This is a genomic window from Pararhodobacter zhoushanensis (assembly GCF_003990445.1).
GTDB classification, from domain to species: Bacteria; Pseudomonadota; Alphaproteobacteria; order Rhodobacterales; family Rhodobacteraceae; genus Pararhodobacter; species Pararhodobacter zhoushanensis.
Genome location: NZ_REEZ01000016.1, coordinates 1 through 56,085 on the forward strand (window position 1 = coordinate 1; position 56,085 = coordinate 56,085).

Below are 56,085 nucleotides of genomic sequence, written 5' to 3' on the forward strand. Positions count from 1 at the left end.
GACGGTTGCATGGGGGGGGGGGCGAGTTGGGGTGAACCCCGACCTACGGGGCGTGTAGGTCGGGGTTCACCCCGACAGTGCAGACCCTGATATAAGCAGATCGTAAGGCCCTATTCAATCTGCGCATAAGCGGCGCTGACACCCGCGTGCTAGGCTGCGCGCATCAAGGGAGGAACCCATCATGACCGCCAAGACCCTGTCCGACCGCATCCGCGAGAGCGGCACCGCCGCGAAAATGCTGCAAAACGCGGCGACCGGCCCGTATCAATTCCCCATCCCGCCCGCCTATACCAACTGGATGGAAGAAGCGCGCGCCTGGCGCAACAGCGCGGTGTTGCTGAACCAGTCGTACCACATGACTGACCTCTATCTGCGCGGGCCGGACGTCAAGAAGCTGCTGGAACGCGTCGGCATCAACAGCTTCGCCAACTGGGGCCGCAACAAGGCCAAGCAACTCGTTTGCGTGAACGAGGACGGTTTTGTCATCGGTGACGTGATCTGTCTGGGGCTGGAAGACGATGAATCCTTGCTGATCGGCCGCCCGCCGGTGTGCAACTGGGTGGCGTATCAGGCCGAGATTTCGAGGCTGGATGTCACCACCGAGTTCGACATCCGCAGCCTCGAGAACCCCGACCAGCCGCGCAAACTCTACCGCTATGAGGTGCAGGGCCCCAGGGCGCTGGAGATCCTCAACGAGGTGAACGAGGGCGGTCCGCTGACCACCAAGTTCTTCAACATGGGCGAGATCACCATCGCGGGCTGCAAGGCGCGGACGCTCAGCCACGGTATGGGCGGCGCGCAAGGGCTTGAAATCTGGGGGCCTTACGCCGAGCACGAGAAAGTCTATGACCGCCTGATGGAAGTCGGCGCGAAATACGGCATGCTGCGTGCTGGTGCGCGGGCCTATTCGACCGCGGCGATGGAATCCGGCTGGATTCCCTCACCGCTGCCCGCGATTTATTCGGGCGACGCGATGCAGGCCTACCGCGACTGGCTGCCCGCCACCGGGTTCGAGGCGACCACCGCCGCCGGCGGCTCGTTCGAGCCCGAGGATGTCAGCGACTACTACCTGACGCCGTGGGATCTGGCCTATCACCGCGTGATCAAGTTCGACCACGATTTCATCGGTCGCGCCGCGCTGGAGAAAATGGTGGATGGCCCGCACCGGGTGAAGGTCACGCTGGTCTGGGACAAGGAAGACGTGCTCAAGATCTTTGGTGGTCTGATGGAGGCCTTCCCCGGCCCCAAATTGATGGAAATGCCCACCGGCAACTATGCCGCGCATCCCTATGATCAGGTGCTGCTGGATGGTGAATTGGTCGGCCTGTCGACCTACCCGACCTATTCCGCGAACGAGCGGGCGTGGATCTCGCTGGCGATGGTGCGCGCCGATCTGGCCGAGCAGGGCACCAAGCTGTCGATCCTGTGGGGTGAGGCGAATGGCGGCTCGGGTAAGCCGCACGTTGAAGAACACACCCAGATGGAAGTGGGCGCCGAGGTTCACCCCTGGCCGATCCATGACGCATCCCGTCTCACCTATCGCAAGCAGGACTGAGACGGTCGGGGGGCGCCTTCGGGCGCCCCTCAGCGTTGCGCGACCTGACCCAGCGGCTTGTGGCGCAGGGCCAGAAAGCGGCTCTCGTAGAAACGGAAGCTGATCTCGGCCATCAGCCACGCCAGTCCCCAGTAAAGCGGGATATAGAGGATCAGCACGTCCTCGGGCGCGCCCGCCACCCGGCGCACCGCGACCCCGGCAATGTGGTCAGCGCTCAGGTGCAACAGGTAGATGCCATAGCTCACCACCCCGATCCGCACGACCGGGCGCAAGGTGAGCAGGGGCATCAGCGGCCCATCCTCGCGCATCACCAGCGACCCCAGCCATGCGGTCATGGTCACATGGACGATGAGCAGCGGCCAGCCCAGCAGCGTGACCGGCAACAGCGCCAGCTCGGCCAGCAGCAGCAGCGCCAGCACAAGCGACGTCCAGCGCCCGCCAAGCAAAGCCCAGAGCCGCGCGAACCCGCGCCGGCCATGGATCACCAGCGCCAGACCCGAGCCCAGCAGGATCGCGGTATAGGGCACCGCCGTCAGCTCAACCGCCAGCGGTCCGGGCCGCCACGCCCCTGCGCCCAGCCCGGCCATGATCGCCAATGTGTAAAGCCCGGCGAACCCCACAACGATGCACTTCAGCGTTCGGCGCGTCAGCAAAACCAGCAGCAGCGGCCAAAGCAGGTAGTATTGCTCTTCGACCGACAGCGACCATGTGGGGCCAAGCAGCGGGATGTGGTCCGTCAGGAAATTGGCAAGAAACACATAATAGTACGGCCATGCAGCGCTTGCACCCGGCTCTTGCTTGACCAGCACGTAATAGGCCCCGATGGTGGTGATCACCAACAGATAGAGCGGCAGAATCCGCAGCGCGCGCCGCCAGTAGAAACCGTGCAGCGAGATCCGGCCCTCGCGCACCTGTTCGCGCAGCAACAGCGTGGTGATCAGATAGCCCGAGATCACAAAGAACAGATCCACCCCCAGAAACCCACGCGTGAACAGGCGCGATACCTCGCCCAGACGGTCGGAAAGGGGGCTGTGCAGCACCAGAACGCCAAGGATCGCCAGAAACCGCAACCCATCCAGCGCCCCGAACCGATTGCGCGCCCGGTAAGCAGCATGGGCGGAGGCGGCAGTCAAAGGCTCGGTCTGCATTGCGGTCGATCCGGTTTGTCGGGGGAGAGGAGGGGCGGCGGCGGCCAAACCCTTTCTTTGCATAGCGTTTGCGTTTTTGTCGCGCAACGCCGCTGCCGTAGTGCCGCGCCGCGGGTGGCCCGCATGCAACGTCAGATGCGCCGCGACCCTTTCCGGCGGTGGGGTTGACGGCTTGCCCCATGGTGACCGTTCAGCCCGCAAACTCGCCCTGCGGTGGCAGCGATACTGTGAGGGTCGGCTTTCCCGGGTTTGCGGGCGTTCTGGCCCGTGTCGCGGCGAATCACATGGTTTTCCAATATTGCGGACAATTTGTCCAAACAGCCTGCAAACACCCGATCCTGGAAACGTCGCGCTGCCCCCGGACCGCGCGTGTTGCCTTGGAGGCGGGCACGTCGCAGTGGTTCTATATGCCGGACAATCCCGCCCTGTCGCGACCACAAAAAGGCGCTTCGCTGACGATTCAGGGGCAAAAAAGGCCAATAACCGGCCAAAATGCGGCCAAAATGGGGCGAAAATTGTTTCTGAAATCGAAACGCTCGTCTTCGTGCTGCCGCCTGACCCGGCAATGGCAGACCGCGCAAAAGCACGTCAGCCCTTGATTTCTTTTTGTTAATTATCGGCAACTGATATACTGAGATACGGCCCAGTGTGGGTAGTCAGGCCATTGGGGTGGTCTGGCGGGATGCTGCCAAAAGTATCCGGGGTGTTTGAGAGATTGTTTCCCGACCGTGGTCGCACGATGACTCATGCCATGGACAATTTCTCACAAGACCGGCGCCGCTGTCGCCGGATGGGTGTGCCGGATGCCGCTGAGGTCCGGTGTGAGTAATTGAGATTTTGTCCGCGCGCGGACAGCAGGAGAAGACAATGCCGCCGATTAACAATCCGCAGAACCCGACCCCCCAGGCCGCTGGGGTTGTCGATGGAACCGACGCTGGCGAGGTGATCCGCTCGGGCTATGTTGACGGCGAAGGCGATGCCTTCGACGAAAACGGCTCGGTGATCGACGCTGGCGGTGGCAATGACACCGTCTACGGCAGCTATTCCCCTGACACCATCGACGGCGGCGCCGGCGATGACTGGGTGTTTGGCGGCGACGACAATGACAGCCTGTCGGGTGGCCTGGGCAATGACACGCTCTGGGGTAACGAGGGCAACGATACGCTTTTGGGCAACGACGGCGACGACAAGCTGATCGGCGGTGGCGGCGATGACCTGATCATCGGCGGCGCGGGCAATGATCTGCTGATCGGTGACAACAACCCCGGCGATGCCGGTGGCCGTGAACCGACCGACCCGGCCGAGCCGACCTATGGCAATGACACGCTGGTGACCGACACCGGCGATGACACGGCGCATGGCGGCTCTGGCGACGACGTTTTCCAGGTCTTTGATGATTTCGGCAACCACGTGATCGTCGGCGGTGAAACCGGCGAAACCGCACTGGGTGACAAGCTCGATCTGACGCAGGTGACCGAAGGCGTGAACGTCGTTTATTCGGGCGATGAAGAAGGCACGATCGACCGCACCGGCGCGCAGATCAACTTCTCGGAGATCGAGCGCAACTTTCTGGGTACGGGCGATGACAACGTCGAAGTGATCACGTCGACCACCGGCTATGTCCATGGCGGGTCGGGCTTTGATACGCTGGTCCTGCCGGACCCCGCGCCGGGCGATCCCGCGCCGGTGGTGACGGTGACCAGCGAGATCGACAATGGCGACGGCACCACGTCCAAGACCGGCTATGTCGATTTCCCCGACGGCTCTCGCATGGATTTCGAGAGCTTCGAAGAGATCATCTGCTTCACGCCCGACACGCTGATCGACACCACCCGGGGCCGCGTCGCGGTCGAGGACCTGGTGATCGGCGACAAGGTGCTGACCCGCGACCATGGCTATCAGGAACTCACCTGGACGGGCCGCCGCGATCTGACCGAAGCCGAGCTGGCATCCTGCCCGGGCGCCGCGCCGATCCGCATCAAGGCCGGCGCGCTGGGCCGCGATCTGCCCGAGCGTGACCTCACCGTCTCGCCGCGCCACCGGATGCTGGTGACCGGCGCCCGCGCCGAGCTGATGTTCGGCGAGCGCGAAGTGCTGATCGCCGCCGCTGACCTCATGGGTCTTCCGGGGGTCGAACAGGTCAGCGAGGGCGCGGTCAGCTACATCCACGTGATGTGCGAGGCGCACCAGATCATCCGCGCCGAGGGCAGCTGGACCGAAAGCTTCCAGCCCGCCGAAGCGGTGATCAACGCTCTGGAAACCGAAACCCGCGCCGAGCTGCTGGGACTGTTCCCGGAACTGGCGACGCAAGCAGGCCGCGACAGCTTCACGGCTGCGCGCCCGGTGCTGACCGGCGCCGAAGCGAAAACACTCTTCGCGGCCTGAGACGGCGGCGATCGAGACGAGAAAGGGCTGCCCGCGCGGGCAGCCCTTTTGCGTGGTGGCCTTTTGCGTGACAGCCTTTTGCGTGACGGGCCCGCTTCGAGCAACCGGGCAGGCGGGTGCGGCGCTCGGGGGGCGCTGCCCCCCACCGGGCCGTTCCGGCCCGCCCCCCGGGATATTTCAGGCATAAAGTTGGTTAACAGAACCCTAACGCCCAACTTTATGCTGCAAATATCCTCGGGGGGTGAATTCGCGACAAGCGAAGAGGGGGGCTGAAAGCCCCCCTTTCCCTGTTGTCCAGAGGCGAGACCTCAGATGGTGGGAAGAGCGTAGTCCTTGAACTGTTCGCGCAGTTTGTTTTTCTGCATCTTGCCCGTTGCGCCCAGCGGGATTGCGTCGACGAACACGACGTCATCGGGCAGCCACCATTTGGCGATCTTGCCGTCGAAGAAGCCGAGGACGTCTTCTTTCGTTATCTCGACGCCCGGTTTGGCCATGACGACCAACAAGGGCCGTTCATCCCATTTCGGGTGGTGCGCCGAGATGCAGGCGGCCATGGCGACGCCGGGGTGGCCCATGGCGATGTTCTCCAGATCGATCGAACTGATCCACTCGCCGCCCGATTTGATCACATCCTTGGTGCGGTCGGTGATCTGCATGAAGCCGTTGGCGTCGATCGCTGAAACATCCCCGGTCGGGAACCAGCCCAGACCCGCCGCATCAAAGCGCAGGGTGTCTTCGCCGTGGCGGTTGAAGTAGCTCTCGACGATCCACGGACCCCGCACCAGCAACTCGCCCGAGGTTTTGCCGTCCCACGGCAGTTCGTTGCCATCTTCGTCGACGATCTTCATGTCGACGCCAAAAATCGCCCGACCTTGTTTGGACAGCGTCGCAAAGCGCTCATCCGCGGTCATGGTTTCAGCACCGGCTTTCAGCGTGCAGACCGTGCCCAGCGGCGACATTTCCGTCATGCCCCAGGCGTGCAGCACCTGAACGTTGTATTTCTCGTCGAAGGCGCGCAGCATTGCCGGGGGGCAGGCCGAGCCGCCGATCACGGTACGGCGCATGGTGCTGAAGGTCAGATTATTGGCTTCGGTATGCCCCAGCAGCCCCTGCCAGACGGTCGGCACACCGGCCGAAACGGTGACGCCCTCATCCTCGAACAACTCATACAGCGACTTGCCGTCCATGGCTGCGCCCGGGAAGACCATCTTGGCCCCGGTCAGCGCTGCCGCATAGGGCAGGCCCCAGGCGTTGACGTGGAACATCGGCACCACCGGCAGGATCGCGTCGCGCGCGCTCAGGTTCAGGGCGTCGGGCATGACCGAGCCAAAGGCATGCAGCACGGTCGAGCGGTGGGAGTAGAGCACACCCTTGGGGTTGCCCGTGGTGCCCGAGGTGTAGCACAGCGACGAGGCCAGATCTTCGTCGATCTGCGGCCAGTCGTAGGCGTCCGACGCCGCCTCGACCAGATCCTCATAGCAGAGCAGATTGGGGATCTTTGTGTCTGCGGGCATATGCGCGCGGTCCGACATCAGCACGAAATTCTTGACGGTGGCGTAGCGCGCGGCGGTCGCTTCGATCAGCGGCAGGAAGGTGATGTCGAAGAAGATCACCTGATCCCCGGCGTTGTCGGCGATCCAGATCAGCTGGTCGGGGTGCAGGCGCGGGTTCAGCGTGTGCAGGATCATGCCCGCGCCCGAGGCCGCGTAATACAGTTCCATATGCCGGTCGGTGTTCCAGGCCAGTGTCGCGACGCGCTGCGAGGCCGCTATACCCATGCCTTCGAGCACATTCGCCAGTTTGCGTGACCGCTGCGCGATCTTGCGCCACGAGCTGCGATGGATGTCGCCCTCAGGCCGGCGCGTCACGATCTCGCGGTCGCCGTGGTGTCGTTCCGCGTGCACCAGCAGGCTGGAAATCAACAGCGGCTGGTTCATCATCTGGCCAAGCATAGTCGGTTCTCCCCTTTTGCCCTATGGGTATCCGAATGACCGGGGTGGTCAAGCATCACGACGCTGCGTCGGATAAGCCTTTGACCTAGCGGAACCCTTATAACGGGCGCTGTGGTCTCGGCGGTGCTTGCGCTCGGCGTGACGCAGGCTGCGATCCGTTTGACGCAACAGCGACAACACCCCCGAAACGCCCCGGATCGAGACGTGCCGCGCCGCCAGATCGTCGTGGTCAGTCCCCGGTCTTTCCGACAGCGTCCGAGCGCTGTGGCAGGCGTATTTCCAGTGTCAGCCCCGGGTTTCTCTGCGGCACAATCCGGGCTTCGCCACCATGGGCGCGGGCGATGGCGCGCACGATCGGCAGGCCGAGGCCCGAGCCGCCGGAACTGCGCGCGCGGGAGTCGTCGGCGCGCCAGAACCGATCAAACGCGCGCGCCTCACTTTCGGCAATCAGACCCGGTCCGGTGTCTGAACAGCGAAAGACGACCGCGTCGCGGTCGGTGCGGGTCTCGACATGCACGCGGCTTTGCGGCGCATAGCGCAGGCAGTTTTCCAGCACCGCGACGCAGGCCTGTCGGAGCCGCGTCTCGTCGGCCAGCGTCTCTGCCCGGCCCAATGCGCGGGTTAGGGTGATTCCTGCCGCCGTCAGTTCGGACTCGAGTCCGGTTACCGCAGCGCCGACCGCATCGGCCAGATCGACCGGGCTGCAGATCAGGTCAAGCTGCCCGGCATTGCTCAACGCCAGCGTCCGCAGGTCTTCCACGATGACGGACAGATGATCAACATGCGTGATCAGTCTGTCGTAGAGCTGCGGCGTGGGCGAGAACACCCCATCCGACAGACCCTGCAAGCGACCGCGCAGGATGGTCAGGGGCGTGCGCAGTTCATGGGCAATCGCGGAATTGGAGTAGGCAAGCTCGGCCTCGGCACGTTCCAGACGCTCGGCCATGGCGTTGAAGTCCACCATCAGATCCGCGGCTTCGCGAAAGCTGCCGACGGGCAGGGCGGCGCGGGCCGAGAAATCGCCGGTGGCGATCCGTTGCGCGGCGCCTGCTACCGATCTCAGCGGCTCAACGATGCGCCGTGCAAGCCGCCAGCCGATCGCCGATGCGGTCAGCAGGCCAAAGGCCAGAAGCACCAGCACCATGACAGTGTCCGCCGTCCGCCAGCCGGCAAAGTCGTCGGGGTCAGGGTAAAGCCATTCATAAATAAACAGAAAATAGGCCATCAGGCCCAGATAGACCACCAATGCCGCGATCAGCGTCAGCGCGATCATCGTCCGGGTGATGCGCGCATTAAGATTAACGGACATCGGGCACCTCCAGACGGTAGCCGATCTCGCGCACACCCTCGAGCAGGCGATCCGCCCCCGCCGCCGCAAGTTTGCGGCGCAGGTTGCTGACGTGGCTGTCAACGGTGCGATCCAGCGCCGGGCTGTCGGGAAGGCAGGCATCAACCAGATCGCCGCGGCTGAACGCCCGGCCTGGCGCGCGCGCCATATGGGCAAGGATGCGGTATTCGGTGGGGGTCAGATCCAGCATCACAGCCCGGTCGGCCCCGTCGACCCTGGCGCGGTAAGCGTCAGGATCGACGGTCAGTGGCCCGACGCGCAACACATGGGTTGGCGTCTGACCCCGTGTGCGGCGCAACACGGCGCGTGCGCGGGCGACGACCTCAAGCGGATTGAAGGGTTTGACGACATAGTCATCCGCCCCGATGCGCAGCGCCTGCAATTTGTCGAGGTCTTCTGCCAGAGCGGTGACCATGATGACCGGCGTCTCGCCGCGCCGCCGGATGGCCGCCAGCACTTCGTACCCGTCCTGTCCCGGCAGCTTGATGTCCAGAACCACCAGATCGGGGCGCAGGCGCTGGTGATGCGACAGGCCGGTCGTGCCATCCCGCGCGCAGATCACGCGAAAGCCTTCGCGGGCGAAATAGGTTTCGAGGATGTCGGCGATCTCGGGTTCATCCTCGACGATCAGGATCAGGGCGTCGGTCATGGATCGGCCTTTCCGGTCACGCCGCCCGATGGCTTTTGCGTCAGACGGCTGACCATAACATAAAGCACGGGCACGAAGAAAACCGCCAGAACCGTTGCCGAAACCATGCCGCCAAAGACCCCGGTGCCGATGGCATTCTGGATCTCGGACCCCGCACCCCGGGCCAGCATCAGCGGCACAACGCCCAAGATAAAGGCCAGCGAGGTCATGATGATCGGGCGGAGCCGCAACCGCGCTGCCTGCAAGGTTGCCCGATGCACGCCCATCCCCTGATTGCGCAGGTGGCGGGCGTATTCGACCATCAGGATCGCATTCTTGGCCGAGAGCCCGATGATGGTAATCAGACCCACCTTGAAGAAGACGTCATTATCCATCCCGCGCATCAGCACCGCACTAACCGCGCCCAGCACCCCCAACGGCACCACCAGCATCACCGAGAAGGGCAACGACCAGCTTTCGTAAAGCGCCGCCAGCACCAGAAACACCACCAGCATCGACGCGGCGAGCAACAGGGGGGCCTGAGTGGCCGATTGCCGCTCTTGCAGGGATTGGCCGGTCCATTCCAGCGCAAAGCCCTGCGGCAGTTCGCTTGCCAGCCGCTCCATCTCGGCCATGGCCGCGCCGCTCGACACGCCCGACGCCGCCGCGCCAGAGATGCGCGCGGCGCGGTAGCCGTTATAGCGGTCCGTTTGCAGCGCCGCGCTTTCCCAGACCGGCGTGACCACTTCGGACAGCGGCACCATGCCGCCGTCAAGATTGCGCACCTCAAGCTGCAGCACATCCTCAGCATGCATCCGCGCGTGCGCATCGGCCTGCACAATCACCTGTTGCAGGCGTCCCTGGTTGGGAAACTCGTTCACATAGGCAGAGCCGACGGCGGTTGCGATCGTCTCGCTGATCGTGTCGAAGCCCAACCTGTAGGCCTGCGCCCGCTGCCGATCTATCCGCAACGCGATCCGCATGCCGTCGGGCAGGCCTTCGCTCATCACCTCGTCCAGAAGCGGGCTCGCGGATGCGAGCGCGATCAGCTGATCCTCTGCGGCTTTCAACGCGTCGGGCCCGGCATTGGCGCGGTCCTCAAGCCGCAGGGAGAAGCCCGATGTTGTGCCCAGCGATTCAATCGCCGGAGGCTTCATGATCATGGCGATGCCTTCGGGAATGTCGGCCATCGCCGCCTCGGCAGCCGCGATTTCTTCATCGACCGTGGTGTCGCGCTCGCTCCAGTCTCTCAGGCTGGTGAAGGCCTGCGCCGCATTTGGACCCGAGCCGGAAAAGCCGAACCCAAGGATCACCGTGCTTTCGGTGATGTCGGCGCGGGTCGCCGTGTGGGCCTCATAGGCGGCGATCACGGCGCGGGTGCGCTCGGCGGTGGCACCGGCGGGCAGCTCGAACATCGCCATGAAGTTTCCCTGATCCTCGTCAGGAACAAAGGACGTGGGGAGCCGCATATAGCCGATACCCATTGCTGCGATCAGCGCTGCATACAGCAAAACCATGCGTCCACCGCGTCGCAGGGTCCAGCCGACCCAGCCGGTATAGCGCCGCGTCAGCGCATCGAAGCGGCGGTTGAACGCACCGAAAAAGCCGCGTCTGGGTACGTGCCCGGTCACGGGTTTGAGGATTGTCGCACAAAGCGCAGGCGTCAGCGTCAGCGCAAGAAAGGCCGAGAACAGAATTGAGACCGCCATGGAAAGGCTGAACTGGCGGTAGATCGCACCGACCGATCCGCCTGCCAGCCCCATCGGGATGAAGACGGCGACCAGCACCAGCGTGATGCCGACAATCGCGCCCGAAATCTCGCGCATTGCCTGTTGCGTCGCAGCCTTGGGGGACAGGTTCTGGCGCGTCATGATACGTTCGACATTCTCGACCACGACAATGGCATCATCGACGATAATGCCGATGGCCAGAACCATGCCGAACATTGTCAGCACGTTGATCGAATACCCCGCAACGCTCATCACGGCAAAGGTGCCTAAAAGCGCGATGGGCGCGACGATTGTCGGAATGAGCGTGTAGCGGATCTTTTGCAAGAACAGCAAGATCACCAGAAAAACCAACGCCATCGCCTCGAAAAGTGTCTGGATCACCTTGGTGATCGACACTTTCACGAAAGGCGCGGTGTTGAACGAGATCGAGACTTCCATATCGTCGGGCATGGCAAGGCGCAGCTCGGCGAGGCGGGTCTCGATGGCGGCAGCGGTGCGCACGGCATTGGCGCCCGGTGACATCTGGATCGCGGCGGCGGCGGCGGGCCGGCCGTTGCTGCTGACGCTGAAGGCCATGGTTTGGGCGCCCAGTTCAACCCGGGCGACGTCGGCCAGCACAAGGCGCGAGCCATCGACATTGGCGCGCAGGGGAATTGCCGCAAATTCCTCGGGGGTCAGCAACTGGCCCTGAATTGACAGCGGGGTCGACACGCGGGTGCCCGGCACGGTCGGTTGGTCCCCGACACGACCCGCCGTCGCCTGCACGTTTTCACGGGCGATCGCTTCGGTCACATCGGTCATCGTCAGGCCATGTGCGCCCAGCGCCGCCGGATCAATCCATATCCGCATCGCGCGTTCCGAGCCAAACTGCTGCACGCGCCCGACACCCGGAACGCGTTTGAGCTCTTCGGCGAGGCTGCGGGTCAGGTACTCGCCAAGGCTCAGCTCGTCGGTTGAGCCATCGCGCGATCTCAAGGTCAGGACCATCAAGAAACCCGACTCGGCCGCCTCGACGCCGATGCCCGCGCGACGCACGGCGGCGGGCAGCATGGCCTCGGCGTTTCTCAGGCGGTTCTGGACGTCAACCTGCGCCAGTTCGATGTCCGTGCCGGGGGTGAAGGTCACGGTGATGTTCGCGCCGCCCGTCGAATCCACACTGGATTCGTAATACAGCACGTTCCTGACGCTGGAGAGTTCTTTCTCTATCGGGCGGATCACGCTGTCGCTGACGGTTTGCGCATCGGCACCCGAATAGCTGGTGAAAATGCTGATACTGGGGGGCGCGATATCTGGAAAACGCGCCACCGGCAGTCGCGCAAGCGCGGCGATCCCTGCCAGCGCGATAAAGATCGCGATGACCCAGGCAAAGACCGGGCGGGTGATGAAGAATTGCGACATGGGGGCCGGTCTTTCGCGGTTCTGCGGTCAGGGATTGAGGGCGGCGGGCGGATCGCCTGCGGCAAGGGTCGTCACCGGCACCGCTGTGCCGGGCTCCACGCGGTCCTGTCCGCGGACTGCCACGACATCTCCGGGCCTGAGGCCCGAAGTGACCACGATGCGATTGCCAACGCGGTCACCAAGGCTGACATCGCTGCGCGTCGCCTCGCCCTGCGGTGAGACAAGGACAAGCTGCGCCGCGCCGCCGCCGCTGCGCAGGACGGCCTCTTCGGGCACTAAAAGCGCGTCAGGCAATACCCCGCGCGGCAGATAAGCGCGCACCAGCATACCCGGCAACAAGGCAAGACCCGGGTTCGGGGTCTCGATGCGGACCGAAACATCGCCGGTCCCGGGATCGACGATCAGATCCGACGACCTGACCAGCCCCTCCAGCACCGGACCATCGCGCCGGGCGGTTGTGATCCGAACCGGGCTCAGCCCGGCGTCCGACGCCGCCAGAATGGCATTCAGCGCATCGGCTGGCAGCCGCACATCAACAAAAACGGTCTCAAGATCCTGAACTATGGCCAGTGGCCGTTCGCTTCCCTGCGCGGCAAGCCCGCCGAGATCGGTAACCCCGGCGGCGACATAGCCGTCAATCGGCGAGCGCAGCGTCGTGAAGTCAAGATCGAGCCTCTTGCGCGCCACGGCGGCCCGCGCTTCGGCCAGACTGGCGCGGGCGAGCAGCAGATCATTGCGCGCGCTGTCGTTCCTTTCGATGCTGACCGCATTTCGGGCCAGCAGGGCATCCGAACGCTCCAGCGCGCGCTGGGCAAAGGCCTCAGCCGCCTCGGCCCGTGCCATGGCGGCTTGAGCGGTACCGAGATCGGCATCGAAGGGGGCAGGATCAATACGGAACAGAACATCCCCAGCCGAGACCCGGGTGCCTGCGTCCACCAGTCTTTCCAGAATCACGCCGCCGATCTGCGGGCGGATCTCGACCCGGCGAAAGGCGGCGACACGGCCGGTATACTCAGTCTTAAGCGTGATCCGCTCGGGCTGCACCGTCTCGACACTCAGCAAGACCGGGATGGCAGACCCCATGTCCTGCGCGACCGCCTCTTGCGGGTGTTGGGCAAGGCGGACAAAGACCAACGCCCCCGCCATCAGCCCAATGATCAAAAAGAGTGTGACGCTTCGGCGTGCCATCGTTCTGTCCATCCCTATCGCTGGGCCTGTATCTGGCAGCGCGCTGTGGAAGAACGGCTCAGGTTTCGTGGAGATTTCGTGGAGATCGCTGCCGACCGCCAGCCGTTGCGCAAACTGCGCGCGCCGTGACTGTCTGGGTGGTTCAACCGCCCCCTTGGACCGTGCTCAGGTGCTCAGCCGGTCAAGCACCGCCTCGACATCGTCAAGGAAGTTGCTCCAGAGGCCGTCTTCGTCGATGCCGTTGATGCGCATCAGGAACAGCCCCTCGACGGCAAGAAAGGCGACACGGGCGGCTTGTGCGTCAGCAGACGTGCCGCCGAGCCGGTCGAAGATCGCGCGATACCAGTCGCGCGTTTCGCGCAGGTTGGCGGGGTCTTCCAGATAGCTGACGAGCAATCCCACCATCTTGGCATTCATCGCCTGCTGTGAAGCCCGTGTGGCGGCGATGTAGCGCCGGACGAAGGGCAGGGGGGCGTCGTCTGCCGCACCCTCGAGCAGGGCATCGAACTGGCTGGTCCATCGGTCGATCAGGCCGCGGATCAGATCATCCTTGCTGGCAAAGGAATATTGCACCCCGCCCTTGGATATCCCCGCCGCCTGCGCCAGCGCCCCGATGGTCAGCGCAGCCCCTCCGCCCGTCCTCACGATCTCCTGAGCAACGTCCAGCAAGGTTTCACGGTTGATCGTCGGTTTTCTGCCCATGGGTTGTTATCTCCGCAAATATCATTATTGCAATCCATACGTACGTATTTATATGGGCGCCTGCAACGGCATTCGAGGTGAATCATGCAACAACGTCAACCTGACCCGAAACGCTGGCTGGTTCTGCTTGCGGTCATGCTGGCGTTCTTGCCGGTGGTGCTGGACATGACGATCCTGCACGTGGCGGTTCCCACGCTGACGCAGGCACTGGCGGCGTCCAACACGCAAGTGCTGTGGATCATCGACATCTATCCCTTGCTGATGGCCGGGCTTCTGGTGCCGATGGGCACGCTGGCCGACCGCGTGGGCAACCGGCGCATTCTGCTGACCGGGTTGGCCGTTTTCGGCCTTGCCTCGGCGCTGGCGGCCTTTGCGCCGAATGCGCCGCTGCTGATTGCCGCGCGGATGATGCTGGCGCTGGGCGGTGCGATGATCATGCCCTGTGTGCTGGGCATCATCCGGCGCACCTTCGAGGACGAGACCGAGCGTGGCATCGCCCTTGGCCTCTGGGGCACGGTCGGCGCCGCCGGTGCTGCCGTCGGGCCGTTGATCGGCGGCGCGCTGTTGGGGCATTTCTGGTGGGGCTCGGTCTTTTTGATCAACGTCCCCGTGATGGCGGTCGTCCTGCCCGCCTGCTGGTTTCTGCTGCCCCGGCGCGAGCACATCACCCCCGGCCATTGGGCCATCGGGCAAGCGGTTGTGCTGATCCTCGGCATGATTGCGACGGTCTATGCGATCAAGGCCGGGTTCGGTGCCAAACAACCGCTGGGCGTCGTTGCCGTGGTGCTGACCACGGGTCTGGGGCTGTTGTGGCTGTTTGTCCGCCTGCAGTTGCGCAGCGCTGTGCCGATGCTGAATCTGGCGCTGTTCAAACGTCCGGCAATTCTGGCGGGGATCATTATGGCCATCGTCGCAAGCGGGTCGCTGGCCGGGGTAGAGCTGACCTTGGCACAAGAACTGCAATATGTGCTGGACAAGACGCCGCTTCAGGCAGGGATCTTCATGATCCCGATCATGGCGGCGGCGGCACTGGGCGGTCCGGTCGCCGGTTGGCTGACAGGCCGCTTCGGTCTCAGATCGGTGGCCTGTCTGTCGCTGGCGGTCGCGGCGGGGACGCTTGCGGGCCTTGCGGTCACGGATTTCCACGATCCCGGGGTGATCGTACCCGTGCTGCTGGCGGGCCTTGGCCTTGCGTTGAGCATCGGCCTGACAGCTTCGTCCATCGCGATCATGGGCGCTGCCGATGCCAGTGAAGCCGGGGCTGCGGGCTCTTTGGAGGCAACAGGCTATGAACTGGGCAGCGGTCTGGGCATTACGCTGTTTGGCGTGTTCATATCGGTTGTCTTCCAACACCATCTGGTCCTGCCCGATGGCGCGCCGCAGATCCTGATCGATCAGGCTGCCAGCTCGATTGGCGATCTCTATCTCGTCGCCCGGCAGCTTGATGCCGAGCAGGGTATGGCGCTGATCTCAGCCGGCAAGGCCGCGTTCTCGGCCACCCATGCGGCGCTGTTGACGACCGCTGCGGTCCTCATGGGGCTGCTGACGGTTCTGGTGTATGCCCTGCTGGCAAACACCCGCGTGAGCACGCTGCCCCACCACTGAGCACAGCCCGGCGGCGATCAACCGTCGCCGGGAGATCAGCTTGCCGCGCGCCCATATGGTTGACGACCGCAAGGTGTTTTACCACGGCCCGGACCGCGTGATGGTGATAGGGGCCAATCCGCGTCTGGCAGACGGTCTTGCCCTTGGTGCCGGGCCGGGTGTCCAAGTCCGCGATTGCGGCGCGGACTTCGCCCATGTTTCGGTGCAGGGCCCCAAATCGCGCGCCTTGCTGCAAGAGCTCGCCGGTGACGATCTCTCCAACACGGCGCTGTGCTATCATGATTTCCGCGATGGCGTGGCCATCGCCGGAATTCCGCTACAAATCAGCCGCTTGGGCTTCACCGGCGGGCTTGGGTGCGAGCTTTTCCTGCCGGTGGCCAGGACGCCGGACCTGTGGCGCGCGCTGACCAAGGCGGGCCAGAAACACGGTCTGCGGTCGGTCAGGGGATCGTTTCGCAGAACACGCGGCTATTGAACGTGCAGCCCCGCCGTGGTCATGCGCTGTTCAGCCTGCGCGGTCGGGTTCGCAGCCAGGGTGCCTTGCTTCACGACCGTTACCGCGTATCCACGGTTGCGCGCCGCGAGGGCCGTTTTCAGCACGCAGTAGTTGAAATCCAGCCCGACGATGCGCAGGCTTCCGACCCCCAGCGTTGCCAGCAGCCTGTCCAGATCCCCGGTTTCGAACGCGTCTTGCACACGTTTGACAAGGACGTGCTCAGCAAGCCCGGAGAAAGGCGCTGCCAGTTCGACGCCGGGGCTGCCTTCCACCGCCTGGCCCTTCATTGCCAGCCTTGCGATCACCTTGGTCGACGGGATCGACCATTCCTGACGGAGGGCGATAATCGGCAGTCCGTTCCGTTTAGCTGCGCTGATTTCATCGAGGATGGCGGCCTCGGCGTCCGAAGTTGCGGCCTCGGTATAGGGGCCGTGATCCCAAAAAACCGTTTGCAGGTCGATCAGCAGCAATGCCGCCCCTGTCCGCGCGCCAATCGGCTTTCCGCGACTGATCGCCCCGATGCGCCGGATGCCGAAGCCCAGCCAAAGGGCGGCGGCCAAAACCAGTGCGGCAAGCAGTAAGGCGATGGTCATGGCTGTTCATCCGTTATCTGTTTCAGCTTTACAGTGACCGCCTGAACCACCCGCAACGCGGTGGCGATGTCGTCGTCTGTGAAGTCGGTCGCGATGTGTGTCATCAACGCCATCTCCTTTTGCAGGATGTCGTCGATCAAGGCGCGCCCCTGACCGGTCAGCGCCAGAAGGGGGGATCGCTTGTGTCGGGGGTTGGGCCGCTGCACCGTGAAGCCCGACGCCAGGGTTTCATTCACCATCACCTGCACGTATTGCCGCTGAATTTCGAGCTTTGCGGCAATGTCGGGAACGGGCAGTTCGCCGTCTGAAAGAAGTATTTCCAGAACGGCCCGCATGCGGACGGTCAGGTCGGTACCGGCAAGCCCTTTCTCCACACAGGCTTCTGCGGCCTGCATCAGGGGGCGGGACGTCCAAACGAGATCATAGAGAGTCTTGGGTTTCATAATGACATTATACATGTCAATTAGGCAGCATCAATGTCAAAAATGCAGGGCTGCGCCGCTTTGGAGTTGCAGTTTCGAAACTCAAATCAAACCGTGGCCACCAAGATGCTGGGATGGCAAGTTCCTCGCGATCCCTGCTGCCATCGAGGCTGGTCTCGCCGTGTCACATGTCGTGCGCCGGGGCCGGTCGAACGCACTCTTGGGCCTGCCTCCCCGCAGCGCAAACAAGCGCGAGAAACATCACCCACCCGGTGACATTCAGCACCAGGGCAAGGTCGGTGAACCGCAGGGCACCGAGCCGCAAGGCGACATAGAGCGGGAAGGCCGACGCCACGATCACCACGACCGAGGCCACAAGCCGGCGCGAGGCAGGCATTCGGGCGATTGCGCCGGGGGCCAGCAGCAACGGCAGGACATAGTAGTGCTGCCATCCGATAGGCCCGAACAGCGGGACCGCGATGGACAGTGCCGTAAGCCCCAACACAAGGCGCTCGCGCCGGGGGAGCTGCCAAAACCAGAAGACAACCGCCGTTACAAAACCAAGGGTCGCAAGCCGCAATCCGATGCCCAGCGCGGCCGGTATGGTGACAACGTCAGTCGGGTGCTGAAGCTCGGGTATCGCCCCAAGGGCTGAAAGCAAAGGAAGCAGGGCATTGCCCAATGTCGGGTTGAACGCCCCAAAACTGGTCTGCCATCCCATCGCTGCCATCGTATCAAGAAAGGCGCGGTGCAGCGGCCATCCGGCCAGCGCAACCGAGGTTGCCGCAAGCAGGGCACCGGCCACGCCGAAGGCGACAACCGCCTTGGGCTGACGGTCCAGCACAAAGATCAGAACGAAGACGATGGGCGTCAGCTTTATCGCTGCCGCGAGCGCAAGCAGAACGCCGGCACTGGCAGCCTTGTCAGCCAGCAGCCGGTCGACCGACGCCAGGATCAGAAACGTCACGGTAATCGTCGGTTGGTTCTGAAGAAGCGCGTGTAGGGCTGGCGTCGACAATGACAGCAGAGCAATGCCGATCAGGGTCCAAGCGCTCCACGAGACCGACGCAGGGCGGGCAATACGGCCCGCCAGCACAACACAGAATGCAAGCAGCACGACGTGGTAGATGAGCACAAGATCTGCGAACTGTTGCGGGCCCGTTGCGCGGGCGCCGTAGGACGCAATGACGGCCCAAAGGGGCGGGTAGAGGAAGGGAAAGCTATCCAGATCCGCAATGCCAAGCCCCGTTAGCACCGGGTGCCAAGTGTCAGAAATGCCGCCAAAAAAGCCGGGTGGCACCGCGTAGATCAGCGACTCCTGACCGCTGGCCCACAGCCAGCCCGCGATATAAACCGCCGAGATGTCCGGTGCCCAATTCCCCAAGAAGAAGCGCACAGCCAGAATGCACCAGATACCGAGCAGCGCCGCACAGATGGCAAATTCGAAACGCAGGGGACGAAGGAACACTCGGCACACTCAGGGTTGCAACAGTCAGTTGATATGCAATCATGGGGTATGAAGTGAGCCGAGACAATATGTCAGGTTAACCGATATTGTCTGCGACCGTCACATCAGGCCGTTCAGGCCAGCTGGCCCAGACCGGACATATAGGCGCACTGCCACCGATCAAGTTCGGCGCATAGTTCGCCAAGCAATTGGCGGGATCGCAAGGCCGGGCGCGCGCCGCGAGAAACATGAACCGCTCGCGCAAACATCCCGGCGCGCCCCTTGCGCCCAACGCCCCAACGTGCTGAAAACGTTAGCAGTGGCCGCTTGCTGGAATGGTAGACAGACCGGACTTAAAATCCGTGAAAAAGCCTTTAAGTTCCAATGCTTCCGGTTGAAACGTCTTGCCGGACAAACCTAGTCCAAACCAAGAACCTTGAAACGGCCACTTTCGCGAGTGTCCTGTGCCTTCCGAGGTCAGACCGCTTGCACGTTCGTTCGAGCACCGGTTCGTCTGTGTTCAGCATTCCGACCACTTCGTGATCCTGAAGGTCTGCGCGAAGGGCGGGAACCGGGCATTCGCTGCGGTGGGAACTGAGGTCTGCTGTGCGGACTTAGTTGCCCTTCGGCACGAGGCCCGAGAGGGTTCAGTTGTGAGACGACGGGTTTGGCGAATACGCCCCTACGGCTATTACGGTGTCGAGCGGAGTTCCGTCTCTGAATCGTACAGGTCGCGGGCGAGTGCTCTTCCTTCTGCGACGGCCGCCTCATAGGCATCGCATTCTCCATCTTGGGTGCGCGATGAAGCGCCGAAGGCGGCGCGCAGCGCCTGATCAGATGGCATTTCGAAGTCTGGAACGAGGCCCCGGAGAAGGCTGCGATTCGCGGCGAGCCACTCAATACTAGCGGCGGTGAGGGCTAATGCACGGCAGGTTGGGGAGGGGTGGGTAATCGAAGGTTCACCAAGTGTCTCCTCTCTGACTACTGCGTCCATAATGAATGGAAGCCCTCCCACAGGCGCGAATTCTTCGATTGAAAACACCTCCAGCATGCATCCGTCTGCCTGCCCCTCAAGCGTCATCATATCGAGATCGGTTGCATCGTCATCGAGATGCCCCAAGGCGGCGTGGCACATTTCATGAAGGTTGACGGTGGAAATAGCCGACGCGATCCCGCCAAGGACGGTCTCAGCATAGAGAGCCGAACCTCGGAGCGAGGTGACTGCCCATGCATGGTCAGGATGAACCTCGTCGAGGAATGGCATGCGTGAGGGGGAACGAATTTCAATGAGCTGTTCGACATAGGCGGCAATAAGGTCACAACTATGCGTGTCGAGAAAACACCCCAGCATAGCGTCTGACACGAAGGGAACAGGGCCAAGGGAACGCCGAGGAAACTGAATTCGGAACACGTTGTCGAAGGCGCGCGAAACCCGCGGCGCGCGCCCTCCAGACGTATACGCGATTTCAAATTCGAGTATTCGACCGTCGGTCAGCGGCCCTAACGTTGCATATTGCGTGGCATCGGGCAGCGTCATGCTTTCCTGCATGGCACTCCTGATCTGGTCGCGAAGGTCGGTCTGAGACAGTGCCGGTCCGGACAGTGCGCAGTATGCAGCGATCGAGATCAGAAAAGAGATAGGTCGCATGGGTTTCCTCACATCAAAGTGCGCCGACAGCCAAACGGATCTCCGCAAGAGAATTATCAGGGTCATCTAGTATAGCGTCGATCTCCGCATCGCGGCCTGCGTCCCGCAACGCTTCAATCTGCAGTGTCAGTGAGAGGATTGACTGGGCCAAGACGAGTGAGCCATCTGTCGCAAGCCGTCCCTCTTTTAGGGCAAGTTCCGTGTAAGTCCGAGTGAGCCGCTGATTGTAGAAGAATAGGGATCGCTCGGTTGACTCAAGTGTTCCTTCACCGCCATCTTGTGAGACGGTAACGGTCTTTTCTCTGAGAATTGGGTTTGCCAAGCTGACATAGACATAGCCGAGCAGAAGGAGCGCGGCGACGAACGGCTTCGTGAGTTCGAATGCAATGGAACCTGCAGTTCCTTTGAGACGGGCAGTTTGCGACGCAGTGTCTTTTCTGTAGGCCCAAAGCAGAAAGATTGATACGCCAACGAAAATTATCGCCAGAGATATGCGCTCGGCCAACCGGAACCATAGAAGCGCCTCGTCGAATTCAAATCTCATATCAGTACGTGTCCTCGCTGCCGAACATGACAGTACTTGATGACAGGTGCGATGCAAGCATCAGAGATGTATATTCAGTTGCACTCGTCTCGCAATCGCTCCCTTCCGACACATCTCCGTGGGAAGAGTGAGATCGGATACTTGGTTGTCCCGTAAGGCTGTCCCGAAAGACTTGCTGATAGGCGTCACTTTGGGCTCAAAGCGGCCGTTCACTGCGGACGGTGCGAAGATCCGGTAAGGGCCGAGAGCGTCATGGTGCCCTGCTTGGAGTGCCGCCCTCTACGTCGCAGTGCCGCATGACCGGTTAGAGCCCGTTCAAGACTTTGGGAAACCTAGTAATCCCTCGTTGCGACCCAGACCTGTCGAATAAATAGGAAGGCCCGCCCATGCCGGCTTGGCCTAGCCAGTATCTCTTGTGGACTCAACGCTTCTCTGAAATTGTGTCTTCAAATATCACTGTCTCCATCTGCGGAGGTGCAGTCCATAGACCATCCTTTGCTCGCACGTAGTTTCTGCAAAGACATGCAATTTTGTGATCGGTACCAAGACCAATCTTCAACTTGTCGATCTCTACAATGTTTTCGATGGACTTTGTTGCAAAGCCAGAACTCGAGAGAAGGACACCTCCATCGACAGCTTCCCTTGCGATGGTGTGAACGAACTGATTTATGACTTCGCCGCCAACCCTCTTCCCGGATCGCCAGTGCTTCACTTCAACAAAGAATGTTCGATTTCTAACTCCATCCGAATACTTCACCACGACGTCCTTGCCACCATCACCAGAGCATTGTGTGAGTTCCACACTGAAGCCGAGACCTTCAAAGACTTCGGCAACAAGACGCTCTAAGTCTCGCCACTCTATTTCGTCTAAAGCGGCAGGATGCTTCGCAACTAGGTGGGCTAGCTTTTTGCATAGATCGTCCAGGGCCACTTGAACATGCGCTCTGACGCCGCTTGCGATCAAATCCGCGTCGTCTTCGTCGGACGTGCTCTCTTCTGTGACGTAGTCGTTCTTTCGAATATTCGCGGCAAAAGGACCTTTGGGTCCTTCGACGACTTCAAACTCAATTTTATCGCCCTCACAAAGGTCGTCGAACGGAACGTCCAACAGCTCCATGCCATGGAAAAAGATATCTCTACGTAAATCCGACCTTGCGATGAACCCGTAGCCACTGTCGCGTATTCTAACAACTGTTCCTTGCATTTCACGAATCCATTGACAGTGTCTAAATCAATTTGGCATTTTTGCTTACGGCAGCAACAGTTCAAAAAATTACCCGCAGAAAGGACTCATAGTAATACTCTCGGGTTACGAGTAACCGACGGCATCCGTTACAGCCGTCGAATGTCTCACATGTCCGCTCTGTTGGCCTTCACTATCTGAGAATGCTGCGCGATGCACCAATGGCCGGTCAGGTGAAGCTGCGGCGCAGCGCAAAACCACGGAGCGAACGGCAGGTCTGGGCCGGGAGCGGCGGTGTCGGAAGGCAGAACGTAAGGATTTCACGTCGAGGTATCCCGGTACCCGCTTTCTACACCGCCCGCAGCCGCCCTCTTCCCTGCCGCTCACTCCCGCCCTCTTCGGCGGTCAGGCTCCAGATAAGCCCCTCAACTTCTCCGAGTGGAAGACCTAGCTCTCGCGCGATGTCAGCCTTGGTTACGCGCTCTTGCCAGAGCATCGTAAGCACCTGGCGCCAGACCTTTGACTTCTCACGGTCGATGCCGATCGGCTCACCGGTACGGTAGCCGCGCTTTGTCAGGTCGATGCAAATCGACTTGTACTGCCATTCCGAAAGTCGCTTCAGTTGATGAAGACGGTAAGCCATAGCCATTGCCGAGACGCGCCATCGGGCCTTTGCGCGAATGACGGTATCGGTCGTCACTCGCCTCGGGATGCGGGCTATGACATCTTCGGCGGGCATCAGGAACGCCGAAGCAAAGGCGTTTGCCTCTCGCTCTACATTTCTTCCCTTCTTGGGGTCGCCATGCTTGTGCATGGCGAGGTGAGCCAGTTCATGCGCGGCATCAAAACGACTGCTTTCGGCGGTCTTGAAATTGTTCAGGAACATATACGGCTTGCCTCCGCGCCAGAAAGAGAAGGCGTTGACCGACGCGGTGTTCTCGGTAAGCGAGAACAGACGAATTCCTTTGACTTCCAGAAGCGCCATAAGGTCAGCGATGGGTTGCTGCCCAAGCGACCATTGTTGCCGCATGTGAGACGCTGCAACCTCGGGGTCGCTTTCGTAAGACAGATCGATCAGGTCGGGCTCCGGCAAGCCAAATCGCTCCTCGACCCATCCGCTCAGCATCAGCCCCACCGATCCGGCACCAAGAGACGCATCGCGCTCCTTGGCCGTCATCTTCGAGAATGAGCGGAAACTGACGGCACCAGGATCGACGGCATCGACCTTGGGTCCGAAGAAGAATTCTTCCGGGTATCCAAGCGCCTCTGCCAGTTTCCCCACGGTATGCGGCTCAGGTTCGTTTCGACCTTGTTCGAGACGTTTGATGGTGTCGACGCTTACGCCAGCCTGCTCGGCAAGCGCTTTCGCCGTCAGCCCGCGGCGCGCACGTGCTAATTTCAATCGTGATTCTTCAAACATGTGACGCTTACCTGCGCACGATCTTGGGCTCAAAATTCTCCGCGATGCCGTCGTCGTCGAGGTTCAGGAGCGTGTCATCTTCGTCGCCCTCGGGAAGCAGGAATATGCGCTCAACTGCGCCTTCGAAGGTCTTGCCGGAAATCTTGGGGCGCGTGAGTTCTGCCCGTCCCATTTCATCCACCATGAGGTAATAGAACGCGAGCCCCGCTGCATCGTTACGGACGAAATAGCGAAGTTCATCCGGATCGAAAAGCATCGGGCCGCAGGCACGTTCCGACGCCGCACCCTTGTCCGAGCGCGGCTTCGGAGCCTTGTCGCCACATGCGCGATCGACATTGCAGAACCCGATTTTCAACCCTTTCTGGTCATTGCGTATTGTCTCAACCCCATCTTTCCGGTCGATCACCCAGTCGCCGCCAATGAACTCCTGGCGGAGAGTTGCAACGCCTTCGTGATAACCAAAGGTGCCTGCCGCGTTCGAAGGATGCAGCGCCGTCGCGTTTCCACTCGCAGTGCGAGCTGCGCGCACCGCGTTGATCAGACCCTCTATCGCCAATCCCATCTCGGCGATACGGCGGTCCACATGCCAAGGCTCGCCGAGTATCTTCGTTTCAAGCCATCCAGCCATGCTCGATTCCTCGTGCCCGTTTTTTCTACCTACTTGTAGGTCGGAAAAACGGGCAAGGTCAAGGTAGCTTTTGCGCTGACGTCTGGGTCCGAACGGCACATTCGAGAAAGCTGCACTGCAGCGTCGCCCGGAAAATATATGTCCTCTAGGGGCCGCAAGCGACGGTGATGCGAATCGATACATGAGGCGATGTTATGCGCTCCGCCAAACATCACGAATCCAGTTTCCCTCGTTCCCACAAGGCTGATCGTTCACTCTCGACGCGAATAGCTCCCCACATAAGGCGCATGTGTCGCACCTGAGGCCCATGACTTGATGATGCTCTCCGGTCGACCCCTTCGCCCGCATACATTGCACTTGAGTCGGTCAAACGCCATGAACCCCGCTGGATCGCTGCCGAGCGTCTCAGCAGTGAGTGTGGCGATGTGCCCGCAAGCGCAAGACACGCGAATGGTGATGGATCCCTGCATGACAGGAACATAAGGAGAACAAAAGGGCCTGGGAAGTAGTCTCTGAGCAAATCACAGTGCGAGGATACGGTCAGCCCACCGGTGCGCCTTCGCACTCGACGCTGCACCGATACCCGGCCCCGTCGAGCTGGTGCCGGACCGTCTTGATCAACCACTCGCCATTGATGCCCGGCCGGAAGCCGGACAGGACAAGACGGCCCTCGGCCATCAAGTCCGCCCGTCCAGGCATGCTGACCGATAGCTGTCGCTCGGCGCGGCGCGAGCGATCGAGCTCGGCCTGCGCCGCGCGCTCGGCCGCTGCCCGCGTTGGTTGAGCGCGGCGGATCGTGCGGGTCTGTGTTGCCGTCGACAGCAGCGAGTCTGCCGTCGCTTGCGCGTCGGTGATCGAGGTTGCCGTCGAGGTTTGGCGGGGGGCACCCTCCGCGCGAACGCTGACAGATGCCGCGCTCGCGGTGTCCTGATACGTGGCGACGACAGCCCTGACCGCCTCACGGCGCAGGAACCGCGCTGTCCAGGACGTTATGTCGGCCGGGGTCACGGCGACGCGCGGGAGCTTCTCACCGCTGGCGCTGGTGCTCTCGCCAGCCTTGACCATCACCAGCCGCCCGCCCGCAGGCTTGAAGATCAGACCGTTCTCTCGCGCGACGCGGTTCAGGATCGCGATGTCGCTCTCGTCGATCTGGTCGAGGTGCTGCAGCGCAATCTCGCCGGCGGCCCGGGATACTGCGGCCTGATAGCCCGCCCCGCGGGCAATCGTCTCGACCAGCGTCTTGACGGTGGTGCCGTCGAGCCACGAGCGGCTTCGCTGCTCGGAGATCGGGCTGCGGCCCTCGTCGCTGTCGCCGTGCGTTGCCGAATAGGCGGTGATGGTCAGCCGGCCCGGGGGACCAGAAACCTGCACCTCATCTGCGATGTAGAGCCCGACAACCTTCGCGCCCAGCGCGTAGCCCAGCGCGACCTCGATCTCTGCGCCAGTCTTGGGCAGCGCGATCGGCATCAGGCCCACATGGTCTGTGAGCTCGATCTGAAGCGTGTCCGACTGGGTGCCGGCCGTGTCGACGATCGTGATCGATGACAGGCGCGGCAGAAGGGCGCTGTTGACGTCCTTGCCGTTCACCGACACCGAAACAAGCGCCTTGAAGTCCATCAACCCCACAGGCGCACCTCTTGAACGATGGCAGGGGTCGGCGGATCTGGGATAAGGACCTGCAGCCCGTCCGGCAACACAGGGCCGAAGTCAGCGAGGCCGGGGTTCGCCTCGAGCAGAAGCTCGACACACCGGTTGTCCTGCCGCTCATAGACGGCCCAGGCGATGCTGTCGGCAGTGTCGCCAGCCTTAGAACGGTAGTAGCGCACGCAAGCCTCCATCGTAGCGCGTCATCGACATATCGAAGGCCTGACGCAGCGGCGCGCCCTGAGCCACGAAGACTGACTGCGTCTCGGCGATCCGCTCCACGCACCACAGGCCGAGGATCCGCCCGGTGCCGCTGATCAGGGGCAGGGGGGACCCGACCGACGCCATGAGGCGCAGCGCATCAGGTTGGCGTACACCGCCAGCGAAGGCACCGAACACCACGCCCCGCAGGTCGATGGTCTCTGGCCCAAAGCCGGTGAACTGCAGCGCGTCATTTGTGCCAATCCGCTCTTGCCGCGCCCAGCGGTACTGCGTGGTGCGGGCGAACTCCTGATAGGCCGCCGTGCTGATCGAGAACTTATAAGTGCCGAGGCGCATCATGGTTCGGCTCATCACATCCCCGTATCGTAGAGGGCCGAGCGCTCACGGTCTTGCAGTACCTGCAGAACCTGGTCGGCAATAGCGCGAGGATCCATCCCGGCAGCGGCATGGATGGTGATCCCCCCGAGGTTAAACGTCCGGCTACCGCCCCCCGGTGCCGGAGGCGCGACGCTATGACGGGCCGTCGCGAGGAAGTCCTGCACCCCATCGAACAGCTGCGCGACACCAGCGCCGCCGGTGGCCATGCCTTCCAGACGCGAACCCAAAGAGGACCCCATGTTACTCAGACTTGAGGCGATCTCGCTGGTTTGGCGGGCGGTTGCCACGAACGCCTGACGCGTCGGGAAAATCAGCTCTCTGCCAAGCTCACCCACCATCGCGGCGCCCGGCATCAGCGGCCCACCGCTGGCTCGCCGCTGAACTGACCCACGACCCGGGCTCGCGCGCGTCTGGCCGTCACTGGCAGGTGGCGTTGTCGCGCCGCGCCCAGCGCCGCCACGGCCAGGACTGACCGGGGCGTCGGTCAGGAAGTCGACCACGCTGCCTGCGGTATTGGACACCCACGTGAAGGCATCTTTGATCGGCTGAAGAAGTGCCGTCACGCGTTCGGCGAGCCACTGGAACTTGTTCACCACCCAATCGACAGCAGCCTCAGCCCCTGCGCGCAATCCTTCCCATGCCGCGACACCGGCATCTCTGATCGCGTCCCAGTTTGCGATGATCAGCCCTGCAGCGACCGCGACCCCCGCGATGACAAGGCCGACCGGACCCGTCGCTGCGATCAGCATCCCAATCGCTACGCCCAGCCGCCCGACAGCGATGATCGACGGGGCAACAAACGCCGTGCCAACAGCGATCCCGAGATTTTCCCAGCCGCCGAGCATATCGGCCATCCATGTGGCGATCTCGACGATGTGCTTGCCGACGGTCAACAGGCCTGCAGCCACGTCGCGGACAACGGGCACGGCCGCGCGCACGCCATCAACAAAGACCAGTGCGAACTCGCTCACCCGGTGGCGATTCTCGATCAGCCAATCGTTGATGTGACCCAGCTCTTCGGTAACGATTGGCATCAGCTCGCCGCCGATGGTGTAGAAGACGCCCTTCATCACCGAGCCGAGCCGCCCGAACTCTCGGCTGAACTCGCGCGCGCGCCCGGCGAGGCTCTCATCGATGACGGCACCGGCGCGCTCACCCTCGGCCATCAGGGCGGCAAGCTCTGTTTGCGAGAGCTGCAGCACCTCGATCAGCCGCTCACCAGCGGTGCCGCCGAACAGCTCGTCAGAAATACGCTGCCGCTCGGCATCGCTGCCGATCGACGACATGCGCCGCTGCACCTCGGCGAACAGCGCCGCCGTGTCTTGTGCCAAGGCTTGAACCTGACTCTGCGACAGCCCGATGCGGCGAAAGGCTTCCTCGGCCGGGCCCGCGCCTGTGACGGCGAACTCGTCGGAGCGCAGCGAAAGCTCTTTCAGGCCGTCAACCAGATCCTCTGTCTCAACACCATATTGCCGCGTGGCATAGCTGAGGCCAGACAGGAATTCGGTCGTCACACCAATGCGACGCGCCCAGCGCGTCTGTTCCTCGATGTCGCGAGAGGTGGCGATGGTGGTCAAGCCGATCGCGGATGTGACCGCGCCCACAGCGGCGCCGATCACGGTTGCCTGCCTGCGGATCGTGTCGCCCGTGCGCCCCCACGCCGTGCCGACACGGCCAATCCCGTCAGAGACGCGCTGCAACCGCTCTTGCCGGCGGCGCAGCTGGTCCATCGTGCGGCCGAGCTCTGTCAGCTCACGGTCAAGCTCGGCGACGTCGCGCCCTTGGCGGACCCACATGGCGCGCTGTCGATCGAGCTCGCGCTGTCGGCGGGCAATGTCGGTGATCTCGCGGCCGACGCTCTTCAGCTGACCGGTGACACCGCGCATCGTCGAGCGCACCGACCCGGCCATGGCCGCGCCGACGGTGATGATCGCGTTTAGTCGCTGGTTATTTGCCATTCTTCGGCAGCCCTTCAATCCACCAGCTCAGCCGCGCGGGTGTCATGTTCTCGATTTCGGCGAGCCCCCAGCCGGTATGCGACGCCAGGGCGAGGACGCCCCAGCGCAACTGTTCGGAGCTCAGTCGAGAAAACCCCGGTAGGCGTCCTGCACGCGCCCGTAATCCTTCATCGTCAGGCCCCGGATCTCGGCGGGGGTGCAGGACGCGAGGTTTGCGAACAGCGCAACCTCCTGCTCGCCGGCGCGGGGGTTAACGGTCTCGGCCGCCAGCTGGTCGCCGACGGTCGGCTCGCGCATGGCCAGCGTCATCACGGTAGCACCGTCGCGGACATACCCCTTGGCCAGCGTCACCGTGACGGATCCGTCCGCGTTCTTCTCGATGTACTCAGGCAGGCTCATGGTTTCTCCTTAGATGCCCAGGGCGGCGCGCTGCGCGGCCAGTTGGTCAGTGCCGTTGACGATGCGGATCATGTTGACGACGTCGATCTCGTGGATCGTCACCCCGTCGATTTCCTCGCGATAATAGTCGAGCCGGATCGTGAAGGTCAGCGGCGCGGGGCTTCCCGGCGTCCACGTACCCCGCGCGACGCGCACGATGCGCCCGCGCATCTGGTGCAGCGCCGGCTTGACCGCGCCGTCATAGCTCTCGAGCGCACCCCGGGCCGTGAGCTGAGCAGCGCTGCCCTGCACCAGCCCGAACAGCGCCAGCACATCGGCGGAATACTGCGCCAGCACAAACGAGGTCTCGAGGCCCTCCATGCCCATGTCGAGCGCGACCGGGGCGTCCATACCGCCCGCCCGGTGGTCTTCGGTGGCGATCGCCAGCTCGGGCGGGTTGTATTCGGTGACTTGGCCGGCATAGCCCCGGCCGTCGACGAACAGCGAGAAATTCTTGAGGACGTCACGCGCGGCCATATCAGACAAGCTCCGTCAGATAATCCGTGGTCAGGATCGAGTTGAAGGTGATGTGCTCCGCCGGATAGGGCGGCGTGAAGTCGAAGTTGAAGAACACCTTGCCCTGCGCGATGTTCGCCGGCGTGTTCAGGTCCGGGTCAGCCCAACACCGCCCGCCGATCAGCGCGCCCTGGGCGATCAGCGAGCGCATATAGGCGTTCACCCCTTCCTCGACGTCGCGCAGGTAAGTTTTGGTGATGTTGCGATCCACCGCCCAGAGGTGCGCACGCTGCAGGCTTTCATTCAGGATGTCCGCAGTGCGACGCACCGACAGGAAGGTCCATTTCGGATCCGACGAGAGCGTGCGGTTGCCCCACAGGCGGAAGCCATCTTCGCGAATGATCGTCGCAACATTCTGCTCATTGAGCAGGTTGGCGCGGCTGTTCGCATCGCCGAGCTTGAAGTCGACGGGGCGCGCGGTGCCGGTGATGCCGTTGATCGCCTGGTTCGATGGCGACCACCAGAACCCGCGATCGTTGTCGGTCTTAGCAATCAGGCCCGCGACCCGGCTCGATGCCGGCTCGATCGCCGTCTGATCGGACCGGAACACTTTGACCCACGGGTCGACCATGTAGACGCGGGGTGTGCCCCAATCCCCGGCGTAGCTGATCGCAGCAGCATCCGTTGTGTTCGGGCCATCGGCGATAATCACAGCGCGCAGACGTTCGGCAATGCCGACCATCTCGGCGACAACCGGGTTGGCGCCCGACTCGGGGCGTTGGTGGGTCCAGCCCGGGGCGCACAGGATGCGCGGGGCGAAGCCGACAACGCTCTCAGCCCCGACCAGGGCGTGCACACCCTCAAGGTTGCCGTCGGTGGCATTCACCCCGCCAACGACATTCGCGAGCGTCGCCGTCTCATCCTGGCCCATGGCGACGCGAACAACGATGACGACCGCCCCGATCTGATCCATGATCCCGTCGAGCGCGGCGGGAAGCGTTCCGGCGAGTGCACCGGGCGTGCCCAGCTTGGCCGCTTCAAGGCGACTGCCGGCGACCAGAACGGGCGTGTTCAGGGGGAAGGGCTCGTCAACACCGCCGGTGAGCGCAGCCGGCGAGGCGTCCGCGACGACCACACCAGATCCGGCACCGCCTGAAGGATAGGAAACGCCGACCAGCGCGTGTGCGGCGGCTGCCCCCTCGATGGCTGCTTTAACCTCGGCGGCCGTGGACGTGATGGCACCCGCGCCGCTTGTCGCCAGGTTCACGGTGATCGCGCTGCCGGTGACTACAACGCCCAGCGCCGCATTGTTCGCGGCGGGATCGAGCAGCTCGACGGTGATCAGGTTGCCCAGCGCGCCCGCTGCCTTCGCCGTGTAGACGAGCCCGGAGTTGCCCGTACCTGTTGCACCCGTTGCCTTGGTGTCGGGGGCGGCGTTCGGCGCGGTCCCGACAATACCGATCACGCCCGACCGCACGGTGCGGATCGGACGCGCGCCGGTGTCGATCTCGATCACCTCGACGCCGTGCAGGAAAGTCTCGGGCATGGGTTTTCCCTCGTGATGCGTTTGCGGCACTTTGCGCGGGATCCCCGCGCCGTTCCTCTGGCGGTTTGCCCGGACAAGAAAGGCCCCGCGTTAAGCGGGGCCGAGTTGTCTACATCGATCGGCGGTCAGTGTCCGATTGCGATCAAATAGGCGAGGGTGCCGCCACCGCCCGAATCATCGATTTGGCAAGTCGTTGTCGATGGAGTGCCTTGGGTGAATAGCGCGTTTCCGCCCTCCCTTGGTGTGGCTGACACATTCAAGCAGGCAGACGGGAAAACCATCGGATATGTCCAGATGTACGATCCGAAGGCCGGTACCGAACATGTCGTCCACTGCAAGATCAGGCCGCTGGGCAAACGTTGGTAACCGCTTTCGCTAAGATCTGCTGATGCGTCCCACGCGGCGGACGGGCCTGCGAGATGCCACACTGTGGAGAACTGAACGCGGACCAGCGTGGCCGAGTTGCCCGGCTTGATGGTGATGCTTGCCGTTGACCCAGCGCCGCGATCGATCTGCTCCGAACCATTCCCGTCGACGGTCAGGGCTGCCGTGCCCGTGTTATGGATCGTCACCGCGCCGCCGAAGGCCACGCTCGCAATGGCTGGCAGCGTGATCGTCGCAGCGCTGGCCCCGGTGAACACATAACATTTGCCGACATCAGCAGCGGTCAAGGTTACGCTGCCTGTCGCTGCTGTGCCGCCAGCATAGTTGCCCAACGCGCGCTGAACGAAAGCTGTTGAAGCGATGCGCGTGCTATCGTTGAACTGGGTCTGCGTCGGCACGGTCGGGTTGCCAGTAAAGGCAGGACCCGCCAACGGCGCCTTAGCATTCAGGCCGTCGGTCAGGCCCGCAATTCCGTCGATGCCGATCGCGGCAAGATCCGCGGCCAGGGCGTCAAACTGCGCTTTGAGCCATACGGTGCGCCGCGCGAGCTGAAGGTGCGGGATGTTCGACATCCCTGCACCGGTGCCGGGATTGGGCGCGCCGCCAACAACCGGGTCGGTCGTCTCGATTTGATATACGCCACCTTCCCATGTGGCAGCGGCGTCGGAAAGGTCCGTCATTTCATGCAACTCCGTGTGAATAGGTGCCGTCGTGGACAATTGCCGCGTCGTACAGATTGACTGCCTGCTGGTAGTCGAGGGCCCTCAGGTGCGAGCGGACAGGCGCAACCGCCCCGACAATCCGCCGGACCTGTGCAGCTTGTGCAATGCTGATCGGTTGATCGAGCGTCAGCCTGTACTCGGCCCAATGGTCTGGCTCGTCGTGATTTTTTGTGCCGTCATACAACAGGGAACCGTCATGGTATTTTCGCCCGAACCGTTCGGTCAGCACCGCACCGCCGAGGCCGGCAGCGGCAATCGCGTCGCGCACCGCGCCAACGGTCCCCTTGCGCCGATGGACCGAAACAGACAGCGCGATTACCTCGCGTTTGCGGCCCTCTGGCCAGCTGCTCTCCCACTCATCGACAGAGAGGCCCCACGCCAGCCACGGGAGCAGCTCGGCCGAGCACGTCGCGGGATTCCAAAGGGTGCGAAGGGGAATATCCAAGAACTCAGGGCGCGCAGTAGCCTGCTCGATCGCTCGCTCCGGGTTGGTCGCTGACGATGGGAGCAGCGACGCCACAATCGTCTGGTCCGTCCAGAACAAACTGTCATCCCAGACCTCGCCGTCATTCCACATCGCCGACGGCAGAAAGGCGCTTCCGACGTCAGTCATCGATCCCGCCATCTGTCAGAACGATTGCGGAGCACCAGCTGGCCTGCACACTGCTGATTGCGATCGATGCGGCCGGCTCGGCAAGCTCGACGCGCTGGACCCCGGGCCGGTGAAGAGCGGCATAGATGCCCGAAGTGGTGATATCCCGCCCAACCCGGTGCTGGGCTGCGGCGTATGCCTCGATCGCCTCGTGCGCGGCCGCCAGGATAACGGCCCGATCCGGCCCGGCGTAGAAGAACAGCGTGGCCTCGATCGAATAGGCAACGATCTCGGCTGACTGCACCACGACGTTGTCGCAAAGCGGCCGGATGTCATCGTCTGAAAGCGCAGCCTCGACGGTAGCAACCAGCGCAGGACTAGCGGTGCCATCGCCGGTGGCGGACAGGATCGACACCAGAACGTCACCAGGGCTCGGGCTGGTCGTGCTGACGTCGAGCACGTCACTGTCGGCGCTGAGGGCGTGGAACACATACGCACCCGAGGGGCCAGCCGTGCTGAAGCCCTCAAGCGACAATTGCACCCTGCGGCGCAACGCCGTGTCAGTTTCCAAGACAGCGGCGACCGGCGGCACTGCGCCGTTGTCGGCAGGCGTCACCACCAGGCGGGTCACGCCGAAGAGCGCAGCGAGGTTGTCGAGATCCGCGCCAGTGGCATAGGCGATCATATTCGCCCGGGCAGCCTCATTGATCCTTTGCCGGATCACCGTCTCGCGATACGCCGTGACTTCGAGAATTTTATAGGCGGGGTCGCTTTCAACCAAGGCGTCGAACGTCGCATCGCGTGCGCGCAAGTCAGCGAGCATCGCAGCGAATACAGCTTCAAAGTCCAAGACCTCGACGACGTCCGGGGCAGGGAGCAGGGACAGGTCGACAGCGGTATACGATCCGGCCATCCTTAAACCTCGATCCCATCGACTGCGATCGGATCGCCAGTCGGGGTATAGATGCCCTCGACGGTCAGCACGATGCGACCGGGCTCAAGCGAGTTCACAGAGACAAGCTGCACGTCGATCCGGGGCTCCCATATTGCAAGCGCCTCGGCAGTGCTGGCGATGATGTCGAGGATCGTGTCGTCATTGACCGGCGCATCGATCAGGGAAGGGAGGTCGCTGCCATAAGCACGGCGCATGACGCGGGTCCCTTTGCGGGTCGTCAGGATGTCACGGATCGACTGGCGCAGGTGCGCCAGCCCTTCAATGTGCTTCCCGGTGGTCGCGTCTGTGCCGATCATCCGCCCATCATGCCCATGTGAGCCTCGCCAACCCTCTGGCGGGTTGCCATCAGTGGGGAACCGAGGTGTCCGCGCCGCCCGGGGTGATCCCGCCGTGAACGTGATCGGCACCCACGTTGACTCCGTTGTGCGTCAACGCCGATCCGTTGATCGTGACGCCGCCGGGTGCCGTGATGTCGACGGCGCCGCCCGCGATCGTGATGGAAACACCGCCGGGCAGCTCGATCCGATAGGTGCCGCCATCGCTGGACGGGGCAGGGAACGCATCGGACGGAATCGATGAGAGAATGACGCCCTGCGCCGTGTCGCCGCTCGGGCAAACGACGACGACCTGCTCGCCCACGACAGGGGGGGCCCAGACCCGGGCGCCGCCGGCGCGCCCGGCCGAGAACTGCAGCCAGGCGCTTTCCGTGTCACCCCCGAACGTCACCCGTGCCCGAGCGTTCGAAGGATCCACTGCCGTGATCCGCGCCATACGGACTGCGTTGAGCAGACGCCGCTCGATGTCCGCGATCTGCTGCGTCATTCGCCGGGATCTCCAAGCACGGTGTCATAATCATCCGCATAATCCGTGCCGATTTCTGGCGACCAGCTCGACACGACGCGCTGCGGCAGCGTCCCGTCATTGCGCCAGATCGAAGCGCCGACATGGATCACCTGCGCGAAGTCGACGCGCCAGACGACAAATCTATCCAGATCCGGGGCGAACTCGTCTGGCTCAACGACCGACACCTGCGCCGGGCTCACCGGCTGCCCGAAGCGGTTGCCCTCGATCAGGTGCGCGATAGCCAGCGCCAACCGGGGCGCGGCAAGATAGGCTTCGGGCTCTCGAAACCCGACGACGATATGAGCCTCGAACCGCGCAAGCATTGCCAGCTGCTCGGTGCCGATGTCGCCAGCACTGTCGCGCTCGAAATCAGCGACGCGCACCATGCATGCGGGTAGGGCGAACTCGCGGCGATCGGGGTCATAGGCCTGGGCCGTCACCCCGAATCCACCCGCGCCAATGGCAGCCAGCTGGGCGGCGACCAGTGCGTCAAGGTCGATCGCGGTGTCAGGTGTCAGCGGTGTGTCAGGCATACGGCCCTCTCGTCTTTTGGGTCGTCTTAAGTCGATCATCACGAGAATGCGCGGCTCGCACGCTCACGTTGATGCCCTCATGATCATTGGCCATTTGGCAGAAGACGTGACCACCTCTGGCCCGCCGGCCTCGAGCGGCGCGATCTGGTCCTTTTGCCATCAGTTCCCCCGCTGGCGGCCGACCCCGTGCAGCACTCGCGCGCGCAGGTCGGACATGAAGTTCTTCATGAACACGTCGACGAGATCGTCGAAAACGTCATCTTCAAGGATCACGTCGGCGCGGTCCTTGATCGGGAAGGTCTGCTCGCTGATGGGAAAGCGACCGCGGCCCGCCCGCTTGTAGATTGTTCGTGCGCCCTTTTTGCCGACGGCGACGAACGCGCCCTGATAGGTGCGACCTCGAAACTCGGCACCGGTCGCGGTCTTCGCCGGGCGCCCCTTCAGGTCACTGACCGCGAGGTCATTGAGGCCAATCCACAGCGAGATCTCGCGCAGCTGCTGACCGCTTGAGGATCCGCGTGTTCTCCGGCCCGCCCGCAGCTCCCGCAGGCGTTTGCGCAGCGTATTTGCTCGGCGCACATCCAATCCCTTGCGCAGCGCTCTTGACGCTCTGGCGCGCATCGTCCCAGCGGTGCGAGACAGCGCCCGGCTGATGGCCATTCCGACCTGCTTTTCGGTGGCGCCAAGGTGATCCGCCGCCGCTTTGATCTCTTGCCAGTCAATCTCGGTCCTGATCATCGGCCGCCTCCGCCCATCTGCGGAGCGATCCTCAGCCGTGACCAACCGTCGCCCTGAACCTCCGGTGACGCCATGACGTCGAAGGCACGGGCACCGAGGCGGATCTCGTCACCCTTCGTCGCGCCCTGCACGTTCGCCTCACTGGTGGCGATCGTCGGCAGCGTCGTGTCGTGCCGGTAGTCGCCCAGCGCTGCATCCGCCGACGGCTCATCAAAGAGAACCGGGAAGGATCGCAGCAGAGCGCCATCGCGCCACAGCTGGGCGGTGGTCGCGAACTCGCCCACGTTCAGGAATTCGCCGAGATCCTCCCAGTCGAGCGCGGGCATTATTCGCCCGCGTCGCTGCCTGCGGCTGCGGCCTTCGCCTCATGCTCGCGAATTTCGGCGATCAGCGTCTCACGACCCTTGCGGCCGGTCTTGATGCCGTACTCGCTGGCAATGTCGCGCAGCTCGTCGTCTGTTCATTCCTCGAGCGCTGTGATGGACTCACCGTCCTCGAGCGTGACAGGCATGGTCGCCGTTGCCAGCTCCGCCTTGCCACGATGCAGCAGGTTGCGCGCGAGCGGGCCGTCGACCTCGACGGTTTCGCCCGGCCGAATGATGCGCCCCGCAATCCCGACGGCCGAGGTGATCTTGATCAGAATATTTGCCATGTCCTCGTATCCTTTAGGGTGGACCAGGCCGCGAACGGCCCGGCCGATGTCACGGCATGGTGCGCGTCTTGCCGACCATCACGAGGCTCGCCGACACCGTTGGCGAGGTGCCACCGGCAGCGCGCGAAAGCCGGACGAACTGGCGCAGACCATCGGCGTCGATCTCGGCGGTCACGATGCCGGCGGCCTCGACGGTCAGCTGGTCGAAGGCGTGCGCCACCTCCCAGCCGGTCGAGCCGTCGGCGCTGTGCTGCAATTCAAAATCCCAGGTGGGCGACGTGCCGCCGGGCTGGGTGTGCGACAGGATCAGCTTTGCGCGCCCGATGAACTCGGACACATCAACGGCGGATCCGTTGCCGGTGGCCGTGAGCGCAGCGACAGCGGCAATGGAGGCGATAGCGACTTTCGTCATGGCGGTGCCCTTATGAAGAGAGAAGCGTCAGGGCCGCAGAACGCGGCCCCGCAAAGGTCACGAGGTCTTGCGACCGAGACAGAAGCTTTCGACCCGGCGGTAGGCCATATCCACGTCCTGCATCATCACGATGCGAACGCGACCGCGGGCGCTGTGGGTGAACGGGTCGACGGTAATATCGAGACCGCCCCACATGCCAATCAGCAGGTCCGCCCAGTTGCCGAACATGATGTCGCCACCGTCGACCTGGTTGGTCGCCTCGGCGCCATAGCCGTTGACCGTGCCGCCGGGCTCCCAGATCACACCTGCGTCGGTGCCGGACGCGAATTTCGGGGTTGTCTTCATGTGGCCGCGCATGGTTGCGCTGAACACATAGGCCATCGAATCGACATCAGCGTTGTCGGCGGCAATCTTGGTCTCCATGCCAACAACCTCAGCATAGGTCGGCTGAGCTACCGTCGCGAAGTCTTGCGCATTGATGCCGGAAAGCTTCGTGACCCCCAGCGGCTGATGAGCGGAGCCCGAGCCATAGAAGCCGGCGTGATCGATCGCCAAGGCGAGCGCCGTCGCCAGGTCGCGACGCGCCAGCGCTTCGACGTCGAGCGACGACTGCATCATCATCCGGCGAGTCAACTCGGTCATGCCGGCAACGGTTTTCGGTGCCAGCGAGAACTGACCGAATTCCATGGCGGACAGAATGGCCTCATCATCTTCACCGAGCCAGTAACCGGTAGCACCGCCGGTCTGCCGCGGCACATCCATGGTGCCAACCAGGCCACCCATCGGCGTCCCAAGCTGCATCAGCACGGCGCGGTTGCGCAGCATCTCGACGAAAGACTGCGACATCAGGGTATTGGAAATCAGATAGCCGCCGGTGTCCCCGGCGGCCGAGCCCGAGGTCGAGGTGCTGATCGCGCGCGTCAGGACGTCAGTCGGAACGAGGGTCCCTTTCGGTGCACGGTGCGCGTGCTGTTCGGCGGCGCGGGCGCATTCAAACTCAAACGCCGCGGCACGTTGCAGCGACTGGTCCGTCGGATTGGCCAGTGCCCGGATCAGGCGGAGGAACGAATAGTTCCGGGTCTCGCGTTCCGTCATGCCGATTTCAGCGGCGTTGCCATCGGTGATCTGCCCGCCACGCGACTGGTTCATGCGCTCGAGCAGTGCGGCGTTGAACTGCTCCACAGTGGAGCCGCGCTCGACATGCTCGCGCAGGAACGGGGCGTCAGCACCAAAGCGGGTGCCGATCTCGTTGAGCTGGCGCACGCGGCCGCGTTCGCGCTCGGCACCACGGGTCTCGGCACCGGTGTCGGGTTGGGCCGGTGCCTGCGGAGCAGCCGGCGCTGGCGCAGCGGCGCGCTCGAGGATCTCGACGGTGCCAGCGACATCGTTGCCGTCAGCGCCGACCTGGACGCGGCACAAGTTGCCCTGGGCGTCGCGGTATTCACGGTATTTCATCGCGGTGTCTCCCTGCGATTTCTGTTGATTGGCGGCGCCACTCTCGGCACGGGATCCGTCCAGCGATCGACCGACGCCCACCGTCGGATCGGCCGGAACAGACACGATGCTGATCTCGTAGGGTTCCCAGTCGGTGATCCGAACGAGGTCTGACGCGCCCTTGCGCGTTTCGACCTCGATCTTGTGCACCAGGTAGCCGATCGAGATGTGTCGGCGGATGCCGTCCTGGACGTCGCGAAAAACCTCGTCAGCGTGAACGGATCGGCCGAAGCGAACCACCGCCCGGCCGATCTTGTCAGCATCGACGCGCACGCTCTCGACAACCCCGATCTGGTCGCGCCAGTCGTGATTCATCAGAAGCGCAGCGCCGTTTTGCATCCGGTCGAGGCGTATCGCCTCGCTATCATGCACGAGCACCTCTTCACCGAACCACCGTTCAACCGGCGTCTCACTTGAGAACGCCAGCTCAACGGTTCGAGCCTCGATGTCGATCTCGCGCACCGCGACCGCCGCGCGCCGCAGGGGCTGCCCGCCGTTCGCGTTGATCTGCTCGGGCGTCACCGCCCGTGTCAGGTATGCGCCGATGATCTCGGTTTTCCGCATCTGGTCCCTCGCTTTCGCCGGACCATTTTCAGTCAGCGCAGCGGCTGGTTCCTCTGGCGGTTTGCCCGCTGTTGCGATTGCCGAGACTCATTGAGCCGATGAAGCGTGTCGCTTAGATCTCAGGGTCTGGCACGAGCTGCAGCCTCTGCCCGTCAAGGATTGCCGCGGCTTTCCAAGCGGTCTCCATCGGCACGGTGACGGAAAAGTCGCTCATACTTTGCGCGGCAGCAATGGCGCAGCCCTCGGTGTTGCCCGGCGCCTCGCCCCAGTTCACCTGCGACATGGCATCGCCAGCCGCCAGAAGCCACCTGATAGTTTCCAGTTACTCAGTTCCGCAGTAAGTGGCTCCCTTATCGCATCGTCGGAATGGACGGGAAGCGGAAGTTCGCTGCGGACGCAAACGGACTAAGGCTTCACCCGAAACCGGACGTTCGAGTCGCACCTGCATAGATAACCATAGTTGGTATACAGTGGTTCGTGACCACCGATCATCGACACCCCTAGATTTTTCCGCCAACGCCCTTGAACTTTTCAACGAACGCAGAGATGCGTTGGAACACATCTCTTTTTTTGGTCAGGTATTGTGGATTGAGCGGACTCATTTTTGGAAGGATCGAGTTCAACTCCGTGCCGTTTTCGCTCGCATATTCGCGCTTGATCGACGTCGCGATGTAGCGCTTGGCGGCATCCGCGTTCAATTTTTCATCGGTTATCAGTTCTTCCGCTTCCCGGCGTTGTTCGGCTTGTGCGAAGGCAAAAAACGCCTCAATCACCCCGGCCTTGTCCCCCAGTTCGTCAAGGTTTGTCTGATTGATGAAATCGACGATGAGGCTTTCTTTCGCGCGGTTGCCAATACTGGCGCGGATGACACGGCGAACTTCGCCAACGAGCTCTGACTTGCTCTTCGTTTTTTTGTTGTGCTCGAAGATTCGCTCAAGGATGTAATCCAGATTGATTTCCTGGGACTTCAAGAGGTCGACCTCAAAGACGACATCATCCCAGTCGATCGTTGACTCAACCTGCTCGGCGCTCGTCTTTTCACGGCGAAGCCAATCCCGGATGTCATTGTAGATCGAACGGTAGTCCTGGACCTTTCGGTCAGCAGGCATCTCGATGCTCTTGAGCCCGTCAACGTCATCATCACTCAAATGATGCCGCTCCTTGAACGCTCTCACCGCTTCGGCGTCACTCTCGTCAATCTCCTGAAGCTCTCTTAGGCTGGAGAACTCATCATAATTCTGAAGGGTATTCTCAACGCGGAGATACTCGCCGAACAGCTTCGCAAAGGCCTTCTTGTCCGCTTCCTTTTCGATGGCGGCGGGGTTCGGGAAACGCTCTTCCAGCTCACGGACGACATCGACAAAGCCTCGCCGCGCCTCGCCTGTCGTCTGGTCCGTAAAACCTTCCATGTATTCTGAGTAACTCTTCTCCAGAACGACGTTCTTGGTATTGGCGTTGCCGAAGAGTGTGATCGCCTTGACGGTCGCCTCTTCCAGGTCGCGGAAGGTAACGATGTTGCCGAAAGACTTGGTCGCATCATAAATGCGGTTGGTGCGGGAGTAGGCTTGTATAAGGCCGTGAAAACGCAGGTTCTTGTCCACGAACAGCGTGTTCAGAGTCGGCGCGTCAAAGCCGGTCAGGAACATGCCAACCACAATGAGCAAGTCGACTTCCTTGGACTTCACCCGTTTCGCCAGATCCCGGTAATAATTCTGGAAGCCTTTGCTATCGACGCTGAAATTCGTTCGGAAATAGGCGTTGTAGTCCGCGATGGCGACGTTCAGGAATTCCTTGGCGCTGCTGTTCAGCGCCGAAACCTCAAAACTCTCGTCAGGAATGTCGCCAATCGCATCCTGTTCTTCGTTGGCCGCGAATGAAAAGATGGTCGCGATCTTCAAGGGCTTGTCGCTACCGTCCTGCAGCGTATTCAGCTTTTCATAATAGAGCTTGGCTGCATCAACGCTGCTCACCGCGAACATGGCGTTGAAGCCCTTATTGTCTCCATAGAGACGATGCGTCTTGCGGCGGAAGTTTTCGAGAATGTACTGGGAAATCTCGGCGATCCGTTCGGGGTGCTGAAGAGCTTGCCGGTTTTCGGCGGCGGTCAGCTTCTTTTCGTCCTGTTCGGTTTCGATCGCTTTGAACTGCGGGCGCACATCGTTGTAATCGACCTTGAACTTCAGCACCTTCTCGTCGCGGATCGCGTCGGTGATCACATAAGAATGAAGTTCGCTTCCGAATACGCTGGCCGTCGTCTCCGCACCCGAAGCATTTTCCGGAAAGATCGGTGTGCCGGTGAAGCCGAACTGGCAGAACTGCTTGAACTTCCGATTGAGGTTCTTCTGTGCCTCACCAAACTGGCTGCGATGGCACTCGTCGAAAATGAAGACGACGCGCTGGGTGTAGACCGGCAGGTCGCCCTCGCTCTTCATCAAATTGTTGAGCTTCTGGATGGTCGTGACGATGATCCTGTTGTCGTCCTTGGAGAGGTTCTGCTTCAACCCGGCTGTACTGTCCGATCCATTGACGCTGTCTGGCGAGAAGCGCTGATACTCCTTCATCGTTTGGAAATCGAGGTCCTTGCGGTCGACCACGAAAAAGACCTTGTCGATGAAATCGAGTTCAGTGGCGAGGCGGGCCGCCTTGAAGCTGGTCAGCGTCTTGCCTGAGCCCGTAGTGTGCCAGACATATCCGCCGCTTTCCGGCTTTCTAAGCGTCTTGCCTTCGAACGAGCTTCTGATCTTTCGTAAGATTCGTTCCGTCGCCGCGATCTGATAGGGGCGCATCACCAGCAGCGTGTCGCTGACATCAAAGACGGAATAATCGAGCAACACCTTCAACAGTGTGCGCTTCTCGAAGAAGGTCGCCGTAAAATCCTTTAGGTCCCGGATCAGGCTGTTATCCGCCTGCGCCCAGTTCATCGTGAAGTCGAAACTGTTCTTGTCGCGCTTGGTCGTATTGGCGAAGTAGCGCGTATCCGTGCCGTTCGAGATCACGAAGATCTGGAGGTACTTGAAGAGCGAACTGTCCGAGTTGAAGCTCTCCTTGCTATAACGGTGGATCTGGTTGAACGCCTCCCGAATGGCGACGCCGCGCTTTTTCAGCTCGACCTGCACCAGCGGCAGCCCGTTCACAAGGATGGTCACATCGTAGCGGTTCGCGTGGGTTCCTGCCTGCTCGAACTGCTTGATGACCTGTATCTTGTTGCGGCAGACTTGACGCTTATCGACGAGATAGATGTTCTGAATCCTGCCGTCATCGAAGACGAAATCGAAGATGTAGTCGTCATGGAGTTTGCGGGCTTTGTCCGTCACGCTGTCGCTGGGCTTGTCCAAATAGGTTTCGACGAAGCGCGCCCACTCCTTATCGGTAAACTGAACATCATTGAGCGCCTGCAGCTGCACGCGCACATTGGCCAGCATGGCGTCTGTTGATTTCAGGTCAGGCAGATGCTCATAGCCCTGATTGCGCAGGTCCTGAACAAGCTCGCGCTCCAGGTCGCCCTCAGACTGATAGCTGTCAGCCGCCTCCCAGGCGCGCACGTACTTGTCCAGAACGATAAAGCGATTGGTCTCGGCGATCGGGGTCGTCTGCTCAGGCATTCGGGGCCTCCTCCTGCCAATAGCTGTAATTGTTGCGCAAATGCTCCAGCAGGAGCTTCACCGTCTGCTTTTCCTGCGGCGACGGCTCGGCAATGGCCTCGCTAGAGAGCGTACTATGGCTCGTAAACTGAATGATGCGGTTCAGGTAAAGTTGCTGGTCGCCCGGCAGCAACTCTGACCATCGCGGATAGCCCAGAAAGTTCGATGTCTTTTCATAGAGATTGCGCAGCAGTGTGAAATGATAGCGCTCGATCTTGTCCGCCGCGATTGCCTCCTCCAGCGTCCGCTTGAGGTAAAGGTGATACGAAAAGCTCTGGTTGGAATCGCCATTCTTCGCGTCTAGCTCAAAGGTTCCATCCTCCAGCCTTTTCAGCATGTAGCAGGTTTTTTTCCCCAACTCATTGAACAGCACGTTAAAGAACAGCGGGCTGTGGGTCGTGATGATGAACTTCAGGCCGTTCACGCTTTCACTTCTCTTGATGAGGTCGGCGACATCGACGGCAAGCTGAATGAGATGGTTCTCGTCGAGCGAGCTAACCGGGTCATCGATGAATATGTATTCGAGATCGTTGAACTGATCCGTCTCGCGCTCATCGACTTCGGCGACATTGCGGGTGCTGATGACCTGATCCAGCAGGCAATAAAAAATGCTCCAGATGAAGTTGCTTTCTTCACCCTTCGATATTTTGAGACGTTCTGGGTTGGTCGCCGGATCTTGCCCCAGTGTGAAGATCACTTCGGAAAATGCCGGGACGGCAATCTCTTTGTTGTCCTTGTCCCTGGTTTTGTATTCCTCATTGAAGCGGGGCGTAAGGTTCTGCTGGGTGTAACGCTGAAACACGGTAATCACATTGAGGTCGAGCCCAAGATCTTCGAAGGCGGACCTGGTGAACGCATTCGGCTGAATGCAAAGCTTCCGCTCGGTATCGCCGGTCAGATCATTGTCCCAGTAAAAGAGGTCTTCGGTGAAGGCGTTGTAGTAGAGCACCTTAGGGCGATAATCGTCGTCCCGTTCTTCGGTCTTCGGGTCGATTAGCTCTCTGAATGCGCGGGAGAGACGGGTCTTTCCAGACGCATTGAACGCGTAAATCAGCTGCACCTTTTTATCGGCGTCCCGCAGCAACTGCGCGATCTCGGTCAGCGTGTGTCCCATTTAAGTCGCCATGTCATCAGGTTTGGGGAAGCTTAGGAGCAGATCGCGGTAGTGGGTGTACTGTTTTTTGCGGGCACTAAGCTCGGCACTAAGCTCGGCGGCAAGCGCGGCGAAGCTGTCGAGTATCCGAACAATCTCCCCCTGTATCGCCAACGACTTCTCTGGATCACTGGGGCATGGGATGGGGACGGTGATCTGAACCAAATTCCCTTTCGTCAGCTTTGCCCGCCCTTTGCTCGACAAGAAGGGAAGGAAGTTGGTCGTCGTCAAACAGTGGAAAAGGAACCGCGTATCGACCGCGTCCGTTCCTCGCACAACATGAACATGGTTGTTGGCCCAGAATTTACCGGAGACATATTGGATTGAGTAGTTCTCGAGACTTGCTGAACCGTCCTCAGCGATGAGGACGTATTCGCCGTTGTGGGTGTGGCCATCGACGTAATCCTGAATGTTGTTAGCGCCGTAGTAGGGGATATCTCCAGCTGCACGCAATGATGCTTTGACCGGCCTGCGGGCAGTATTGGCAAGCTCGAAATAGTTGTCATCACCGAGCGGCACCCACGCCACCTCAGCCCCATTCAGCAGCTTATCCAGAAAACCCGCCGCACTCATGGACTGAGCCTCGTTGGCGTCAATCTCCACAATGATGGCGTCGATATTAGTGCGTAGCTGATCGATCTTCTCAACCTTGGCTTTGATCTCCTCATTCAGCTCACCAATGTTGACGATCTCGCGCGTATCACGCGGCTCGACATAGGAGCTGACCGAGAGGTTGTAGCCCCGCTCCACGACGGTCTCATACGGGACCGAGGCGGCGACATGGTCGACGTCTTGCTTGCTATCAAAAATCTCCATCACCCGCCCGATGTGTTCGTCCGTCATCAGATTGGTGTTGGTGGCCTTTTTGAAAAACTCCTCTCCCGTAGCGTCGATGAATTGGATGGCCGTGTCGGTCTTGTTCTTCGCGAGGACCAGGATCGTCACCGCGATGGTCGTTCCGTAGAAAAGGTTGGAGGCGAGCGCAATCACCGTCTCGACATAGTTGTTGTCGACCAGATACTGCCGGATCTTCTTCTCCGCGCCGTCGCGATAGAAGATCCCCGGAAAGCAGACAATCGCCGCGCGACCCTTGGCTGACAGGTAACTCAGGGCATGGAGTACAAAGGCAAAATCCGCCTTTGATTTGGGCGCCAGCACGCCAGCGGGCGCGAAGCGGTCATCATTGATCAGCGTCGGGTCATCCGAACCGATCCATTTCACCGAATATGGCGGATTGGAGACGATGGCATCAAAGGGCTTGTCGTCCTGAAAGTGGGGCTGGGTGAGCGTGTCACCGCGCTGGATATTGAACTTGTCGTAATTGATGTTGTGCAGGAACATGTTCATGCGGGCAAGGTTGTAGGTCGTGTGGTTGATCTCCTGCCCGAAAAAGCCCTCTTCGATGATGTGTGCGTCGAAGTGCTTCTTGGCTTGCAGCAGCAGGGAACCGGAGCCGCAGGCCGGGTCGTAAATCTTGTTGACTTTTTCCTGCCCATGCATGGCGAGCTGCGCAATGAGCTTCGAGACATGTTGTGGGGTAAAAAATTCCCCGCCGGACTTGCCCGCATTGGCGGCGTAGTTCGAGATCAGGAATTCATAGGCATCGCCGAACAGATCAATCTGACTGTTGTGGAAGTCTCCGAAATCCAGCTCCGCAACGCGCTTCAACACTTTTGCCAAGCGGCTATTCTTTTCCGTGACTGTGTTGCCCAGGCGCGTGCTGGTCGTGTCAAAGTCGGCGAACAGGCCCTTGATGTCCAGCTCAGAGGGGTAGCCATTGGCGGAGGATTCGATCGCCGCAAAAACCTGAGCGAGATCGGTGTTGAGGCTATCATTGGTGTTAGCGTTCTTCGCGACATTGGCGAACAGCTGGCTGGGATAGATGAAATAGCCCTTGGTCTTGATGGCGTCGTCCTTGATGTCATCGGTGACGACATTGTCGGGAAGACCAGCGTAGTTGATGCTCTCGTCATCCGCCGCGATGTAAGCAGCGAAATTCTCGCTGATAAAGCGGTAAAAGAGCGTGCCGAGGACATATTGTTTGAAGTCCCAGCCATCGACTGAGCCGCGCACATCGTTCGCAATGTCCCAGATTTTCCGTTGTAGCGCCGCACGTTGTTCCTGGCCGGTCATCTCTCTTTGTCCTTCTTCGGACTGGCTTCACGCTCGATCCAGTCCTCAATATCCACGCGCCGAAACCGCCAAGTGCCGCCAACCTTGAAGCCGGGCAACTTGCTTTCGGCCGCAAGGCGGTAGGCGGTTTTCTTGTTGATCCTGAGATAGTCGGCGACTTCATCAATGGTCATGATGTCAGCTGCCATGCGAAGCACTTTCCGAAAATCATCCATTTTGAGATTTCTATGGAAATTTGCGGATTCCTACAAGGGGGGAATTCCAAGCGATTTCAGAGTTCTGATGAGATCGGGCTGGCTTTGGGTGTGTCGCTCCTTGTATTTGGGTTGCGTCGGCGTTTTAGATGTCCTGACACCTGAGCCGTGTCACCGCCCAAGCCCTCTAGCTCTGCCCACGGTCCAGTCGCTGCCGCCTGTACGTAGAGACTGCGAGTTCGACTGCCCCTTGATTTTGCTAATGCAGCGAACGGCGGGTTCGACGGGCCGCATCGCAGCAACAAGACCGCACAGTGGAGGTCGGCTATGGGCCGTCAGCCGCCGCTAGGGCTTTTCGATACTTGGAATGTTCACATGGCTTGCGCCAAGCATAACGAACACCGTCGCCTGGCGCCGCTGCCCGGTGCTCGAACGGCGCAACTGTCTCGCTTAAATCTTCGGGTCGGGCACAAACTGCAAGCTCTGCCCGGCAAGGATTGCCTCGGCATTCCACGCGGTCTGCATCGGCCCAGCGACCGAGAACACGCTCATGCTCTGCGCGGCAGCGATCGCGCTGCCCTCGGTGATGCCCGGCGTATCACCCCAGTTGACCTGCGGCATGGCATCGCCAGCCGCCATCAGCCGCCACATGGTTTCCAGTTCCGCCGTGGCGCTCATGTCCTGCATCAGGCGATGCGTCGGCGCGGTCTCAAACGTTGCGCCAGGATCTTTCGCGCAGACCTTCCGGCCCCGCGTGAAGCTGTTCGGTCCTCTGCCCATTGCGTCAAAGACGATGGACAGCTTCTCGGCCTGAGCCTCTGGCACGATGATGATGCACGGTACATTGGCCATGTCAGGCGCTCCAATAGTTGTGAAGTTTCAGGATTTCGGTGGGGGTGAGCACGCGGTCGCTCGCGAGAGCGTCAGAGATAAGCCCAGAGAAGAGGAATAGCGGGGTTCCATTGATGTTCAGTCCGCCCAGCGTCACCCCAAGTCCATTGGACGTAGGGCCACTCTGGGGGGCACTGTAAACTTCCACCCCGTCAGCATAGAGGTTCACTGTGGACCCATCCCACGTGATCTCCCCGGTGCGCCAGCCGTTACCAAGGTCCGGCCCGCCAAAGATGATGCTCGGTGAATTTTCGCCAACACCCCCAGATATTTGCCCATTCGCGTGCCTGGTGAGATAGGCGCGATTGTTGGCACCTGATGAGCCTATGATGCCTCGAGTTCCCGTCGCCCCTTGCGAGGCCTTGAAACGCGCCGCCAGCGTTCCGGCAACGCCCGGTTTGAACGTAGTCTCCAGCCGGTCATCGCTGCCGTCGAAAGACAGACCTGTGCTCTGGTATGTCGGGCGCGCACCCGCTGTGGGCTGTACGCCGTGGTAGCCGGGGATTTCACGCACCGAGATGTTGCCGATCTCGACGTACTGCCCGGCTTCGGACGGCACGGCGATGCAGCCGACATACATGGTTTCCACCGTCGCGACGAACACCTCATCAAAATCAAACGAGGAAGAAAGCAACGACCCTGACGGGAGAGTCGCCAAGTGACCAACGCGATTTGAGATGGCGCCGACAGTGCCCGCAAAGCCAGTCTGGGTCACACGATAGAAGTTACCGACCACAAGACCGGTGATCTCTTGAGAAACCCCCATTGCCGCCGTCGACGCTGCGGTAACGCGGATGCGCCCGCCTGCCGAGGTGATAACCTCCGATCCCCGCGCCGCCAACCAACCGTCGACCGCCGCGCCGTCGCCGTTGATCACCCTTTCCGGCCCAGGCTCCGGACCCGGTGTCTTGCTCAGAACCAGACCGGCTGGATTTCCCGGCGCGGAAACATTCGTGATGCCCGCGCTTGTCAGGAAAAGCGTGCTCAGGTCGCGGTGGGCGAACAAAAGGCCCGTGTCGGACGGGCCGAAAATGGCGGCAGGTGTCCAGCGGCTGCGCGACCCGAATGGCGATCGCGGATCGAAGGGCGATGCGCGGTTACGCATGGCTGACCGAGATAGCCCCCAGCCCGGTTGCTGATCTCGCCCACACGCGTTTAGCCATCGGCAGCCCGGGGAAGAGGTCAGAGAGCGCCTCATTCCGGGCACCGGTTCCGCAGGGATAGAACCATTCGGCGAAGTCCCCGGTGGGCTCCGTGCCGCCTGTCGTTGCGGCAATCATCACCTGCGCCCCCGAGATAACCTCGAAGGAAATCGAAGCGACATCGCTCGATGTCAGCTCGGTCCACTCACCCTCGGGCAGGCTCAGCTTGGTATTACGCGGCATTCTTTGCGCCTCCTTTTTTCTGTCCGCTGGCAGTATCGCCGTCGTTCGCAGGCGCATCGGCTTGATCAGCAGGCGCGGGCGGTGCGGTGCCCTTCCGGGTCAGAGCAGCCTCGATGAACTGGTCAGGGATCCCGGCCGCGCGCATCTGCTCGACGTCCTGCGCGATCTCGCGCCAGACAGTTTGAGGGTCTCGCCCCTGGTCCCGGATGTAAGACCCAAAGGACCGCATCAAGTTGTCTTTCTCGGTTACTGCGGCGTCGACGTCAGCCCGCGGGTCGATCCACGACCAGCGCCGGGCCTGCCACAAAACTGACCGGTATTTCTCCAGGCGCTCGGGCTTCAGCGTTCCGCCGGCTGCAGTCTTGATCCGTCCGGCCAGCAATGCCCGCGGCAACCAGGCCAGGAACACCGGCTCGACTAGCATTTCGATCAGCCATTCCTGAAGACCCTTCCAGTGCTCGCGCTCGTCAAGCGCGCCTTGCCGGATCGACGAGAAGTTGACCCCCTCGAGATCATTCGCGAGGTTGTTATAGGCCACGCCCATGCCAACCGAGATGCCGCGAAGCATTTCCTTTCTGAACGGCGCGAGCTCGCCCAGAGGATAGGTCGGGTGGTTCGGGACAGGCTCGACACCCGCGGGAAGCTCCTGCCACACGCCCGCCTCAACATCGACCTCGATCGAGGCGTCATCTTCTTCACTTTCAGGGCCATAGCCCTCAGCCCATTTGAAGAATCCGCCCTTCGCTGCTGACACCCGGGCGTTGACCAGCGCCGCCTGTTCGTATCCGGCCAACATGCGCATGCGCCATAGCGCGGTGACCATCCAGGGCAGGCCGCGCTTTTGACCCACCATGTCCTCGACAAACCCATGAAGGATTTCAGACGCGGGAACCGTTACAAAGGATCGCCCGCCGAACGCGTAGTCCGCATCGCGCTCATCCGTGGTCGTGAACAGGTAGGCGATCGGGCGGCCATAGCGGTTGAATCTGATGCCGTGCCGGATGAACGTCCCATCTTGGCGGCGCTCTTCATCGTAATCGACCGGGCATCGCTGCGGATCCAGCACCTGCAACGCGAAACCCCATGGACCCGCCTCTGCGCCAAAGATCGTGCGCACCATGAACTCGCCGTCCCGTGCCGCCGTGGCGGCTGCAGACTTCTGGATTGCGACGAATGAGCGCCGGCCAGTGACGTCAGCATTTTCGCGACGGCACCAGTCGCGCCAAGCTTGCTCGATCGCATCGTTCGCTTCGGTGTCGAGCGTTCCGCCCTGGTCGCGCGCCTGTGCCTGCAGCCGGATACCGACAGGACCCACCACGTTCTGCGTCACGGTCCGCAGGAAGCCACGGCCATAATCGTTGTTCAGTGCCTGGTCACGCGACCGCGCCACAACGGCGCGCTGGTTGTTTCGGATCACCGTGTCGGCTGTTACCGGCGTTGCGGTCCAGCTGGCCGACAGCCGATCTGTTGCACCGGCATCGAGGTTCCGTGCCGCAGCTCTCGCGGAAGCCATCACAGCCCGCTGACGCGCTCGCCGCACGATCCCGCCAGATTGCGGCGCAGCCGTGATGATCGGCTCAGCGCGCGCAGCGCCGGTATTACCCGCCTCTGGCGCGCCTTTCCCAAATCCGAACATCAGAACCTCGCCAATATTTGCCGCCCGAGCAGCGATTGCCCGTGCCGCGCCGCCTTCTGCCGGCGCACCTCGTCGCGATAGCGGGATCTGAGCAGCAAGAGGTCGGCAACGGTCATCCTCGTGATCGACCGGCCGTTGATCTGATAGGCCTGCTGGTCTTTCGTCGCGCGCCCCTCGATCACAGCCTCAATGGCAACGAGAACGCGTTCGGCATGCGACCGACCGTCATGGCCGGATGCAATCACAGACAGGTCAGCCTCGAGCGTGAGCTGACCCTCGTCGACAAGCGCGACCTCGGCGCCCTGAACCGCGCGCAGCGACCACCAGTAGGCTCCGGGTGCCCAGCTGGACGTCATCGCTGCATCAGCGGCAATCAGATGTGAGGATCCGCTGGCAGTCGAAGTCAGATCGATCTGGGCCGGGCCGCGCAGGTAGAGCGCGAGCGACCACTCTGGTGCCCGGTATGCGGTCAGGGTGATGCTGATCGAAAGAGTCACACCTGCGTAAATCGTGCCCGGGATGTTTCCCGCCATGCCTCACCACCTGTTCACCCAGCTCGCCCCGCGCTTCGGGCGTTTCTGGCGTGCGCCTTTGGCGGCAGACTGCGCTGACGGTGGCTCTTGGTCCTCTGGCGGTATGCCCGCCTGTGCCGTCTGCGCAGCAGCAGAGGCCCGAAGCCGCGCACGCGGTGCGCTGATCGTTTCCACCGGTGCTGGCGTCGGTTCGTCGTCGTCGACATCCGTCGCCAGGCGCTTCGCCAGGCGCGGCAGATTCGGGTTAATGACCTTCAACGCGGCATAGGCGTAGACACGGCAGTCAAGCGCTTCGTTCCTGTCACGCGTCTTGTGCCAAGAGCGCACGGCAAATCCGCGCAGATGTTTGGTGACAAGCTTCTCCGCTGTCGCCATCGCGAACCATTCGGCGTCACGATCATCGGGAACATGGCAGTAACCCGGGCCGAGGGCGGTTTGGGCGAGCCGCCGCGCAACGATTAGTTTCGCCTCGTCGACGCCGACCGAGAACAGGTCGACCTTCCGCGCCCGCTGGCCGGATTTTTTCTTGCTCGGTGCACTGACGATCGGGCGGCCCCAACCTTCGACCCCTTTGATCGCGAAGAGGCGGCGCCCGGTCTTGCCTCTGGCATAGTCATAGGCGGCTTGTGTGTAGCCGCCGCGCCCCCCGGTATCGAGGCAGGTTGCCGAGATCGGCAACTGCGCGCCGGACTGGTGCAGCCAGGTGCGCGACAAATGGGCGTCCAGATCATCCCAAACGTCGCCGTGAAGCGGATCGCCCCAGAGCACGGTATAGTCGACAGACCAGCTTTCTTCCCCCAGCCCCCAAGCCACGGTTTCGAGCTCGAGGCGATCCTCTTGCATATCAACACCGCAGGTCAGGACTAGCCCGCCGGCGGGCACCGGTGCCGCGAAGCGTTCCGCGCGGGCAATCAGGTCCGAGGATTTCAGCTGCTCGCCAGCCTCTTCCCAGGTCTCAGCCAAACTCACGTTGACGAAGGTCTGAAGGTCATTCGCCGCCTTTTTGTCGAGGAAGGACTGCACGATGTCGCGCAGTTTTCGCATCGTCGAGTAGAGCTCGTTAAGATGATAGGAAGCATGACCTGTGAACGGCCGCTCGGCCTTCCAACCTGCTCCGACCTTCTCAGCGTCCCTGATCGCGGCGACGCGTTCCCCATCGGACCATACCGTGCCGCAGTCCTCGGCCTCGCAAAGATACCGCGCGCTGGACGGCAAATGCTCACCGCCTGCGCCCTTGTCCCAGACCACCTGCGCCCAGCGCAGCGTTTGGTGGTGGCCGCAGTGCGGGCAGGCGACATGGAACCTGCGACCATCGCCTTGCTCGAACGCGCTCTCGATCCAGCTCGCACCTTTGATTGTCGGCGTGCTTATCTCGAGCAGCTTGCGCTGATCTCCAAAGGTTGCCGCGCGCTGCCACAAAAGCCCGACCGGATGGCCTTCGGCTGTCCGATCGTAGCCGTCGGTCTCATCACACACGATGAAAGGGGCTGAGCGTCCCCGCATGGTCTTTGGACTGCCAGACCAGCTGAACATCAGGAACCCTCCCGGATAGGATTTCATGCGCTGGTTGTTTACCCCGTCACGCCCGCGGGGCTTTGCAATCAGCTCCTGGAGCTCGTCGCTCGCCTCGACCAACGGGTTAAACTTGGTTTCCAGCCAGGTGTGCAGGTCACCTTGGCTCGGCTGCATCATGATCTGCGACGTAGGGTTCTGAGCTATGCGATACGCCTGCGCGCACAGCGCGAGCATTGTTTTGCCGACTTGAGCGCCCCACATGAGCGTAATGCGCTGGCAGTCAGGATCCGCCGTCATATCCAAGGGCTCGCGCTGATAGGGCGCGTTGTCGAACCGGATCAGGCCAGGGATGGCGTTGCCGATCGGCGCCTTAACTGATTGCTCGGCCCACTCAGTGGGACGCAGGTCAGGAGGTGGCCGCAAGTGCCGCTGCGCACGAGAGACCGCAAAGATGATCTCAGACGCGTTGCCAAACGGCGCGCTCACCCCGTGTCGTCCCCGTCATCGTCTTCGTCTTCAAGGTCGTCCGCGCTGAGCAGCTGCGAGTCCGCCAGAGCCTCGAGAGCCCGGTCGACCTCTTCCTCGAGGACGTGACGGATTCGCGCTTCGTCTTTCTCACCGACGATCATCCTTGGCACGCGCGACGCGATGGTGCGCATGTTTGCGCGGACCTCGGCGAAGGCCTTGACCATGGCGCTCTCAAACTGCGCAACCGGCGCGACGTCGGCTTTCTCACGAGCAAACGCAAGCTCTTCGCGCCCGGTCATCGCTGCCAAGCGGCGACGCTTCAGTTCCTGTTCCGAGGCGGTGACGTTGCCGGCTGCCTCATCCCGCGCCTTGAGCTCTCGCCAGGTAGCAACTGCGGCTGTGTTGAATTCGTATTCGCGCCCCTTGCCGCCGCGTTTCTCAACAGGGCAGCCGTTCCGGATCCAGTGATCGATAGTCGGCATAGCGACGCCAAAGAGCTCAGCGAGCCCCGTCCTGTTGACTATCCTGCCCGTCTGCCTCCGGTTCGTCATGCGCGCTGCCTATAATAATAACCCATGATTTCAGCGGCCTCGCACATGTACATTTTTGCGCTTCCATGCCCCCCGCAGTAAATCCGGCCAGAAAGGACCCGGAAAATTTCCTAGCGTTATCAGTGACTTGACTTGGTCCTCGCACCGTCCGACCCAGATCACCGTCCAGCACCGTCGGCGCGGCGCGACCACGCTAGGCAGCGCCTCTCTACTGCCCCGCATCGGCATGGACGCACGCGGCGTCGGTGCGCGCGAGCAGGGTCGCGCCCGTGCTCACCGAGGCGTCGCCACCGTCTGCGAGAAGGGCATCGGCGTGCGCCGCGCGGTCAGCCCGTGTCGCGTCGCACAGTGCCTCAAGATCGGCGACCGGTGCGGTCGCGCAACCAGTCGCGAGCAGCAGCGGGATCGCCGCGAAGATCAGGCGCATCATCAAGCCTCCGTCTGGTGTTGCGGTATCCCTCGGCCCGGTCAGCTCGATCGAGAGCGTCGTCACGCTCTTGCGTGCGCAGACGCAACAGGAAGCACAGAGCCGCGAACGCAACCGCCGATGCGGCCGATAGCCAAAGGCGCAGACGCGCAATCATCACTGCACGCCATCAGCGAGCCGCTTGATGCGGTCGCGCATGATCCACAGCCCCAGCAGCACGACAGCCCCGGCGAATGCCAAGGCGAAGATCTGGGCAGTGCCGTCCAGTGCGCCAACGCCCGCCACGGCCGCACCAGCCCCGGTCACGACCTGCGCAACAGACCCTCTGAACGCAGCGCCGTCGGTGGGGCGCTCGGGCTCTGGCTCGGCGCGACCGGCAGCCACGTGCGGGTCAGGGATGTGCGCGGCAGCGCCGGGCAGGGCGGTGGCCATGACAATCGCCCGGTCGATGACACCAGTGTCGGCATCATCCCAATCAGGACGCTCGCCCATCACGCGACGGCGCCAGCCGACGCCAAAAACACCAAACCGCGACAGGGTGCGCAGCCATGCCATGCGGTCACGGCAGAGGGCAGGGATCAGGGATTGCGGGTCAGCTCTCTCGACAGCATTGAGTGTCACCTCGCCAATCACGCCGTCGGCAGTGACACCAACGGCGCGCTGCAGGAACTGTACAGCGCGACGCGGCCCGCTGTTCACAGCGAAATCGAATACCGCATAGTCGACGCCAGCAGGCAGGGCGTCGCCCTGGATCGCGTCCCAGTATTGCCGACGATAGATCTCGGTCACTTCGGCGTCGGTGATCTCGCGCACTGACCTAAGGGCAAGACCCTTGCGGGCGCGGAACGCATCATAGACGCGGCGCGTCACGCCCCGGTTGGTCTCGCCGCCCGGATCGTCGGGGTGGTTTGCATAGCCGCCCTCGTGCGCCAGCACCCACCTCAAGGCCAGATTGAAGCTATCGCGCATGGTCAGCCCTTCTTGTCGAGCAGGACATTCTCAATTCTGATTACCGACGATCTGACATCGTCGATGGCGGCGCGGTCCTCTTTGCGCTGCTCATTGCGGTGTGCGAGGTCACGCTCGAGAAGCTCGATTTGGCGCTGATTTGTCAGCACCCGTCGCACGAGCCAGGCACATGCTGTGACGATCGCTGCCCCAGCTGCTGCAAGGATTGAGATGATGATCTGCTCGATCCGCTCGTATTGCGTCACACTGCCACCTGCCTGCCCTTCACCACCTTTGTGGTCTCGGTCTGGCCCGCTACCGTGCCTTTTTCCTCTGGCGGGTTCCCCTCAGCCGGATATCTGAGGATCTCGCGCACGCGATAGGTAGAGAGCCCCACCGCCTCAGCGATCTCATCCAGGGCTTTGCCGTCAGCGCGCATGCGGGCGATCTCGCGATTGCGGAACTCACGCACGACGAAACCACAGTTGGCGGGCTGGAGGATTGCGCCGCCGAAGTGCCGCCGCATCCGTTCCGCGTCATCGTGGCCCAGACATTGGATCAACCAGTGATCCTGCGGCATGCGCTTCGGGACGTAGAGCACCCGCCGCCATGGCCGTGAGCCAGATGTGGGCAGCATACCAATTAGATACAGCGCCCGAGCCCGCCCGATGATGTCAGCGATCTCCTGGGCACTCGACGGGAGTCCTGCAGAGCTCATCGGGCGAACCTGTCGGTGGCACTGCCCCCGGCCGACCGCCCGGTGCCGCGCTGGCGGCCGCGAAAGGCCTCAGCAGAGGGCGTGCGGATGCTGAGATCATCGACCACGATCAAACACCCCGCTTGCGCAGCTGCGCCTCGGTGACGTGACCGCGCGCCAGCAGTGCGCCTCGAACCTCGCTCGAAATGGCGTTCGGCGCGATGTAGCCGCTGCCGGTCAGGCGCTTGCGCCAGAACTCGACCCGCTCGTCGAGAGAGGCGCGGGGGCTCTCGGCACCGCGGGATCGCCTCGAGCTCTTGGACCCGCTGGCATTCTTCGCCGCTCGGGCCATCGCAGGGCCCAGGGCGCGCGGCCCCTGCGGCAAGTCGGGCTTCTCGAGGGCGAAGGCCCGGGCTGTGGCAATCATTTGAGCCTCGGTCAGGCCCAGCGCCGTCCATGCCTCGCGATACCGGCCATCCCGCGCTTCGATCGGCCAGTATCCACTCTCAGCGAGCGACGGCTCACCGAAAGCCTCGGCCATCGACTTCACAAAATCCACATTCAGCCGAGCGCGCTCGCGCGCATCGTCTTCGTCGTTTACAGGTTCCCTTAAAGGTTCCCTTACAGGGTTAGTGTCCAGATTCTGGACACGGCTCTGCGGTAAATCTGGACACGGCTCGGGGTCCAATCTGGACACGGCTCCGTGTCCGGTTTCTGGACACGGGTCAGCCTCGTGTTCTTTTTCCGTTCGTGTTTCGCCGTGTCCAGTTTCTGGACACGGGCTTTGTGCGAACTCAGGCTCGAACCCCAAAATATAGCGCGTGGGCCGCTGCCGGCGCGTGGTGGGATCGACCGATCGGACACGCTGGATGTGTCCCTTTTCCTCGAGCCGCGCGAGGTTGTCATTCACCGACGCACGCGACATGCACGAGGTCTCTGCCAGATAGGACTGGCTCGGGAAACACCCGTTCCGGGGGTTGTGACAGTCCGCCAGGCACAAGAGCAGCAGCTTCTCGGCCGGGCGCAGGTCGCCCAAGGCAAAGGCCCAGTTCGTCGCAATATGGCTCATGCGGTACCTCGTGCGCCTGCAGGCGTCATCTCAGCCGCCACGGCGGCAACGATCGCCCCCAAGGGCGAGGCGTGGTGATCGGCAGCAGAGCGGGCACTGGGCAGCTTCAGTAGGCTGTGGCCGAGGTCAGCGGGATCCGCGCCGAGCTGCAGCGCGATGCTGATCAGCACGCAGGCGTCGGAAATCACCGCCGCCATGTCCGAACCGGTCTTGCCGCCGGCAAAGACCTCGAGCGGTGCCGCTGTTTCAGGGTCAAAGCCGATCGTGACGGTGAAGCCGTGCGCGTGATCATC

The 56,085-nt window shown here is 62.1% G+C and carries 56 protein-coding genes (1 of these 56 only partly in view); 5 read left to right on the forward strand and 51 right to left on the reverse strand.

Features of this window, described 5'->3' with window-relative positions:
• Positions 1-181 precede the first annotated feature (181 nt).
• The gene (locus EAE28_RS21885) at positions 182-1,555 is read left to right on the forward strand and encodes an aminomethyl transferase family protein (protein ID WP_246022548.1); all 1,374 of its coding nucleotides are present in this window, start codon (positions 182-184) and stop codon (positions 1,553-1,555) included.
• Positions 1,556-1,584: 29 nt separating this feature from the next.
• On the opposite strand, the gene EAE28_RS21890 is transcribed toward EAE28_RS21885, so the two are convergent.
• Complete coding sequence (locus EAE28_RS21890; protein ID WP_127110311.1) at positions 1,585-2,703, reverse strand: acyltransferase family protein; 1,119 nt, start codon at positions 2,701-2,703, stop codon at positions 1,585-1,587.
• A gap of 284 nt (positions 2,704-2,987) precedes the next feature.
• Here EAE28_RS21890 and EAE28_RS21895 point away from each other — a divergent pair, with 284 nt between their 5' ends.
• Both EAE28_RS21895 and EAE28_RS21900 read left to right on the forward strand, forming a co-directional pair.
• Positions 2,988-3,302, forward strand: a complete 315-nt coding sequence (locus EAE28_RS21895) for a hypothetical protein (RefSeq protein ID WP_127110313.1) — start codon at positions 2,988-2,990, stop codon at positions 3,300-3,302.
• 268 nt (positions 3,303-3,570) lie between these two features.
• Positions 3,571-5,088, forward strand: a complete 1,518-nt coding sequence (locus EAE28_RS21900) for a Hint domain-containing protein (protein ID WP_127110315.1) — start codon at positions 3,571-3,573, stop codon at positions 5,086-5,088.
• 308 nt (positions 5,089-5,396) lie between these two features.
• Here EAE28_RS21900 and EAE28_RS21905 read toward each other — a convergent pair whose 3' ends face one another.
• The 6 genes from EAE28_RS21905 to EAE28_RS21930 all read right to left on the reverse strand — a co-directional run bounded on the left by EAE28_RS21905 (position 5,397) and on the right by EAE28_RS21930 (position 14,034).
• Positions 5,397-7,040, reverse strand: a complete 1,644-nt coding sequence (locus EAE28_RS21905) for a 3-(methylthio)propionyl-CoA ligase (RefSeq protein WP_127110317.1) — start codon at positions 7,038-7,040, stop codon at positions 5,397-5,399.
• 229 nt (positions 7,041-7,269) lie between these two features.
• Positions 7,270-8,349 (reverse strand): ATP-binding protein, encoded by a 1,080-nt coding sequence (locus tag EAE28_RS21910; protein WP_220443980.1) that lies wholly within the window; start codon positions 8,347-8,349, stop codon positions 7,270-7,272.
• Positions 8,339-9,037, reverse strand: coding sequence for a response regulator (locus EAE28_RS21915; RefSeq protein WP_127110319.1), 699 nt, complete (start codon positions 9,035-9,037; stop codon positions 8,339-8,341). Before EAE28_RS21915 ends, EAE28_RS21910 begins: the two co-directional genes overlap by 11 nt.
• Positions 9,034-12,144, reverse strand: a complete 3,111-nt coding sequence (locus EAE28_RS21920; protein ID WP_127110321.1) for a multidrug efflux RND transporter permease subunit — start codon at positions 12,142-12,144, stop codon at positions 9,034-9,036. The genes EAE28_RS21915 and EAE28_RS21920 overlap by 4 nt, the downstream gene beginning before the upstream one ends.
• 27 nt (positions 12,145-12,171) lie before the next feature.
• Positions 12,172-13,332: an efflux RND transporter periplasmic adaptor subunit gene (locus tag EAE28_RS21925; protein ID WP_127110323.1), complete on the reverse strand. Its 1,161-nt coding sequence runs from the start codon at positions 13,330-13,332 to the stop codon at positions 12,172-12,174.
• Positions 13,333-13,497: 165 nt separating this feature from the next.
• Complete coding sequence (locus EAE28_RS21930; protein WP_127110325.1) at positions 13,498-14,034, reverse strand: TetR/AcrR family transcriptional regulator; 537 nt, start codon at positions 14,032-14,034, stop codon at positions 13,498-13,500.
• A gap of 84 nt (positions 14,035-14,118) precedes the next feature.
• Here EAE28_RS21930 and EAE28_RS21935 point away from each other — a divergent pair, with 84 nt between their 5' ends.
• Both EAE28_RS21935 and EAE28_RS21940 read left to right on the forward strand, forming a co-directional pair.
• Positions 14,119-15,639, forward strand: a complete 1,521-nt coding sequence (locus EAE28_RS21935; RefSeq protein WP_127110327.1) for an MFS transporter — start codon at positions 14,119-14,121, stop codon at positions 15,637-15,639.
• A 40-nt stretch (positions 15,640-15,679) separates the two neighbouring features.
• Positions 15,680-16,114 carry a hypothetical protein gene (locus EAE28_RS21940; protein WP_127110329.1) on the forward strand — a complete coding sequence of 145 codons (435 nt, stop codon included), beginning with the start codon at positions 15,680-15,682 and terminating at the stop codon, positions 16,112-16,114.
• On the opposite strand, the gene EAE28_RS21945 is transcribed toward EAE28_RS21940, so the two are convergent.
• The 44 genes from EAE28_RS21945 to EAE28_RS22150 all read right to left on the reverse strand — a co-directional run.
• Positions 16,108-16,728 (reverse strand): cysteine hydrolase family protein, encoded by a 621-nt coding sequence (locus tag EAE28_RS21945; RefSeq protein ID WP_127110331.1) that lies wholly within the window; start codon positions 16,726-16,728, stop codon positions 16,108-16,110. The two genes, EAE28_RS21940 and EAE28_RS21945, sit on opposite strands and share 7 nt — an antisense overlap.
• Positions 16,725-17,171: a MarR family winged helix-turn-helix transcriptional regulator gene (locus EAE28_RS21950; RefSeq protein WP_220443981.1), complete on the reverse strand. Its 447-nt coding sequence runs from the start codon at positions 17,169-17,171 to the stop codon at positions 16,725-16,727. Before EAE28_RS21950 ends, EAE28_RS21945 begins: the two co-directional genes overlap by 4 nt.
• Before the next feature lie 163 nt (positions 17,172-17,334).
• Positions 17,335-18,618 carry a glycosyltransferase family 87 protein gene (locus EAE28_RS21955; RefSeq protein WP_164736742.1) on the reverse strand — a complete coding sequence of 428 codons (1,284 nt, stop codon included), beginning with the start codon at positions 18,616-18,618 and terminating at the stop codon, positions 17,335-17,337.
• A 670-nt stretch (positions 18,619-19,288) separates the two neighbouring features.
• Entirely contained in the window at positions 19,289-20,245 is a 957-nt protein-coding gene (locus EAE28_RS21960; RefSeq protein ID WP_127110336.1) for a hypothetical protein, read from the reverse strand.
• Between the two features lie 13 nt (positions 20,246-20,258).
• The gene (locus tag EAE28_RS21965; protein ID WP_127110338.1) at positions 20,259-20,789 is read right to left on the reverse strand and encodes a hypothetical protein; all 531 of its coding nucleotides are present in this window, start codon (positions 20,787-20,789) and stop codon (positions 20,259-20,261) included.
• A 421-nt stretch (positions 20,790-21,210) separates the two neighbouring features.
• A complete protein-coding gene (locus tag EAE28_RS21970) occupies positions 21,211-21,993 on the reverse strand; it encodes a restriction endonuclease (RefSeq protein WP_127110340.1) in 783 nt (260 codons plus the stop codon).
• Positions 21,994-22,321: 328 nt separating this feature from the next.
• Complete coding sequence (locus EAE28_RS21975; RefSeq protein WP_127110342.1) at positions 22,322-23,392, reverse strand: ImmA/IrrE family metallo-endopeptidase; 1,071 nt, start codon at positions 23,390-23,392, stop codon at positions 22,322-22,324.
• Between the two features lie 7 nt (positions 23,393-23,399).
• A complete protein-coding gene (locus EAE28_RS21980; RefSeq protein ID WP_127110344.1) occupies positions 23,400-24,020 on the reverse strand; it encodes a hypothetical protein in 621 nt (206 codons plus the stop codon).
• A 540-nt stretch (positions 24,021-24,560) separates the two neighbouring features.
• A complete protein-coding gene (locus EAE28_RS21985) occupies positions 24,561-25,637 on the reverse strand; it encodes a phage late control D family protein (RefSeq protein ID WP_127110346.1) in 1,077 nt (358 codons plus the stop codon).
• Positions 25,637-25,846: a tail protein X gene (locus EAE28_RS21990; protein ID WP_246022550.1), complete on the reverse strand. Its 210-nt coding sequence runs from the start codon at positions 25,844-25,846 to the stop codon at positions 25,637-25,639. Before EAE28_RS21990 ends, EAE28_RS21985 begins: the two co-directional genes overlap by 1 nt.
• Positions 25,827-26,237 carry a phage tail protein gene (locus tag EAE28_RS21995; protein ID WP_127110350.1) on the reverse strand — a complete coding sequence of 137 codons (411 nt, stop codon included), beginning with the start codon at positions 26,235-26,237 and terminating at the stop codon, positions 25,827-25,829. Before EAE28_RS21995 ends, EAE28_RS21990 begins: the two co-directional genes overlap by 20 nt.
• Positions 26,237-28,222 carry a phage tail tape measure protein gene (locus tag EAE28_RS22000; protein WP_127110352.1) on the reverse strand — a complete coding sequence of 662 codons (1,986 nt, stop codon included), beginning with the start codon at positions 28,220-28,222 and terminating at the stop codon, positions 26,237-26,239. Before EAE28_RS22000 ends, EAE28_RS21995 begins: the two co-directional genes overlap by 1 nt.
• A 120-nt stretch (positions 28,223-28,342) precedes the next feature.
• Positions 28,343-28,621: a phage tail assembly protein gene (locus EAE28_RS22005; RefSeq protein ID WP_127110354.1), complete on the reverse strand. Its 279-nt coding sequence runs from the start codon at positions 28,619-28,621 to the stop codon at positions 28,343-28,345.
• Positions 28,622-28,630: 9 nt separating this feature from the next.
• Entirely contained in the window at positions 28,631-29,137 is a 507-nt protein-coding gene (locus EAE28_RS22010) for a phage major tail tube protein (protein ID WP_127110356.1), read from the reverse strand.
• A gap of 1 nt (position 29,138) precedes the next feature.
• On the reverse strand, positions 29,139-30,662 hold the full coding sequence (locus tag EAE28_RS22015; protein WP_127110358.1) for a phage tail sheath subtilisin-like domain-containing protein: 1,524 nt from the start codon (positions 30,660-30,662) through the stop codon (positions 29,139-29,141).
• Positions 30,663-30,787: 125 nt separating this feature from the next.
• Complete coding sequence (locus EAE28_RS22020; RefSeq protein ID WP_127110360.1) at positions 30,788-31,726, reverse strand: gp53-like domain-containing protein; 939 nt, start codon at positions 31,724-31,726, stop codon at positions 30,788-30,790.
• A gap of 1 nt (position 31,727) precedes the next feature.
• On the reverse strand, positions 31,728-32,381 hold the full coding sequence (locus EAE28_RS22025) for a phage tail protein I (protein WP_246022554.1): 654 nt from the start codon (positions 32,379-32,381) through the stop codon (positions 31,728-31,730).
• Positions 32,374-33,273 (reverse strand): baseplate assembly protein, encoded by a 900-nt coding sequence (locus EAE28_RS22030; RefSeq protein WP_127110362.1) that lies wholly within the window; start codon positions 33,271-33,273, stop codon positions 32,374-32,376. Before EAE28_RS22030 ends, EAE28_RS22025 begins: the two co-directional genes overlap by 8 nt.
• A gap of 2 nt (positions 33,274-33,275) precedes the next feature.
• Positions 33,276-33,611 carry a GPW/gp25 family protein gene (locus tag EAE28_RS22035; protein ID WP_127110364.1) on the reverse strand — a complete coding sequence of 112 codons (336 nt, stop codon included), beginning with the start codon at positions 33,609-33,611 and terminating at the stop codon, positions 33,276-33,278.
• Between the two features lie 49 nt (positions 33,612-33,660).
• Positions 33,661-34,137, reverse strand: a complete 477-nt coding sequence (locus EAE28_RS22040) for a phage baseplate assembly protein V (RefSeq protein ID WP_127110366.1) — start codon at positions 34,135-34,137, stop codon at positions 33,661-33,663.
• A complete protein-coding gene (locus EAE28_RS22045) occupies positions 34,134-34,691 on the reverse strand; it encodes a hypothetical protein (RefSeq protein ID WP_127110368.1) in 558 nt (185 codons plus the stop codon). Before EAE28_RS22045 ends, EAE28_RS22040 begins: the two co-directional genes overlap by 4 nt.
• Positions 34,692-34,850: 159 nt before the next feature.
• A complete protein-coding gene (locus EAE28_RS22050) occupies positions 34,851-35,429 on the reverse strand; it encodes a phage tail protein (RefSeq protein ID WP_127110370.1) in 579 nt (192 codons plus the stop codon).
• A complete protein-coding gene (locus EAE28_RS22055) occupies positions 35,426-35,755 on the reverse strand; it encodes a head-tail joining protein (RefSeq protein WP_127110372.1) in 330 nt (109 codons plus the stop codon). Before EAE28_RS22055 ends, EAE28_RS22050 begins: the two co-directional genes overlap by 4 nt.
• 134 nt (positions 35,756-35,889) lie before the next feature.
• Positions 35,890-36,081, reverse strand: coding sequence for a hypothetical protein (locus tag EAE28_RS22060; protein ID WP_127110374.1), 192 nt, complete (start codon positions 36,079-36,081; stop codon positions 35,890-35,892).
• A 49-nt stretch (positions 36,082-36,130) separates the two neighbouring features.
• A complete protein-coding gene (locus EAE28_RS22065; protein WP_127110376.1) occupies positions 36,131-36,493 on the reverse strand; it encodes a hypothetical protein in 363 nt (120 codons plus the stop codon).
• Positions 36,494-36,550: 57 nt separating this feature from the next.
• Positions 36,551-38,551 (reverse strand): phage major capsid protein, encoded by a 2,001-nt coding sequence (locus EAE28_RS22070; protein ID WP_127110378.1) that lies wholly within the window; start codon positions 38,549-38,551, stop codon positions 36,551-36,553.
• A gap of 112 nt (positions 38,552-38,663) precedes the next feature.
• On the reverse strand, positions 38,664-38,834 hold the full coding sequence (locus EAE28_RS23905; protein ID WP_164736743.1) for a hypothetical protein: 171 nt from the start codon (positions 38,832-38,834) through the stop codon (positions 38,664-38,666).
• Between the two features lie 217 nt (positions 38,835-39,051).
• On the reverse strand, positions 39,052-42,153 hold the full coding sequence (locus EAE28_RS22075) for a type I restriction endonuclease subunit R (RefSeq protein WP_127110380.1): 3,102 nt from the start codon (positions 42,151-42,153) through the stop codon (positions 39,052-39,054).
• Positions 42,146-43,306 carry an ATP-binding protein gene (locus EAE28_RS22080; RefSeq protein WP_127110382.1) on the reverse strand — a complete coding sequence of 387 codons (1,161 nt, stop codon included), beginning with the start codon at positions 43,304-43,306 and terminating at the stop codon, positions 42,146-42,148. The genes EAE28_RS22075 and EAE28_RS22080 overlap by 8 nt, the downstream gene beginning before the upstream one ends.
• Entirely contained in the window at positions 43,307-45,478 is a 2,172-nt protein-coding gene (locus EAE28_RS22085; RefSeq protein WP_127110384.1) for a type I restriction-modification system subunit M, read from the reverse strand.
• Positions 45,475-45,666, reverse strand: a complete 192-nt coding sequence (locus tag EAE28_RS22090; RefSeq protein ID WP_127110386.1) for a helix-turn-helix domain-containing protein — start codon at positions 45,664-45,666, stop codon at positions 45,475-45,477. Before EAE28_RS22090 ends, EAE28_RS22085 begins: the two co-directional genes overlap by 4 nt.
• Positions 45,667-46,122: 456 nt before the next feature.
• The gene (locus EAE28_RS22095; protein ID WP_127110388.1) at positions 46,123-46,524 is read right to left on the reverse strand and encodes a hypothetical protein; all 402 of its coding nucleotides are present in this window, start codon (positions 46,522-46,524) and stop codon (positions 46,123-46,125) included.
• A 1-nt stretch (position 46,525) separates the two neighbouring features.
• Entirely contained in the window at positions 46,526-47,668 is a 1,143-nt protein-coding gene (locus EAE28_RS22100) for a LamG domain-containing protein (RefSeq protein WP_164736744.1), read from the reverse strand.
• The gene (locus EAE28_RS23910; RefSeq protein ID WP_164736745.1) at positions 47,661-47,948 is read right to left on the reverse strand and encodes a hypothetical protein; all 288 of its coding nucleotides are present in this window, start codon (positions 47,946-47,948) and stop codon (positions 47,661-47,663) included. The genes EAE28_RS22100 and EAE28_RS23910 overlap by 8 nt, the downstream gene beginning before the upstream one ends.
• Positions 47,938-49,584 (reverse strand): phage portal protein, encoded by a 1,647-nt coding sequence (locus EAE28_RS22105; RefSeq protein WP_127110392.1) that lies wholly within the window; start codon positions 49,582-49,584, stop codon positions 47,938-47,940. Before EAE28_RS22105 ends, EAE28_RS23910 begins: the two co-directional genes overlap by 11 nt.
• On the reverse strand, positions 49,584-50,117 hold the full coding sequence (locus EAE28_RS22110) for a hypothetical protein (protein ID WP_127110394.1): 534 nt from the start codon (positions 50,115-50,117) through the stop codon (positions 49,584-49,586). The genes EAE28_RS22105 and EAE28_RS22110 overlap by 1 nt, the downstream gene beginning before the upstream one ends.
• 3 nt (positions 50,118-50,120) lie before the next feature.
• Positions 50,121-52,118: a phage terminase large subunit family protein gene (locus EAE28_RS22115; RefSeq protein ID WP_127110396.1), complete on the reverse strand. Its 1,998-nt coding sequence runs from the start codon at positions 52,116-52,118 to the stop codon at positions 50,121-50,123.
• Positions 52,115-52,651: a terminase small subunit gene (locus EAE28_RS22120; RefSeq protein ID WP_127110398.1), complete on the reverse strand. Its 537-nt coding sequence runs from the start codon at positions 52,649-52,651 to the stop codon at positions 52,115-52,117. Before EAE28_RS22120 ends, EAE28_RS22115 begins: the two co-directional genes overlap by 4 nt.
• Positions 52,652-52,859: 208 nt before the next feature.
• Positions 52,860-53,081, reverse strand: coding sequence for a hypothetical protein (locus EAE28_RS22125; protein ID WP_127110400.1), 222 nt, complete (start codon positions 53,079-53,081; stop codon positions 52,860-52,862).
• 153 nt (positions 53,082-53,234) lie between these two features.
• Entirely contained in the window at positions 53,235-54,047 is an 813-nt protein-coding gene (locus EAE28_RS24055) for a glycoside hydrolase family 108 protein (RefSeq protein WP_220443982.1), read from the reverse strand.
• A gap of 2 nt (positions 54,048-54,049) precedes the next feature.
• Positions 54,050-54,292, reverse strand: a complete 243-nt coding sequence (locus EAE28_RS22135) for a hypothetical protein (RefSeq protein ID WP_127110402.1) — start codon at positions 54,290-54,292, stop codon at positions 54,050-54,052.
• Complete coding sequence (locus tag EAE28_RS22140; RefSeq protein WP_127110404.1) at positions 54,289-54,744, reverse strand: hypothetical protein; 456 nt, start codon at positions 54,742-54,744, stop codon at positions 54,289-54,291. The genes EAE28_RS22135 and EAE28_RS22140 overlap by 4 nt, the downstream gene beginning before the upstream one ends.
• Before the next feature lie 109 nt (positions 54,745-54,853).
• Positions 54,854-55,792: a helix-turn-helix domain-containing protein gene (locus tag EAE28_RS22145; protein ID WP_127110406.1), complete on the reverse strand. Its 939-nt coding sequence runs from the start codon at positions 55,790-55,792 to the stop codon at positions 54,854-54,856.
• Positions 55,789-56,085, reverse strand: partial view of a TSCPD domain-containing protein gene (locus EAE28_RS22150; RefSeq protein WP_127110408.1) — the 3' portion only. The gene runs 63 nt beyond the window's last position; only the last 297 of its 360 coding nucleotides appear in the window; its start codon lies beyond the right edge, outside the window; its stop codon occupies positions 55,789-55,791. The genes EAE28_RS22145 and EAE28_RS22150 overlap by 4 nt, the downstream gene beginning before the upstream one ends.

Excerpts from the sequence above, each read along its gene's own strand:
- EAE28_RS21885 (WP_246022548.1), top strand. The coding sequence starts at position 182 with ATGACCGCCAAGACCCTGTCCGACCGCATCCGCGAGAGCGGCACCGCC.
- EAE28_RS21890 (WP_127110311.1), bottom strand. The coding sequence starts at position 2,703 with ATGCAGACCGAGCCTTTGACTGCCGCCTCCGCCCATGCTGCTTACCGG.
- EAE28_RS21895 (WP_127110313.1), top strand. The coding sequence starts at position 2,988 with ATGGTTTTCCAATATTGCGGACAATTTGTCCAAACAGCCTGCAAACAC.
- EAE28_RS21900 (WP_127110315.1), top strand. The coding sequence starts at position 3,571 with ATGCCGCCGATTAACAATCCGCAGAACCCGACCCCCCAGGCCGCTGGG.
- EAE28_RS21905 (WP_127110317.1), bottom strand. The coding sequence starts at position 7,040 with ATGCTTGGCCAGATGATGAACCAGCCGCTGTTGATTTCCAGCCTGCTG.
- EAE28_RS21910 (WP_220443980.1), bottom strand. The coding sequence starts at position 8,349 with ATGTCCGTTAATCTTAATGCGCGCATCACCCGGACGATGATCGCGCTG.
- EAE28_RS21915 (WP_127110319.1), bottom strand. The coding sequence starts at position 9,037 with ATGACCGACGCCCTGATCCTGATCGTCGAGGATGAACCCGAGATCGCC.
- EAE28_RS21920 (WP_127110321.1), bottom strand. The coding sequence starts at position 12,144 with ATGTCGCAATTCTTCATCACCCGCCCGGTCTTTGCCTGGGTCATCGCG.
- EAE28_RS21925 (WP_127110323.1), bottom strand. The coding sequence starts at position 13,332 with ATGGCACGCCGAAGCGTCACACTCTTTTTGATCATTGGGCTGATGGCG.
- EAE28_RS21930 (WP_127110325.1), bottom strand. The coding sequence starts at position 14,034 with ATGGGCAGAAAACCGACGATCAACCGTGAAACCTTGCTGGACGTTGCT.
- EAE28_RS21935 (WP_127110327.1), top strand. The coding sequence starts at position 14,119 with ATGCAACAACGTCAACCTGACCCGAAACGCTGGCTGGTTCTGCTTGCG.
- EAE28_RS21945 (WP_127110331.1), bottom strand. The coding sequence starts at position 16,728 with ATGACCATCGCCTTACTGCTTGCCGCACTGGTTTTGGCCGCCGCCCTT.
- EAE28_RS21950 (WP_220443981.1), bottom strand. The coding sequence starts at position 17,171 with ATGAAACCCAAGACTCTCTATGATCTCGTTTGGACGTCCCGCCCCCTG.
- EAE28_RS21960 (WP_127110336.1), bottom strand. The coding sequence starts at position 20,245 with ATGCGACCTATCTCTTTTCTGATCTCGATCGCTGCATACTGCGCACTG.
- EAE28_RS21965 (WP_127110338.1), bottom strand. The coding sequence starts at position 20,789 with ATGAGATTTGAATTCGACGAGGCGCTTCTATGGTTCCGGTTGGCCGAG.
- EAE28_RS21970 (WP_127110340.1), bottom strand. The coding sequence starts at position 21,993 with ATGCAAGGAACAGTTGTTAGAATACGCGACAGTGGCTACGGGTTCATC.
- EAE28_RS21975 (WP_127110342.1), bottom strand. The coding sequence starts at position 23,392 with ATGTTTGAAGAATCACGATTGAAATTAGCACGTGCGCGCCGCGGGCTG.
- EAE28_RS21980 (WP_127110344.1), bottom strand. The coding sequence starts at position 24,020 with ATGGCTGGATGGCTTGAAACGAAGATACTCGGCGAGCCTTGGCATGTG.
- EAE28_RS21985 (WP_127110346.1), bottom strand. The coding sequence starts at position 25,637 with ATGGACTTCAAGGCGCTTGTTTCGGTGTCGGTGAACGGCAAGGACGTC.
- EAE28_RS21995 (WP_127110350.1), bottom strand. The coding sequence starts at position 26,237 with ATGAGCCGAACCATGATGCGCCTCGGCACTTATAAGTTCTCGATCAGC.
- EAE28_RS22000 (WP_127110352.1), bottom strand. The coding sequence starts at position 28,222 with ATGGCAAATAACCAGCGACTAAACGCGATCATCACCGTCGGCGCGGCC.
- EAE28_RS22005 (WP_127110354.1), bottom strand. The coding sequence starts at position 28,621 with ATGAGCCTGCCTGAGTACATCGAGAAGAACGCGGACGGATCCGTCACG.
- EAE28_RS22010 (WP_127110356.1), bottom strand. The coding sequence starts at position 29,137 with ATGGCCGCGCGTGACGTCCTCAAGAATTTCTCGCTGTTCGTCGACGGC.
- EAE28_RS22015 (WP_127110358.1), bottom strand. The coding sequence starts at position 30,662 with ATGCCCGAGACTTTCCTGCACGGCGTCGAGGTGATCGAGATCGACACC.
- EAE28_RS22020 (WP_127110360.1), bottom strand. The coding sequence starts at position 31,726 with ATGACGGACCTTTCCGACGCCGCTGCCACATGGGAAGGTGGCGTATAT.
- EAE28_RS22025 (WP_246022554.1), bottom strand. The coding sequence starts at position 32,381 with ATGACTGACGTCGGAAGCGCCTTTCTGCCGTCGGCGATGTGGAATGAC.
- EAE28_RS22030 (WP_127110362.1), bottom strand. The coding sequence starts at position 33,273 with ATGGCCGGATCGTATACCGCTGTCGACCTGTCCCTGCTCCCTGCCCCG.
- EAE28_RS22035 (WP_127110364.1), bottom strand. The coding sequence starts at position 33,611 with ATGATCGGCACAGACGCGACCACCGGGAAGCACATTGAAGGGCTGGCG.
- EAE28_RS22040 (WP_127110366.1), bottom strand. The coding sequence starts at position 34,137 with ATGACGCAGCAGATCGCGGACATCGAGCGGCGTCTGCTCAACGCAGTC.
- EAE28_RS22045 (WP_127110368.1), bottom strand. The coding sequence starts at position 34,691 with ATGCCTGACACACCGCTGACACCTGACACCGCGATCGACCTTGACGCA.
- EAE28_RS22050 (WP_127110370.1), bottom strand. The coding sequence starts at position 35,429 with ATGATCAGGACCGAGATTGACTGGCAAGAGATCAAAGCGGCGGCGGAT.
- EAE28_RS22055 (WP_127110372.1), bottom strand. The coding sequence starts at position 35,755 with ATGCCCGCGCTCGACTGGGAGGATCTCGGCGAATTCCTGAACGTGGGC.
- EAE28_RS22060 (WP_127110374.1), bottom strand. The coding sequence starts at position 36,081 with ATGGCAAATATTCTGATCAAGATCACCTCGGCCGTCGGGATTGCGGGG.
- EAE28_RS22065 (WP_127110376.1), bottom strand. The coding sequence starts at position 36,493 with ATGACGAAAGTCGCTATCGCCTCCATTGCCGCTGTCGCTGCGCTCACG.
- EAE28_RS22070 (WP_127110378.1), bottom strand. The coding sequence starts at position 38,551 with ATGCGGAAAACCGAGATCATCGGCGCATACCTGACACGGGCGGTGACG.
- EAE28_RS23905 (WP_164736743.1), bottom strand. The coding sequence starts at position 38,834 with ATGTCGCAGGTGAACTGGGGCGAGGCGCCGGGCAACACCGAGGGCTGC.
- EAE28_RS22075 (WP_127110380.1), bottom strand. The coding sequence starts at position 42,153 with ATGCCTGAGCAGACGACCCCGATCGCCGAGACCAATCGCTTTATCGTT.
- EAE28_RS22080 (WP_127110382.1), bottom strand. The coding sequence starts at position 43,306 with ATGGGACACACGCTGACCGAGATCGCGCAGTTGCTGCGGGACGCCGAT.
- EAE28_RS22085 (WP_127110384.1), bottom strand. The coding sequence starts at position 45,478 with ATGACCGGCCAGGAACAACGTGCGGCGCTACAACGGAAAATCTGGGAC.
- EAE28_RS22090 (WP_127110386.1), bottom strand. The coding sequence starts at position 45,666 with ATGGCAGCTGACATCATGACCATTGATGAAGTCGCCGACTATCTCAGG.
- EAE28_RS22095 (WP_127110388.1), bottom strand. The coding sequence starts at position 46,524 with ATGGCCAATGTACCGTGCATCATCATCGTGCCAGAGGCTCAGGCCGAG.
- EAE28_RS22100 (WP_164736744.1), bottom strand. The coding sequence starts at position 47,668 with ATGCGTAACCGCGCATCGCCCTTCGATCCGCGATCGCCATTCGGGTCG.
- EAE28_RS23910 (WP_164736745.1), bottom strand. The coding sequence starts at position 47,948 with ATGCCGCGTAATACCAAGCTGAGCCTGCCCGAGGGTGAGTGGACCGAG.
- EAE28_RS22105 (WP_127110392.1), bottom strand. The coding sequence starts at position 49,584 with ATGTTCGGATTTGGGAAAGGCGCGCCAGAGGCGGGTAATACCGGCGCT.
- EAE28_RS22110 (WP_127110394.1), bottom strand. The coding sequence starts at position 50,117 with ATGGCGGGAAACATCCCGGGCACGATTTACGCAGGTGTGACTCTTTCG.
- EAE28_RS22120 (WP_127110398.1), bottom strand. The coding sequence starts at position 52,651 with ATGACGAACCGGAGGCAGACGGGCAGGATAGTCAACAGGACGGGGCTC.
- EAE28_RS22125 (WP_127110400.1), bottom strand. The coding sequence starts at position 53,081 with ATGATGCGCCTGATCTTCGCGGCGATCCCGCTGCTGCTCGCGACTGGT.
- EAE28_RS24055 (WP_220443982.1), bottom strand. The coding sequence starts at position 54,047 with ATGCGCGATAGCTTCAATCTGGCCTTGAGGTGGGTGCTGGCGCACGAG.
- EAE28_RS22140 (WP_127110404.1), bottom strand. The coding sequence starts at position 54,744 with ATGAGCTCTGCAGGACTCCCGTCGAGTGCCCAGGAGATCGCTGACATC.
- EAE28_RS22145 (WP_127110406.1), bottom strand. The coding sequence starts at position 55,792 with ATGAGCCATATTGCGACGAACTGGGCCTTTGCCTTGGGCGACCTGCGC.